This is a genomic window from Curtobacterium sp. PhB130 (assembly GCF_003755165.1).
Classification (GTDB): Bacteria; Actinomycetota; Actinomycetes; order Actinomycetales; family Microbacteriaceae; genus Curtobacterium.
This window is the reverse complement of sequence record NZ_RKII01000009.1, coordinates 278,082-327,999: the sequence shown is the minus strand read 5'-3', so window position 1 is coordinate 327,999 and position 49,918 is coordinate 278,082. Positions and strand designations below refer to the sequence as shown.

The 49,918-nt window shown below is 70.9% G+C and carries 37 protein-coding genes and 1 other RNA gene (1 of these 38 running past the window's edge); 25 read left to right on the top strand and 13 right to left on the bottom strand.

Translation table 11 applies throughout. The annotated features are described in order from the left end of the window. Positions 1-2,314: 2,314 nt before the first annotated feature. A complete protein-coding gene (locus EDF24_RS15000) occupies positions 2,315-3,157 on the bottom strand; it encodes a siderophore-interacting protein (protein WP_123653229.1) in 843 nt (280 codons plus the stop codon). Between the two features lie 87 nt (positions 3,158-3,244). Between EDF24_RS15000 and EDF24_RS14995 the strand changes: the two genes are divergently transcribed. Further along, positions 3,245-3,916, top strand: a complete 672-nt coding sequence (locus tag EDF24_RS14995) for a heme oxygenase (biliverdin-producing) (protein ID WP_123703871.1) — start codon at positions 3,245-3,247, stop codon at positions 3,914-3,916. Next, positions 3,913-4,215: a DUF2470 domain-containing protein gene (locus EDF24_RS14990; protein WP_260233464.1), complete on the top strand. Its 303-nt coding sequence runs from the start codon at positions 3,913-3,915 to the stop codon at positions 4,213-4,215. The genes EDF24_RS14995 and EDF24_RS14990 overlap by 4 nt, the downstream gene beginning before the upstream one ends. An 84-nt stretch (positions 4,216-4,299) precedes the next feature. Here the strand turns inward: EDF24_RS14990 and EDF24_RS14985 are convergent, their stop codons facing one another. Beyond that, the gene (locus EDF24_RS14985; RefSeq protein WP_123653825.1) at positions 4,300-5,934 is read right to left on the bottom strand and encodes a BCCT family transporter; all 1,635 of its coding nucleotides are present in this window, start codon (positions 5,932-5,934) and stop codon (positions 4,300-4,302) included. A 278-nt stretch (positions 5,935-6,212) separates the two neighbouring features. Here EDF24_RS14985 and EDF24_RS14980 point away from each other — a divergent pair, with 278 nt between their 5' ends. The 9 genes from EDF24_RS14980 (at position 6,213) to EDF24_RS14940 (ending at position 15,634) form a co-directional block, all read left to right on the top strand. After that, the gene (locus EDF24_RS14980) at positions 6,213-8,870 is read left to right on the top strand and encodes a phosphoenolpyruvate carboxylase (protein ID WP_123703869.1); all 2,658 of its coding nucleotides are present in this window, start codon (positions 6,213-6,215) and stop codon (positions 8,868-8,870) included. Between the two features lie 168 nt (positions 8,871-9,038). Continuing rightward, positions 9,039-10,226 carry a multidrug effflux MFS transporter gene (locus tag EDF24_RS14975; RefSeq protein WP_123703867.1) on the top strand — a complete coding sequence of 396 codons (1,188 nt, stop codon included), beginning with the start codon at positions 9,039-9,041 and terminating at the stop codon, positions 10,224-10,226. A 123-nt stretch (positions 10,227-10,349) separates the two neighbouring features. Continuing rightward, positions 10,350-10,688 (top strand): STAS domain-containing protein, encoded by a 339-nt coding sequence (locus EDF24_RS14970; protein ID WP_123653233.1) that lies wholly within the window; start codon positions 10,350-10,352, stop codon positions 10,686-10,688. Next, a complete protein-coding gene (locus EDF24_RS14965; RefSeq protein WP_123653234.1) occupies positions 10,685-11,119 on the top strand; it encodes an ATP-binding protein in 435 nt (144 codons plus the stop codon). Before EDF24_RS14970 ends, EDF24_RS14965 begins: the two co-directional genes overlap by 4 nt. A gap of 155 nt (positions 11,120-11,274) precedes the next feature. Then, the gene (locus tag EDF24_RS14960; RefSeq protein WP_165931476.1) at positions 11,275-12,234 is read left to right on the top strand and encodes an AraC family transcriptional regulator; all 960 of its coding nucleotides are present in this window, start codon (positions 11,275-11,277) and stop codon (positions 12,232-12,234) included. A gap of 36 nt (positions 12,235-12,270) precedes the next feature. Then, positions 12,271-12,828, top strand: coding sequence for an alpha/beta hydrolase (locus tag EDF24_RS14955; protein ID WP_123703865.1), 558 nt, complete (start codon positions 12,271-12,273; stop codon positions 12,826-12,828). Between the two features lie 129 nt (positions 12,829-12,957). Continuing rightward, positions 12,958-14,001, top strand: a complete 1,044-nt coding sequence (locus tag EDF24_RS14950) for a hypothetical protein (protein WP_123703863.1) — start codon at positions 12,958-12,960, stop codon at positions 13,999-14,001. Positions 14,002-14,045: 44 nt separating this feature from the next. Further along, positions 14,046-14,897 (top strand): Nif3-like dinuclear metal center hexameric protein, encoded by an 852-nt coding sequence (locus EDF24_RS14945; protein ID WP_123653238.1) that lies wholly within the window; start codon positions 14,046-14,048, stop codon positions 14,895-14,897. A gap of 2 nt (positions 14,898-14,899) precedes the next feature. Continuing rightward, the gene (locus EDF24_RS14940; protein WP_123653239.1) at positions 14,900-15,634 is read left to right on the top strand and encodes a zinc ribbon domain-containing protein; all 735 of its coding nucleotides are present in this window, start codon (positions 14,900-14,902) and stop codon (positions 15,632-15,634) included. A 206-nt stretch (positions 15,635-15,840) separates the two neighbouring features. Here EDF24_RS14940 and rnpB read toward each other — a convergent pair. The 3 genes from rnpB to map all read right to left on the bottom strand — a co-directional run bounded on the left by rnpB (position 15,841) and on the right by map (position 18,064). Next, an RNA gene (rnpB, locus tag EDF24_RS14935) (RNase P RNA component class A) lies at positions 15,841-16,197 on the bottom strand. Positions 16,198-16,435: 238 nt separating this feature from the next. Continuing rightward, positions 16,436-17,185 carry a polyphosphate--glucose phosphotransferase gene (ppgK, locus tag EDF24_RS14930; protein ID WP_123653240.1) on the bottom strand — a complete coding sequence of 250 codons (750 nt, stop codon included), beginning with the start codon at positions 17,183-17,185 and terminating at the stop codon, positions 16,436-16,438. Between the two features lie 15 nt (positions 17,186-17,200). Further along, complete coding sequence (gene map, locus EDF24_RS14925) at positions 17,201-18,064, bottom strand: type I methionyl aminopeptidase (RefSeq protein ID WP_123653241.1); 864 nt, start codon at positions 18,062-18,064, stop codon at positions 17,201-17,203. Positions 18,065-18,105: 41 nt separating this feature from the next. Here map and EDF24_RS14920 point away from each other — a divergent pair, with 41 nt between their 5' ends. Next, positions 18,106-18,282 carry an SPOR domain-containing protein gene (locus EDF24_RS14920; protein WP_123653242.1) on the top strand — a complete coding sequence of 59 codons (177 nt, stop codon included), beginning with the start codon at positions 18,106-18,108 and terminating at the stop codon, positions 18,280-18,282. Here EDF24_RS14920 and EDF24_RS14915 read toward each other — a convergent pair. Beyond that, entirely contained in the window at positions 18,279-20,042 is a 1,764-nt protein-coding gene (locus EDF24_RS14915) for an NAD+ synthase (protein WP_123704120.1), read from the bottom strand. The genes EDF24_RS14920 and EDF24_RS14915 overlap by 4 nt on opposite strands. 61 nt (positions 20,043-20,103) lie before the next feature. Between EDF24_RS14915 and glnA (EDF24_RS14910) the strand changes: the two genes are divergently transcribed. The 5 genes from glnA (EDF24_RS14910) to EDF24_RS14890 all read left to right on the top strand — a co-directional run bounded on the left by glnA (EDF24_RS14910) (position 20,104) and on the right by EDF24_RS14890 (position 29,601). Then, a complete protein-coding gene (gene glnA, locus EDF24_RS14910) occupies positions 20,104-21,441 on the top strand; it encodes a type I glutamate--ammonia ligase (protein ID WP_123653244.1) in 1,338 nt (445 codons plus the stop codon). A gap of 58 nt (positions 21,442-21,499) precedes the next feature. Continuing rightward, entirely contained in the window at positions 21,500-24,478 is a 2,979-nt protein-coding gene (locus EDF24_RS14905) for a bifunctional [glutamine synthetase] adenylyltransferase/[glutamine synthetase]-adenylyl-L-tyrosine phosphorylase (protein ID WP_123653245.1), read from the top strand. A gap of 506 nt (positions 24,479-24,984) precedes the next feature. Continuing rightward, complete coding sequence (locus tag EDF24_RS14900; protein ID WP_123703861.1) at positions 24,985-26,619, top strand: glycosyltransferase family 2 protein; 1,635 nt, start codon at positions 24,985-24,987, stop codon at positions 26,617-26,619. Beyond that, positions 26,612-28,168, top strand: coding sequence for a glycoside hydrolase family 26 protein (locus EDF24_RS14895; protein ID WP_123703859.1), 1,557 nt, complete (start codon positions 26,612-26,614; stop codon positions 28,166-28,168). Before EDF24_RS14900 ends, EDF24_RS14895 begins: the two co-directional genes overlap by 8 nt. Beyond that, the gene (locus EDF24_RS14890) at positions 28,165-29,601 is read left to right on the top strand and encodes a UDP-glucose/GDP-mannose dehydrogenase family protein (RefSeq protein ID WP_260233463.1); all 1,437 of its coding nucleotides are present in this window, start codon (positions 28,165-28,167) and stop codon (positions 29,599-29,601) included. The genes EDF24_RS14895 and EDF24_RS14890 overlap by 4 nt, the downstream gene beginning before the upstream one ends. Positions 29,602-29,934: 333 nt before the next feature. Here EDF24_RS14890 and glnA (EDF24_RS14885) read toward each other — a convergent pair whose 3' ends face one another. Further along, positions 29,935-31,359: a type I glutamate--ammonia ligase gene (glnA, locus tag EDF24_RS14885; protein WP_123653248.1), complete on the bottom strand. Its 1,425-nt coding sequence runs from the start codon at positions 31,357-31,359 to the stop codon at positions 29,935-29,937. Between the two features lie 141 nt (positions 31,360-31,500). Between glnA (EDF24_RS14885) and EDF24_RS14880 the strand changes: the two genes are divergently transcribed. Continuing rightward, positions 31,501-31,935, top strand: coding sequence for an RDD family protein (locus EDF24_RS14880; RefSeq protein WP_123653249.1), 435 nt, complete (start codon positions 31,501-31,503; stop codon positions 31,933-31,935). Between the two features lie 234 nt (positions 31,936-32,169). Here the strand turns inward: EDF24_RS14880 and EDF24_RS14875 are convergent, their stop codons facing one another. After that, entirely contained in the window at positions 32,170-32,883 is a 714-nt protein-coding gene (locus EDF24_RS14875) for a DUF4191 family protein (RefSeq protein WP_123703857.1), read from the bottom strand. Between the two features lie 127 nt (positions 32,884-33,010). Here EDF24_RS14875 and EDF24_RS14870 point away from each other — a divergent pair, with 127 nt between their 5' ends. Continuing rightward, on the top strand, positions 33,011-34,009 hold the full coding sequence (locus EDF24_RS14870; RefSeq protein WP_148070907.1) for a hypothetical protein: 999 nt from the start codon (positions 33,011-33,013) through the stop codon (positions 34,007-34,009). Positions 34,010-34,154: 145 nt separating this feature from the next. Here the strand turns inward: EDF24_RS14870 and sucB are convergent, their stop codons facing one another. From sucB to EDF24_RS14855, 3 genes are all read right to left on the bottom strand, one after another. Beyond that, positions 34,155-35,675 carry a 2-oxoglutarate dehydrogenase, E2 component, dihydrolipoamide succinyltransferase gene (sucB, locus tag EDF24_RS14865; protein WP_123703853.1) on the bottom strand — a complete coding sequence of 507 codons (1,521 nt, stop codon included), beginning with the start codon at positions 35,673-35,675 and terminating at the stop codon, positions 34,155-34,157. Positions 35,676-35,739: 64 nt separating this feature from the next. Beyond that, the gene (lpdA, locus tag EDF24_RS14860; protein WP_123653253.1) at positions 35,740-37,113 is read right to left on the bottom strand and encodes a dihydrolipoyl dehydrogenase; all 1,374 of its coding nucleotides are present in this window, start codon (positions 37,111-37,113) and stop codon (positions 35,740-35,742) included. A 154-nt stretch (positions 37,114-37,267) separates the two neighbouring features. Then, a complete protein-coding gene (locus EDF24_RS14855) occupies positions 37,268-38,806 on the bottom strand; it encodes a leucyl aminopeptidase (protein ID WP_123703851.1) in 1,539 nt (512 codons plus the stop codon). A 75-nt stretch (positions 38,807-38,881) separates the two neighbouring features. Here EDF24_RS14855 and EDF24_RS14850 point away from each other — a divergent pair, with 75 nt between their 5' ends. From EDF24_RS14850 to EDF24_RS14830, 5 genes are all read left to right on the top strand, one after another. Continuing rightward, positions 38,882-39,814: a proteasome assembly chaperone family protein gene (locus EDF24_RS14850; RefSeq protein ID WP_123653255.1), complete on the top strand. Its 933-nt coding sequence runs from the start codon at positions 38,882-38,884 to the stop codon at positions 39,812-39,814. 111 nt (positions 39,815-39,925) lie between these two features. After that, on the top strand, positions 39,926-41,251 hold the full coding sequence (locus EDF24_RS14845; RefSeq protein WP_123703849.1) for a nitrate/nitrite transporter: 1,326 nt from the start codon (positions 39,926-39,928) through the stop codon (positions 41,249-41,251). 195 nt (positions 41,252-41,446) lie between these two features. Further along, positions 41,447-42,727 carry an RNA polymerase sigma factor gene (locus EDF24_RS14840; RefSeq protein ID WP_123703847.1) on the top strand — a complete coding sequence of 427 codons (1,281 nt, stop codon included), beginning with the start codon at positions 41,447-41,449 and terminating at the stop codon, positions 42,725-42,727. 9 nt (positions 42,728-42,736) lie between these two features. Continuing rightward, the gene (locus EDF24_RS14835) at positions 42,737-43,996 is read left to right on the top strand and encodes a MurT ligase domain-containing protein (RefSeq protein WP_123653258.1); all 1,260 of its coding nucleotides are present in this window, start codon (positions 42,737-42,739) and stop codon (positions 43,994-43,996) included. Then, positions 43,993-44,766, top strand: a complete 774-nt coding sequence (locus EDF24_RS14830; protein ID WP_123703845.1) for a type 1 glutamine amidotransferase — start codon at positions 43,993-43,995, stop codon at positions 44,764-44,766. Before EDF24_RS14835 ends, EDF24_RS14830 begins: the two co-directional genes overlap by 4 nt. Positions 44,767-44,850: 84 nt before the next feature. Here the strand turns inward: EDF24_RS14830 and EDF24_RS14825 are convergent, their stop codons facing one another. Continuing rightward, positions 44,851-45,075, bottom strand: a complete 225-nt coding sequence (locus EDF24_RS14825) for a hypothetical protein (protein WP_123653260.1) — start codon at positions 45,073-45,075, stop codon at positions 44,851-44,853. A gap of 194 nt (positions 45,076-45,269) precedes the next feature. Between EDF24_RS14825 and EDF24_RS14820 the strand changes: the two genes are divergently transcribed. Then, positions 45,270-47,396, top strand: coding sequence for a type IIA DNA topoisomerase subunit B (locus EDF24_RS14820; protein ID WP_123703843.1), 2,127 nt, complete (start codon positions 45,270-45,272; stop codon positions 47,394-47,396). A 136-nt stretch (positions 47,397-47,532) separates the two neighbouring features. Here the strand turns inward: EDF24_RS14820 and EDF24_RS14815 are convergent, their stop codons facing one another. Next, on the bottom strand, positions 47,533-49,918 hold the 3' portion of the coding sequence (locus EDF24_RS14815; protein WP_123703841.1) for a DNA topoisomerase (ATP-hydrolyzing) subunit A. The gene runs 101 nt beyond the window's last position; the window shows 2,386 of its 2,487 coding nt (coding positions 102-2,487); its start codon lies beyond the right edge, outside the window; its stop codon occupies positions 47,533-47,535.

The window sequence follows — 49,918 nt, the reverse complement described above, 5'->3', positions numbered from 1 at the left end:
ACTTCGGTCCGTTCAGGTGGAGGGTGAGGGGGTTCTGGCCGGAGTCGGTGGTGAAGGTGACGGTGTAGTCGGCGGTGGGGCCGAGGTCGCGGTCGAAGGTCCACGTGCCGGTGGCGTTGGTCTTCGCCGAGCCCATCGGGGTGCCCCACTGGTTCTTCGCCGTGACGAGGCTTCCTGCCGTCGCGGTGCCGGTGAAGGTGTTCTTCCCAGCGGTGTAGGTCTGCCCGTTGGTGTGGCTGGTCACCGCGAACGGACGGGTGTCAGCCTCCGCGACGAATGCCACGTGCTCCATCACGCTCACCCCACCGGTCGGCGTGGTCTGTGTGAAGGACACGTCGTAGCCATCCGGCTTCGCGAGTTCAGCGACGGCCGACCACGTCCCGGAGGCCGACCGGCTCGCGCCGACCGTCGTCCGGAAGAGTTCTCCTGCGCCCGCGTCGCGGGCGACGATCACGGAACCCGGTGTCGCGGTGCCGGTGAAGGTGCGCGGGCCGGGCGTGTAGCGGTTCGAATTCGCGATGCCGTCCACGCTCAGCTGCCCGGGCACGACGACCGGGGCGGAACGATGTGCACCGTCGAACGCGACGATGGTGTACTCCTCGTTCGCTGCTTCGGCGGCGATGTCCCAGACCGTCACGACGGACGAGCCCCGTTCGACGAGCGCGGCCCGGACGACCTGGCGTCGGCCGTCCATCAGCCAGACGACCTCGGGTTCGTCGCCCGACGGCACTGGTCGGAAGCTGCGTGTGCCGTCCACGTGCTCGAAGAAGCGCGAAGCAACCGGCGCTCCGACCTCGGCGCTCTCGCTCGGCAGCTCGAGCGTGGTGGTCGTGGTCGCCGACCGCGATCCGTCGTCACCGATCCCCGTGAGGCCGATCGAACGGCCGATGACCTCGGAGGGCAACTCGACGGAGAACCTGCCTTCGGAGACGCGTGCGAACACGTAGTGGGAGCCGTCGATGGTCGCGCTCACCGAGACCGCTCCGGTCGCTGTGCCGATGAGCACGAGCTTCCCGGTCGCAGTCGCGATGGTCCGCGAAACGGAGGGAGCACCGACGCTCGTCGCGTCGGGGATCGTGACGGTGAGTGCGCCGGAGGTCGACGACCCCGCGTGCGACGCGATCGACACCCGCGTGCCGAGGGTCGCAGCCGGCACCGTCACGGTGAACGTCCCGTCGATGATCGCTGCGCTCACCTCGGTACGCCCGGTACCGGTGAGGCCGACCCGGTCGCCACTCGCAGCGCCGGTGATCCTGACGTCTGCGCCGTCACGAACCACCGCTGCGCCGCTCGGGTCGGACACGTGCGCCGCGCCGAGCGGGACCGTGACCTCGGGTGAGAACGCTCCCGAGGTATCCCGCGCCAGGAGGCGCACGCCGCCGTTGTCGTTCGTGACCTCGCCGGACCACGAGCCGTCCCTGGACGTCGTCAGGTCTCGGTCGCCATCGGTGGTCCTGATGACGATCGTCGTGCCCGGGTCGGCGTCGCCGGCGAGGACGGTCACCCCCTTCGACGGTGCGATGATCCGGACGTTCGGCGTCGACGGTCCGCCCCGTCCGTCGTCGGGTACCCGAACCTGGGTGACTGCGGTCCGCCATCCGGCGAGCTGTGCGCCGACACCGATCGTCCGACCTGCGAGCGACGCGGGCACCTCGACGGCGAAGCGTCCGTCGGTCACGGGGACGGTGCCGAGCGGGAAGCGGAGTGCACCGGTGGCCTGGCCGAACACGTTCACGACGTCGAGACCAGACGCACCACTGAGCCGGAAGCCAGCGGCCGTCGGGGTGACGGTGATGTCGCGCGGTTCTGGCGACACCCGGTCCGCGTCGGAGGTCGGGACGGGGATCTGCAGCGGACGCGACTGCCCGGAACCGTCCTCGGTGACGATGCGAATCGTGCCGACGAGGCCGCGCGGGATCGTCGAGACCAGCGTGCCGTCGGCTCCGGTCTTGCCGAAACGGCCGGCGAAGGCGCCGTCCTCGCCGACGCGGATGACCCCGGTGTTCGGCCTCCCGTGGAAGACGACCTCCCACTCACCGAGTGCTCCGGGCGCCAATCGGACGATCGTCGGCGGTGTCAGGTCAGCGGAGTTCGTCGTGCCGTGCGACCGGACCGATCCAGCTGCAGCTGCAGCGGGAGAGGCTGCGAGCGCCGCCGAACCGGAGGTGAGGGCTCCGGTGAGACCGATCGTGAGCGCGAGTCCCGTTGCGAGCAGGGGACAGCGGAGATGAGTTGCCATGAGTACAACCGTTCTGTGGGGGAGCACTCAGCATATCCGTAATATGAAATGTCACAGACCACTCGGCGGTGGCGCTCAGGCGTCGAAGATGACGCCGATCGGTTCGCGCTTCTCCTCCTGGAACTTGTCCTCGGCGCGCCCGAGCGCCCAGTACGCGGAGAGCGACATGTCCGACTTCTCGAGCTCCCACTCGTCCTGCAGCAGCCGACGGATCGCCTTGATCGCGGTCCGCTCACCATGGGCGAACACCTGGACCGGCCGGGAGGCACGGGGCAGTTCCCGGGTCTCGGCCAGCAGGAGCGTGCCCGGCTCGGCGCCGGCGGCGTCGCGGTGCAGCCACCGCAGTGCGATGCCGGCCGGGTGCGCGATGTCCTGTTCGTCGTCGGGGCCGGCGACCTCGACCAGGGCGACGCCCGTGGCGGAGTCGTCCATGGCCTCCAGGGCGGATGCGATCGCCGGGAGCGCGCTGTCGTCGCCGAGGAGGACGTGGACGACCGCGGGGTCGGTGCTCGGCGCGTAGCCGCCGCCGGGGCCGGAGAGGGCGAGCCGGTCGCCGGGCTCCGCCGCAGCGGCCCAGGGGCCGGCGAGTCCCTCGTCGCCGTGCACGACGAAGTCGATGGCGATCGTGTGGGCGTCGAGGTCGATGGCACGCACCGTGTAGGTGCGGCGGGCCGGCCGGTCGTGCTTCGGGAGGGTCTCGCGGAGCGCCTCGAGGTCGTACGGGGGCTCGAGCCCGAGCTCTGGCTTGGCGACCAGGAGCTTCACGTACTTGTCGGTGCTCCCGAGTCGCTCCGGGTCCGCCGCCGCGATGAAGTCATCGAACGCGGGGCCGCCGAGGTGGACGCGGACCATGTGCGGCGACAGCTGTTCGGTGCGGTCGACGACGAACACGTGCTGGGTGCGGTTCTTCGAGCTCATCTGAGGAGCTTCCTCTCGGTGCTTCTGCGTCGCCTGGATTCCGTGGTTCGTGCTTGACGTGCGCGTCACTAAGGTTAGCCTTACCTCATGGACACGACCGTCATCCCGTTCTCCGAGCTGCTGCGCAAGCGCACCCGCCGCTCGCACGGCTCCGCGGCCGGGAACGACTTCATGCACGACCTGCTCGGGGGTGCGTGCGACGTCGCCGACTACGCCGCCCTGCTCGGACAGTACTCGTTCGTGTACGACGCCCTCGAGCGCGCCGCAGCCCGGATGGCCGACCACCCGGTGGCAGCGCCGTTCGTCACCGCGCAGCTCACCCGGATGCCGGCGATCCGCGCGGACCTCGAGTACCTGATCGGGCCGGACTGGCCCGAGCTGGTGTGCCCGTCGCCCGCCACCACGGCGTACGTCCGTCGCCTCAACGAGGTCGCGGCCGAGTGGCCCGGCGGCTTCGTGGCGCACCACTACACGCGCTACCTCGGCGACCTGTCCGGCGGTCAGGCGATCGGCCGGGTGCTCGCCGACCAGTTCGGGTTCGACACGAACGGCGTCCTCTTCTACATCTTCGACCAGGTCGCCGACCCGACCGCGTTCCGGGACACCTACCGGGCGCAGCTCGACGCGGCGCCGTGGGACGACGACGAGCGCGAGCGGGTCATCGCCGAGGTGGAGCTGGCGTACGCGCTCAACAGCGGGCTGCTCGCCGAGCTCGACGCGGCGCGGCGCACGGATGGCGACGCGGCGGTGATCGCGTGACCGACGGGCAGCCGCCCTTCGACGCCGAGGCCCGGCGCGCGATCCTCCGGCACATGAACACCGACCACGCGCTCGACAACCTGGTGATCGCGCGGGCGAACGGCGCAGCGACCGCAGTGGCCGCGACCATGACCGAGATCGACGCGATCGCGGGTGTCTGGCTCGCGCAGCTCGACGACGGGGACGTGGAGCACGTCATCGTGCCGTGGACGTCCCCGCTGACCGATCGCCGGTCGGCTCGCGTGCAGATCGTCGAGGTGCACGCGGCCGCGCAGGCCCAGCTCGCCGAGCCGAGCTAGCCGCCCCCAGACCCGCCGGGAACGCGGTCGCTCCGCCACAGCAGGGGTGCTTCCGCCGGACGCCGTGTTCCCGGCGACACTCCATCAGCGGCGGATGCGCCGCGCGAGCTTCGCGATCGGCCCCGTGCGGGGCGCCCGCTCCGCAGGGTCGACGACCTCCTGCTGGTAGAACTCGGCGAAGTCGGCCATCGCCGCCCGCCGTTCCGCGCGGAGGTACGCGCGCCGCTCACGGGTGAACGCCACCACGGTGGACCCGCACATCAGCACCATCACGACGCTGAACGGCAGCGCCGTGGTGATCGCGGCCGTCTTCAGTGCGTTCAGGCCGCCGGCGAGCAGCAGCGCGACGGCGACGAGCGCGGTGACGACGGCGAAGAAGACCCGGATCCAGTTCTTCGGTTCGAGCTGCCCGCCCGTCGCGATCATCCCCATCACGAGCGCGCCGGAGTCGGCCGAGGTCACGAAGAACACGCCGATGAGGACGATCGCGCCGATCACGAGCGCCGGACCTGCCGGCAGTGCTCCGAGCATCTGGAAGAGGACACGCTCGACGTTCACGCTGCCGTCGGCGCCGACCAGGTCGCCGTGTCCGTGCAGCTGGTCCCAGAGCGCCGTGCCGCCCATCACCCCGAACCAGAGGAAGGTCAGGAGCGTCGGGACGAACAGCACGCCGAGCACGAACTGCCGGACGGTCCGGCCCCGGGAGATCCGCGCGATGAAGATGCCGACGAACGGCGCCCACGACATCCACCAGCCCCAGTAGAACGTGGTCCAGGCGCCCTGCCACTGCTGACCGGCCTTCCCCGCGAACGCACTCGTGTCGAACGCCGCCCCGACGAAGCCCTGCGCGTACAGCCCGATCGACTGCACGAACTCGCCGAGCAGGAACTGGGTCGGGCCGAACACCAGCACGACCAGGAGCAGGGCGGCCGCCAGCAGCAGGTTCGTGGTGGAGAGGTACTTCATGCCCTTGCCGACACCGCTCAGGAGCGAGCCGATCGCGATCAGCGTGACGACGGCGATGAGCACGATCTGCAGGCCGCGGGAGTCCTCGGCGATGTCCGTGTAGTCGAGCCCGGCTCCGATCTGCAGCACGCCGAGCCCGAGCGACGTGGCGACGCCGAAGAGCGTGCCGACGAGGGCCACGACGTCGATGAGGTTGCCCCACCCGCCGGTCACCCGACGGCCGAGCAGCGGCTCGAGCGCCCACCGGATCGAGACCGGCCGGCCGCGCCGGTGGATCGCGTAGGCGAGGGCGAGCCCGACCACGACGTAGATCGCCCACGCGTGGAGGCCCCAGTGCAGGAACGTCTGCGTCATCGCCCGCTGCGCGAGTTCGTCGTCGCTGCCGGTGACCCCGGGTCGCGGCGACGCGAAGTGGCTGAGCGGTTCGGCCACCCCGTAGAACACCAGCCCGATGCCCATGCCCGCCGCGAAGAGCAGCGAGAGCCACGACATCGTGGAGAACTCCGGCTCCTCGTCGTCCTTGCCGAGGACGATGTCGCCGAAGCGACTGAAGCCGATCCAGATCGCGAACAGGACGAACCCCGCGGCGACGAGCACGTAGTACCAGCCGAAGTCGCGGACGATGGTGTCCTGCACCGTCGCGAACACGGCCTCGGTGCCCTTCGGGGCGATCAGCGCCACGACGACGAAGGCCAGGACGAGGCCGGCGGCCGGCCAGAAGACCCAGCGCTCGACCGGGGGTCGCTTCCGCAGGTCGGGGACCGGGCCACCGGATGGTCCCGTGGTGTCGGATGATCCCGTCGTGTCGGATGGTCCCGTCGTGTCGGATGACCCCGTCGTGCCGGCTGGTTCCGTCGTGTCGCTCACGTCCGCGCTCCGCCCTGCGAGGGCGGTCTGTCCCCGTACCGCGGAGTCTACGAAGGCCGCGCGCCCGCGTCCGGCCGTCCGGACGGTCGTCGTCACGTGCGCCCGCCTGCCGATACGCTGCTGGGGTCCCGGAAGCGGTGTGCCGGGCGACCCGAGAGGACGAGATGACGGCGATCGACGGATCGACGCGCTTCGGCAGCGCACGAGACGATGTCAGCGGAGCGGTCGACAGCGACCTGCGCGCGGACGTCCGCTACCTCGGGAGCCTGCTCGGGCGCGTGCTGCGCGAGAGCGGCGGCGACGAGCTCCTGCGTGACGTCGAAGCGCTGCGTGCCGCGGTCATCGAGGCGTACGAGGGATCGGACACCGACGGTGCTGCACGGGCCGAAGCGGTCGTCGCGGGGCTCTCGGCCGAGCGTGCCGAAGAGGTCGCACGGGCCTTCACCACCTACTTCCACCTGACGAACCTGGCCGAGGAGCACCACCGCGTGCGCGTCCTCCGGCTGCGGGGCGACGACGGCGGCGTCGGGGGCGACTCGTTCCCGGCCACCTACGCCGAGCTCGTGGGCGAGGTCGGCGCGGACGAAGCCGCCGCCCGGCTCGACGCCCTCCGGTTCCACCCGGTGCTCACGGCGCACCCGACCGAGGCCCGCCGCCGCGCGGTGACCACGGCCGTGCGGCGCATCACCGACCTCATCGACGAACGGGACCGCGCGAAGAATGCGACAGCCCGTGCCGAGAACGAGCGACGCCTGCTCGAGGAGATCACGAACCTCCTCCGCACCTCGCCCCTCCGCACCACCCGCCCGACCCCGCTCGACGAGGTCCGCACCGCGATGAGCGTGTTCGACCAGACGCTGTTCGAGATCGTCCCGCAGGTGTACCGCCTCCTCGACGACCGGCTCCTCGGCGAGGACGCCGGCAGCGTGCCCGTGCAGGCCCCGGCGTTCGTGCGCTTCGGCACGTGGATCGGTGGCGACCGCGACGGCAACCCGTTCGTGACGTCCGACATCACGCGGCAGGCGGCGGAGATCGCGGCGGAGCACATCCTGCTCGGTCTCGCCCGTGCCGCCACCCGCATCGGCAGCACCCTGACCCTCGACCACAGCGAGACGCCGGCCGACGCCGGGCTGACCGCGCTCGTGGCGTCGCAGGAGTCCCTCGACCCGGACATCGCCGAGCGCATCGGCATCCGGGCGCCGAACGAGACCCATCGCCGCGCACTCCTCTTCACGGCGGCGCGCATCGACGCCACCCGACGTGGCGACGCCCCGCTGGCCTACCCCGGCCCGGAGTCGCTCCTCACCGACCTCCGCACGATCCAGGCCTCGCTCGTCGCCGCCGGGGCGTCGCGCCCCGCGTACGGCGAGCTGCAGAACCTCGTCTGGCAGGTCGAGACGTTCGGCTTCCACCTCGCCGAGCTCGAGATCCGGCAGCACTCGCAGGTGCACCGGAACGCGCTCGCGGAGATCCGCGCCGGCGGCGAGCTGAGCGAGACCACCGAAGAGGTCCTCGCCGTCTTCCGCACCATCGCCGAGCTCCAGCAGCGCTACGGCGTCCGGGCCTCGAACCGCTACATCGTCTCGTTCACGCAGTCCGCTGCGGACCTGGCGAACGTGCACGAGCTGGCGGTCGCCGCGCTCGGGTCCGCCGAGGCGGCACCGGTGCTCGACGTCATCCCGCTGTTCGAGACCTTCGCCGACCTGCACGCCAGCGTCGAGATCCTCGACGAGGCCGTCCGGACCGAGGCGTTCCAGCGCCGACTCGCCGCGACCGGCCGGAAGCTCGAGGTCATGCTCGGCTACTCCGACTCGTCGAAGGACGTCGGCCCGGTGTCGGCGAACCTGGCGCTGTACGACGCCCAGGCGAAGATCGCGCAGTGGGCGAAGGTCAACGACATCGAACTCACGCTCTTCCACGGCCGCGGCGGTTCGCTCGGTCGCGGCGGCGGTCCCGCGAACGAGGCCGTGCTCGCCCAGCCGCCGGGGTCGATCGACGGCCGGCTGAAGCTCACCGAGCAGGGCGAGGTCATCTTCGCCCAGTACGGCGACCAGGACATCGCCGCCCGGCACCTCGAGCAGATGGCCTCCGCCACGCTGTTCGCGTCCTCGCCCTCGAACGAGGCCCGCATCGAGGCCGCAGCCACCCGGTTCGCCGACCTGGCCCAGCAGCTCGACGACGTCTCCCGCGACGCCTTCTACGGGCTCGTGAAGGCGGACGGGTTCGCGCCGTGGTTCGCCCGCGTGACCCCGATGGAGGAGATCGGGTTGCTGCCGCTCGGCTCCCGCCCGGCCCGTCGTGGCCTGTCGGTGGAGTCCCTCGAGGACCTCCGCGCGATCCCGTGGGTGTTCTCGTGGACGCAGGCGCGGATCAACCTCGCCGGCTGGTACGGCCTCGGCTCCGCGCTGGAGGCAGTCGGCGACGTCGACCTGCTCCGCACCGCGTACGCCGAGTGGCCGCTGTTCGGCGCGATGATCAAGAACGTCGAGATGTCCCTGGCGAAGACCGACGAGCACATCGCCCGCCGGTACCTCGAACTGGCGGACCGGGACGACCTGGCCGCCCGCGTCCTCGACGAGATGATCCGGACCCGCGACTGGGTGCTCAAGGTCTCCGGTGGCGCCGACGTCCTCGAGGACCGGCCGGTGCTCGCCCGCGCCGTCCGGCTCCGGAGCCCCTACGTCGACGCCCTGTCGCACCTCCAGCTCCGAGCGCTCCGCGCCATCCGGACGAGCGGCAGCACCGACCCGGCGGACACCGACCACCGCCTGCTCCTGCTGACGGTGAACGGCATCGCCGCCGGCCTGCAGAACACCGGCTGAGCCCCGCTCCAGGCTCGAGACGCCGCTGTGCGGACGAGACGCCCCGGTCCACGGCGGCGTTTCGGCCGGACAGCGGCGTCTCGCCGTTCGCGAGGCGCGCCGCGCCGCGCCGCGCCGCCGCGCCGCGCCGCCTGTCGAATCGATTCGGGGCGGCGTAGCGTTGCCCGGGTGACGACGGAGCGCACCCTGACCCAGGCCACCCTCCCGCCGATCGTGCCCCTGGCACTCATCGTCGGGGTGTCGCCGTTCGCGACGGACATGTACATCCCCGCGCTGCCCGCGATCGCCCGGGACCTCGCGACGAGCCCGAGTGCCGTGCAGCTCTCCCTGACGGCGTTCCTCGTCGCGTTCGCGGTCGGGCAGCTCCTCGCCGGCCCGGTCAGCGACGGCATCGGTCGTCGGCCGATGATGCTCGGCGGGACGGCCCTGTTCGCGCTCGCGTCCCTCGGCTGTGCCCTGGCGCCGGACGTCGGGACGCTCATCGCCGCCCGGGTGGTCGAGGGGCTGGCGGGTGCCGCAGCGGCGGTCGCCGGCCGGGCGATGGTCTCCGACGTGATGGCGGGCCCGCCGATGGCCAAGGTGTTCGGGACCCTGGCCGCGATCAACGCGATCGGCCCGGTCGTCGCGCCGCTGGCCGGGGGAGCGGTGCTGTCCTTCGCCACCTGGCGCGTGATGTTCGTCGTGCTCGCCGTGCTCGGTGCGGTGTTCTTCGCGATGGTCGTCCCGTACTTCCACGAGACGCTCCGCACCCGGGGCAGTGTGGGCCTCGCGGCGAACTGGCAGCGGATCCGGCAGCTCGTCGCGATCCCGCGGTTCCGCGCGTACCTGCTGACCGGGGTGCTGTCGACGATCGGCTTCTTCGCCTACATCGCGACGAGCTCGTTCGTGTTCCAGACCGAGTTCGGCTTCTCCGAAGGGCTGTACACGCTCGTCTTCGCCACGAACGCGACGATGATGATCATCACGACCCTGGTGTTCCGCCGCGTCGTGGGGCGGTTCTCCGAGGACGGGCTGCTCACCTTCGGGCTCGCCGTCGGGACGATCGGCGGGGCCGGGGTGCTCGTCGCCGCGCTGCTCGGCCTCGGGCCGGTGCCGGTCTGGTGCTCGCTGGCGGTCGTCACCGGGGCGTGGGGCTTCGTGCTGCCAGCCGCGATGACCCGCACACAGCACGTCGGCGCGGCGCACCCCGGGACGGCGGCGGCGCTGCAGGGCGGGCTGTCGTTCGGGCTCGGTGGGCTCGGGACGCCGCTCGCGGGGCTCCTCGGTGGGACTGCGCTGGCGATGGGTTCCGTGATGGTGGTGCTGATGGCCGCCGCGGTCGTCGTCCAGGCGTCGGCGACGCGCCGCACACGCTGACCGCGGCGCACACGCTGACCGCGCCGCGGATCGGAAGAAGCCGCGGCGCGCACCGAACGAAGCCACGGCGCGAACCGATAGGGTCCGTTGAGCAAGGGGCACCGACCGGAGGAGGCATCCCGCATGGACATCGTCGTACACGAGGCGCAGACGGACGCGGCGGTCCTGGAGTGCAAGGGGCGGCTGAACATGGTGTCGGCCCCGGCGTTCCGGGAGACCGTCGCCAAGGTCGTGGGGGACGGCCGGCACCGCGTCGTCGTCGAGCTCTCCGGGGTCGAGTTCATGGACTCCTCCGGACTGGGCGCGCTCGTCGGCTGCCTGAAGACCGCGCGCCAGGCCGGTGGGGACCTCCGCATCGCGGCCCCCTCGGACCAGGTCTCGATGGTCCTCAAGCTCTCGAACATCGACAAGATCCTGCGGACGTACCCCGACGGGGACGCCGCGGTCACCAACTGGGGATGAGCGGCAGCGCCGTGAGCGAGCACCGTCTCGACTTCGCGTCCCCGCCGGACGACGTCTCCGCCGTGCACGACTTCCTCGCGGGCGTGTGGGGCACGGAACCCACCGTCGGTCCGGAAGACCGGATGGCCTTCGAGCTCGCGCTGATCGAGCTCGCCTCGAACGTGGTCGAGCACGCGGGCGGTGGCGCGCGGGTCGCGTGCTCGCTCGACCTCGCGGTCACGGGCGACGGTCTGGAGGCACGACTCACCGACGACGGTCGGCCCACCTCCGTCGACCCGTCGGCTGCAGCACTCCCCGACGCGTCCGCCGAGAGCGGTCGCGGTCTCGCCCTGGTCGGCATGGTCGTCGACGAACTGCGGTACGAGCGGGACGGCGACCGGAACCGGTGGACGGTCCGGCGTGGACGGGCGGCGGACGGCGCCGCGCACTGATCCGGGAGCCGGCTGCGCAATGATCCGCGAGCAGGCCGCGCACTGACGCGAGCAGTGTGACGCCCTGATCCACAATGCGCAGCCAGGAGGCCGGAACCCGCAAGACGGCTCGGCGGATTGCGGACGCGGAGGGGGATCGTGTCACGATGCGCGCGATGACAGTCGAGCCCGACCCCCGCATGAGCTTCGAGACGTCGGGCGATGACCTCGACGACGCTCGGCGCATGTACGAGGACGCCTACGAGGGCGCCGGGTTCGTCGCGCGCCGCACGGCCCGCCCGTTCTCCTACCGGTTCCGGGTGGTCGGCGACGAGTCGATGTCGTTCCGGTCGAGCCGCTTCGACGCGGCCATCCGGGGCGAGGTGGAGTCCCGCGACGAGTACGTCGTGATGTGGACCGTCGACGGCGGCGGACGGGTCGACATCGGCCGGGACGAAGTTCCGTTCGCGCCGGGGTCGCCGATGATGTTCCCGACCGGCCGTCCGTTCGCCTTCGAGCTCGCCGACGTGCGGCAGAGCCTCGTGCAGTTCGACCGGACGTACCTCGAGGGGATCGCCGCCGAGGTGCACGGCGCACAGCCAGGGCCGCTCGTGTTCGACCACGCCACCGCACCGTCGCCCGACGACGTGCGGGAGTGGCACCGGCAGGTCCAGGACGCCGCAGCGGTCGTCCTCGGCACCACGCCGGTGTCGCCGCTCGCGATGGCCGAGACGGCGCGGGCGACCGCGACGACGCTCCTCCGGACGTTCCCGCACCGGCTGCTCGCGGCCGAGGTGCACCTGCCGCAGGGCGCGACCGGTCGGGTCCGGGAAGCCGTCGAGTACATGTCCGCGTTCGCGCACACACCGATCTCGACGACGGACGTCGCCGCACACGTCGGGCTGAGCGTCCGTGGGCTGCAGCAGGCCTTCCAGCGGCAGGTCGGGTCCGCGCCGAACGCGATGCTCCGCGGGATCCGCCTGGACCGCATCCGCGAGGAACTCCGTCGCGGCACGCCCGGTGAGTTCACGGTGGCCTCCGTCGCCATGCGCTGGGGCTTCGCGCACCTCGGCCGGTTCTCGGCCGCCTACGCCTCCCGGTTCGGCGAGTACCCGCGGGACACGCTGCAGGGCTGAGTCCCGGAGCGAGGGCGCGCCCTCTACGCTCGGACCGTGAGCCGAGAACGACCGTGGGTGATCGTCCCCGGGATCTGGAACTCCGACCCCGAGCACTGGCAGTCGCGCTGGCAGGCCGAACGGGCCGGTGCCGCGGTGCGCATCGCGCCGACGTCCTGGTCCGAGCCGGACCCGGACGACTGGTCCGCCGCCATCGACCGCGCGATCGCCACGGTGGACGCTCCACCGGTGCTCGTCGCGCACAGCCTCGGGGTCCTGGCGGTCGCCGGGTGGCTCGGAGCAGACGACGGGCGGAACGACGACGGCCGCATCGCGGGCGCGTTCCTCGTCGCCCCGCCGGACCCGGAGGCACCGGGGTTCCCGGTCGCCGCCGCGGGCTTCGCGGTACCCGACCGCGCGGTCGCCACGCCCACCTTGGTGGTCGTGAGCGACGACGACCCCTACTGCACGTCCGAACGTGCCGAGGAGATGGCCGCCCGGCTCGGTGCCGACGTCCGTCGGATCGGCTCGCACGGGCACGTCAACATCGCCAGCGGGGTGGGGGACTGGCCGGACGGCAGGGCGCTCCTCGAGGAGTTTTCGCGGGGCCTCTGAGGCAGATGTGACGGAAGTGCATCGCGCCGCGCGACACGCCGTTCACCTTCGACGCGATATGGCAGGCGATCCCGCGACACACCGGGGATGAGCGACAGCATCCACTCCGCGATATTTATCCTTCGGAACATGGAAACGCAGTCCGGTGCACGCACCCCTCTCGTCGACCCCTTCGGTCGCGAGCTCGAGGAGTGGCTCCGTGACGCCCCGGCCACCCGAGCCCCGTACGTGTCGGACCTCGTGGTCCCGCCCGTCACCGGCCCGGTGCAGCGACCGGACGCCACCACGGCAGCCGCGCCCCTGCTCGAGCAGGCCGAGTCCGAACAGGCCGAGTCCGAACAGCCCGCGTCCGTCCCCTCGGACGACAGCGCCTTCCGGCGCCCCCGCGACCGTGGCCGCCACGCCTCGGTCTGCGCCCCGTCCTTCCCCGAGCCGCCCGAGCGACTCGCCCTCCGGATCGAGGAGCTCGCCGTCGAGGTGTCCGCGCAGAGCGGCCGCGCGACGATCGAGCGCATCGTGATCCTCGAGGACGAGGTCCGCCGCCGCGACGAGGACCTCGCACGGCTCGCCGCGTGGGAAGCCGTCGTCGCCGACCTCAGCGACCCGGAGATCGACGCCGCGCGTGCCTACGCCCGCTCCGTCTTCGACGACCTGCTCGCGGACGCCGCCGACGAGGCGGACCGTCGCGACCGCGCCGCCGCCCGTCGTGCTGCGACCACCGGTGCCGTCGCCGTCGTCACACCCGCCGCGGTCGTCGAGCCCGCGCCCGCACTCGTGCTGCCGGCGGTCGCCGCGCCCGTCGTGGTCAGCGCGACCCCGGCCCTGGACGACGCCGCCGCGGACCGTGACGAGCCCGCCCGACTGGTGCCGAGCCTCCAGGCCGTGACACCGGTGTCGGCGAACACGCGACCCACCCCGCTCATCCAGCCCGTCACCGGGCCGACCGTCGTCGACCGCGACACGTTCGCGGCCGTGCTCCGCGCACACCGCGCGGAGACCGCGGGCACGCCGGTCGTGTTCCCCGAGGAGCACGCCGCCGCGCTGCCGGACGCGGTTGCCGCGCCGGTCGCACCGACCGAGTCCGCCGATGCGGTGGACGCTGCCGAGTCGGCTCGTGCCGGCTGGTGGTCCCGCGTCGTCGCCGCCGTCGTCCGGGTCCTCGGCCGCCGGTGACCTCGCGGCGCCGGCCCAGCCGGGCCCCTCGGTAGACTGTCCGGATGCCGACGCTGCGCGATCTCCAGGCCGTGATCGAGTCCCTGTGGCCGGTCGCGGGAACCGAGTCGTGGGACTCCGTCGGCCTCGTCTCGGGGAACCCGGACGCGGTCGTCGAGCACGTCCACCTCGCCGTCGACGCCGTGCCGGACACCGCACGCGAAGCGGTCGCACTCGGCGCCGACCTGCTGCTGACCCACCACCCGCTGCTGCTCCGCGGCGTGACGACCATCGCCGAGGACACCTACAAGGGTGCGGTGCTCGCGACGCTCGTCCGTGGCGGGTGCGCACTCGTCGCCGCCCACACGAACGCCGACGTCGTCGCCACCGGGACCTCCGCGGTGCTCGCCGACCGCATCGGACTGCGCGACCAGCGCCCGCTCGACCCGGGCGACGCGCCCGACACCGGGATCGGACGCGTCGGCGTCCTGCCGGAAGCGGTGCCCCTCGGCGTCCTCGCCCGGCGCATCGTCGACGTGCTCCCGCCGACCGCCTCCGGGGTCCGCGTGTCCGGGGACTACGACCGGCCCGTTCGCACCGTGGCGCTCTGCGCCGGCGCCGGGGACTCCCTGCTCGGTAACGCCCTGGTGCGCGACGCCGACGTCTACGTCACCAGCGACCTCCGCCACCACCCCGCGTCGGAGTTCCGCGAACAGGCGCTGCTCACCGACGGACCCGCACTGATCGACACGTCGCACTGGGCCACCGAGTGGCTCTGGCTCGACGTCGCCGCGGAACAGCTCCGGCAGGCCGCCGGGGTCCGCGTGACCGTGAGCGACCTCCGGACCGACCCGTGGGACTTCGCCGTCCTGCCGAGCGCGGCCGCCCCCACCCCCACCACCGAACAAGGAGCCTGACCATGAAGGCAGCACCCGAGGACCAGGTCATCCTCCTCGACGTCCAGCGACTCGACAACGACATCACGCGCATCGCGCACCGGATCAGCTCCCTGCAGAAGGGGGACCGGCTCACCGAGCTCAGCGCCACCGCCTCCGGGCTCCGCAGCAGGCTCGCAGCGGCGACCGGCGACGTCGAGGACGCGGAGCGGGACCTCGCCCGGCTCGAGTCGGACACCGCGACAGCGCAGGCCCGCGTGACCCGCGACACGACGATGCTCGCGAACGTCTCCAGCGCGAAGGACGCCGCCGGGCTGCAGAGCGAGCTCGACTCGCTGCAGCGCCGCATCGGCGACCTCGAGACCTCCGAGCTCGAGATCATGGAGAAGCTCGACGGGCTGCGCGCCCGGGTCGGCGACATCGAGGCGGAGCTCGCCGACGTCGAGGCCGCCCGCGCCGGACTCGCCACGGAGCGTGACACCGAGATCGCCCGGCTCGAGGCGGACCGCTCGTCCGCGGTGCAGAGCCGCGCCGACGTCGCCGCGAAGGTGCCGGACGACCTCCTGGCGCTGTACGAGCGTCAGCGTGCCAGGTACGGCTTCGGGGCGTCGCTGCTGCAGGGCGGCGTGTCGACCGCGTCGGGCGTGACGCTCACCGGCGCCGACCTGCAGGCGATCCGTGCGGCTGCGCCGGACGACGTCGTTCTCTGCCCGGACAGCGAGGCGGTCCTCGTCCGGACGGCCGAGTCCGGGCTGTAGCCGCGCCGCTGCGCTGCCGCGCTCCGCGCCGCTGCGCTGCCGCGCTCCGCGCCGCTGCGCTGCCGCGCTCCGCGCCGCCGCGCTCCGCGCCGCGCGCGGTTCGGATGTACTTCGCACAACCAAGAGCACCCCGAACCACGGACTTCCGTGGTTCGGGGTGTTCTCGGTTGTGCGACGGCACGCGGTGCCGCGCGATGCGTGGGGTGCGAACGGGCCGGCCGTACGCCGGGTTCTGTCCCGCCTTGCAGCGGTGACGGCCATCTCTCTCGGACCGACGTTGCCGTCGGCCTCCAGCGGTCTACCCGAGGACTCGGCGAGCAGCCTCGACGTCCTCTGTCTGACCTTGCTCCGGGCGAGGTTTACCGAGCGGATCCGGTCACCCGGACCCCTGGTGGTCTCTTACACCACCGTTTCACCCTTACCGGTGTCGCCACCGGCGGTCTGCTTTCTGTGGCACTGTCTCGCGGATTGCTCCGGGTGGGTGTTACCCACCGCCCTGCTCTGTGGAGCCCGGACGTTCCTCGGCACTCCCGGGGGAGTGACGCGACCGTCTCACCGACCCGTTCGCGATCGAGAGTCTACCGCCCGCGCCGGCGCCCGCCGCGCCGCGCTCGCGCGCACCCGCCCCCCCCGCTGAGATCGCAGTTCGTGTCGGGTCCGGCGCGCCGATCCGACACGAAGTGCGATCTCAGCGCCCGGGGACGTGCCCGGGGAGGCGCCCGGGGACGCGCCCGGCGCCCGGCGCCCGCGCGGCGCCCGCGGCCCCCGCGCGGCCCGCGCGGCGCCCGGGCCCGCGCGGCCCTACTTCGAGGTGAACGCTAGGGTCGCCGCGCCGATGATGCCCGCGTTGTTGCGGAGCGTGGCGGGGATGATGTCCGCCTGCAGGTCGAGCAGCGGGAGGAACTCCTCGTACTGCTTCGAGACCCCGCCACCGACGACGAAGAGCTCCGGGGAGAGCAGCGCCTCGAGCCGCGAGTAGTACTTCTGCAGCCGCTTCGCCCAGTGCTTCCAGGTGAGGTCGTCGCGCTCCTTCGCCGCGAAGGACGCCTTCGTCTCGTAGTCGACCCCGTCGATCTCCAGGTGCCCGAGCTCCGCGTTCACGATGAGCACGCCGTCGTTGATGAGCGCCGTGCCGATGCCCGTGCCGAGCGTCGTCATGATGACGAGCCCGTCGCGGCCCTTCGCCGCGCCGAACTGCTGCTCGGCGAACCCGGCGGCGTCCGCGTCGTTGACGAAGTGGATGGAGCGGCCGAGCTCCTTCTCGAAGAGCGCCTCGGCCTCGAAGCCGATCCACTTCTTCGACACGTTGGCGGCCGACATGGTCTTGCCGTCGCGGACGATCGCGGGGAAGCAGACGCCGACCGGGACGTCGGCGGCGGGGGACAGCTCGTCGAGGATCGCCTTCGCGACCTCCACGATGTCGTGCGGCTTGCCGCCCTCGGGGGTGGCCTTCTTGATGCGCTCGGTCGTCAGTTCACCGGTCGTCGTGTCGACGATCGCGCCCTTGATGCCCGTACCGCCGATGTCGACGCCGACTGCGAGTGAGGTCATGAGGAGCGGTGCCTTTCAGGAGACGGTCAGGAGCTCGGCGCCACGTTCCGTGACGACGAGGGTCTGTTCGAACTGTGCGGTCCAGGACTTGTCACGTGTGCTGACGGTCCAGTCATCGGCCCAGATGTCGGCCTCGATGCCGCCGAGGGTGAGCATCGGTTCGATCGTGAACACCATGCCGGGTTCGATCACGGTGTCGTAGTGGGGGGCGTCGTGGTGGGGGATGATCAGCCCGGAGTGGAACGCCCGACCGACGCCGTGGCCGGTGTAGTCACGGACGACGCCGTAGCCGAAGCGCTTGGCGTAGGACTCGATGGCGCGGCCGATGACGTTCACCTGGCGGCCGGGAGCGACTGCGCGGATGCCGCGGTTCATTGCTTCCTCGGTCCGGGTGACCAGGTCGACGACCTCGGGTGCCGCCTGTCCGACGACGAACGTGCGGTTCGTGTCGCCGTGCATGCCGCCCTTGTAGGCGGTGATGTCGATGTTGACGATGTCGCCGTCCTGCAGCACGGTGTCGTCCGGGATGCCGTGGCAGATCACCTCGTTCACCGAGGAGCACAGCGACTTCGGGTACCCGCGGTAGCCGAGCGTGGAGGGGTACGCCCCGTGCGCGACGATGTACTCGTGGCCGATGCGGTCGAGCTCGTCGGTGGTGACGCCCGGCCGGATCGCGGCACCGACGGCGTCGATCGCGCGGGAGGCGATCTGCCCGGCCGCACGGATCAGCGCGACTTCGTCGGGCGAGTACGTGTCACCGAGGCCGTGCTCGTGCGGCTCCACCCGGCCGACGTACTCCGGCCGCTCGATGTCCTTCGGGACGGGCCGCTGCGGGGAGATGCGGCCGGCGGTCAGGTGTCCGTGTTCGTCCCGGGGCATGCGCTCCACTCTAGCCGCGCCGCGAGGGTACGTTTGGCGGCATGAGCGACGAGCGCATCGAGTCCCAGTGGTGGTTCAACGAGAAGACCCACGCGGTCGAGCAGGGGCCGCAGTCCCCGCAGCGTGACCGGATCGGCCCGTTCGAGACGCGGGAGGAAGCGGCCAACGCCCTCCAGCGCATCCAGGCCAACAACGAGAAGTGGGACGAGGAGGCCTAGGCGGTACCCGGGCCGGACGGGCGGTACGTGATCGGCAGGCGCCGGTCGCGACCGAAGGCCATCCCGGAGATCTTCGGTCCGATCGCGCCCTGCCGCCGCTTCCACTCCGAGCGGTCCACCAGCCGCGTGACCTCGGCGACGGTGTCCGCGTCGAACCCCGCGGCCACGATGTCGGCCGCCCCCTGCGCCTGCGTGACGTAGCGGTCCAGGATCGCGTCGAGCACCTCGTACGGCGGCAGCGTGTCCTGGTCCTCCTGCCCCTCGCGGAGTTCGGCGGACGGCGGCTTCGCGATCGAGTTCTCCGGGATCGGCTCGGTCTCGCCGCGGGCGACCGCGAGCGCGTTCCGCCACCGGGCGAGCTCCCACACCGTCGTCTTCGGGACGTCCTTGATCGGTGCGAACCCGCCGACGGAGTCCCCGTAGTTCGTGGAGTACCCGACGGCGAGCTCGGTCTTGTTGCCCGTGGTGAGCACGAGGTGCCCGTCGAGGTTCGAGAGCCCCATCAGGATCAGCGCCCGCACCCGCGCCTGGATGTTCTCGGCGGCGAGGCCGGTGAGTGCCAGTTGCGCGTCGAAGGGCGCGACGAGGTCGGCGATCGGCTCGGTGCGGTACTGCAGGCCGAGCCGTGCGGCGACGTCGTCGGCGTCGGACATCGAGTGCGACGACGACCACCGCGACGGCATCGACACACCGACGACCTGTGACGGGCCGAGTGCGTCGACTGCGATCGCGGCGCACACGGCGGAGTCGATCCCGCCGGAGAGGCCCAGGACGACCGACCGGAAGCCGTTCTTCTGCACGTAGTCGCGGGTGCCGAGCACCAGCGCGTCCCAGATCGCGGCGAGGTCGGACGGCAGGACGGCCACGTCCCGGGGCAGCGCCGGACGCTCCGCGAGCGACCCGGGCGTCGAGTTCGGTGTGTCCAGCGCGACCCGCTGCACGTGTTCGGTGACGAGGGCCTCCGAGCGGGCCGGGGCCGGGTCGACGTCCACCAGCAGCAGGTGCGTCCGGAACTGCGGTGCCCGCGCCAGGATCGTGCCCTGCTCGTCGACGACGACCGAGTCGCCGTCGAACACCAGGTCGTCCTGTCCGCCGACGATGTTGACGTAGGCGACGATCGTGTCGGACTCGGTGGCCCTGCGGGTGACGAGCGGCAGCCGGACCTCGTCCTTGTCGGCCACCCATGGCGACGCGTTCACCACGAGGAGCAGGCCGGCGTCGGCGTCGAGCACCCGGGCGACCGGGCCGCCGTCCCGCCACAGGTCCTCGCAGATGATGATCGCCACGTCGACGTCCGCGATCCGGGCGACCAGCAGGTCGGAGCCCGGGATGAACACCCGGTACTCGTCGAAGACGGAGTAGTTCGGCAGGTGGTACTTCGCCGTCGTCGCCACGACGCGCCCGTGCTGCAGGATGCTCGCGCAGTTCTTCGCGATCGCGGTCGGGGCCGTGCTGACGTCGACGGCCCGCGGCTCGAACGGCCCGTCCGGGTGGCCGACGACGACGGGGACGTCGCCGAGTCCCTCGTCCGCCAGTTGCACGGCGAGCGAGGACACGGCGGCCCGTGCGGCGCGCAGGAAGGACGGACGGGACGCGAGGTCCTCGATGGGGTACCCGGAGATCGCCATCTCGCCGACGGCGACCAGGTCGGCGCCGTGTGCGGCGGCGGAGCGGACGGCGTCGAGGATCCCGGCGGCGTTCCGGTCGAAGGCGCCCACGACGGGGTTCGTCTGGGCGAGTGCCAAGCGGAGACGGGGCATGACCACTAGCCTATTGAGCACGGTCCCCGGAGGGCCGTGGTGGAACGCGGAAAGGGCGTGCATGGACAAGCAGACGGACTTCGTGCTCCGCACCATCGAAGAGCGGGGCATCAAGTTCATCCGACTCTGGTTCACGGACGTCATCGGGACCCTGAAGTCGGTGGCGATCGCCCCGGCCGAGGTCGAAGGCGCCTTCGCCGAGGGCATCGGGTTCGACGGCTCCGCGATCGAGGGACTCAGCCGCTCCTACGAAGCGGACGTGCTGGCGCACCCGGACCCCTCGACGTTCCAGATCCTCCCGTGGCGCGGTGAGATCGACCCGACCGCGCGGATGTTCTGCGACATCGCGACGCCGGACGGGCAGCCCGCCGTGGCCGACCCCCGCAACGTCCTGAAGCGCACGCTGGCCAAGGCGAGCGACCGCGGGTTCACGTTCTACACGCACCCCGAGATCGAGTTCTACCTGCTGAAGGACCGCGACTGGAAGGACGGCGGCCCGAAGCCCGTCGACCAGGCCGGCTACTTCGACAACGTCCCCGGCGGCAGCGCGCACGACTTCCGTCGCCGTGCCGTCCGGATGCTCGAGGACCTCGGCATCTCGGTGGAGTTCAGCCACCACGAAGCCGGTCCCGGCCAGAACGAGATCGACCTCCGCTACGCCGACGCGCTGACGATGGCGGACAACATCATGACGTTCCGCACCGTGGTCAAGGAAGTCGCGATCGAGCAGGGCGTCTACGCGACGTTCATGCCGAAGCCGATCTCCGGGCAGCCCGGTTCCGGCATGCACACGCACGTGTCGCTGTTCGAGGGCGACCAGAACGCCTTCTACGAGCCCGGCGGCGAGTACCAGCTCTCCCCGACGGCCAAGCACTTCATCGCCGGCCTGCTCAAGCACGCGCCGGAGATCACCGCGGTCACGAACCAGTTCGTGAACTCGTACAAGCGGCTCTGGGGTGGCGACGAGGCACCGTCCTTCGTGACGTGGGGCCACAACAACCGCTCCGCGCTCGTCCGCGTCCCGCTCTACAAGCCGAACAAGGGCCAGTCCTCGCGCGTCGAGTACCGCGGCATCGACTCCGCGGCGAACCCGTACCTCGCGTACTCGCTCATCCTCGCCGCCGGCCTCAAGGGCATCGAAGAGGGCTACGAGCTCCCCGCAGAAGCCGAGGACAACGTCTGGGGCCTCACCGACTCGGAGCGCAAGGCCCTCGGGTACGCGCAGCTCCCGGCCAGCCTCGACCACGCGCTGTCCCTGATGGAGGACTCCGAGCTCGTCGCGGAGACCCTGGGCGAGCAGGTGTTCAACTTCGTGCTCCTCAACAAGCGGCAGGAGTGGCAGCGGTACCGCGACCAGGTCACGCCGTTCGAGCTCGACACCAACCTGGGCATGCTCTAGCGCCCATGAGCAGCTCCGCGCCGGCCATGGGCAGCTCCGCGCCGGTCCCGGCCGCAGCATGACCGGCCGGACGAAGACGTCGCGGTCCGAGTTGGCTCGACTCGGCTTCGCGGACCTCTCGGAGAGCCTGGAGCGGCTTTCCGAACTGGAGGCCCGGTTCGGCTCCGACCTGCGGGTCACGGTGCACGAGTGGCCTGGTCTCTGGGAGTCCACGGCCGATCCCGACGGCGCACTCCGCCTGCTGGAGCGGCTCATGGAGTCGCACCAGGACGCTCTGCGGCCCGTCCTCGCGGACGACGCGGCGACCGAGCGCCTGGTGCGCCTGGTCGGTGCGTCCGTGGGGCTCGGTGAGTTCTTCCAGCGTCGGCCGGCCGAGCTCGCGCTGCTGCTCGACCCGGTCACGGCACCGTGGACGCAGGCCGCCTACACGGCGTCCTTGACGGAGGCCGTCGACGGCGCGACGGGGGAGCCCGCACGGATGCGGCTCCGGGTGCGGTACCGGCGGCACCTCGCGCAGATCGCCCTCTTCGACGTCCTGAACGTCTCGCCGACCGAGGCGTTCCCGGCCGTCGCCGCCGGGCTCGCCGACCTCGCCGGCGCCGCGCTCGACGTCGCGGTCGATGTCGCCCGGCGCGAGGTCCCGTTCCCCGCCGCCGACGTCGCGGCCACCCCGCTCGCGGTGATCGCGATGGGCAAGGCGGGTGCCCGCGAACTCAACTACGTCAGCGACGTCGACGTCATCTTCGTCACCGAACCGACCGCGGATCCGACCGACGGCGACGCTGGCGGTGGAGTGGACACCGACAAGGCCGTCCGCATCTCGACCCGGATCGCGATCGCGGCGACCCACGTCATCACCGACCTCGCGGCGGAACCCGCGCTGTGGGAGGTGGACGCGAACCTCCGGCCGGAGGGCAAGGACGGTGCGCTCGTCCGGACGCTCGACTCGCACCTGGCGTACTACGAGCGCTGGGCCCGCGAGTGGGAGTTCCAGGCGCTCCTCAAGGCGCGTCCGATCGCCGGGTCGGTCGACCTCGGTGAGCGCTACGCCCTCGCGGTCGCGCCGTTCGTGTGGCGGTCCTCGAAGCGTCCGGGGTTCGTCGAGTCCGTGCAGCGGATGCGCGAGCGGGTCACGGACAACATCCCGGACGCCGAGGTCGACCGGCAGCTGAAGCTCGGCCCCGGCGGCCTCCGCGACGTCGAGTTCACGGTCCAGCTCCTGCAGCTCGTCCACGGCCAGGACGACGAGCGGGTGCGCGTGCGGTCCACGCTCGAGGCGATGGACGCCCTGACCGAGGCCGGCTACGTCGGACGCCCCGAAGCGGCACGGTTCGGACCGGACTACGCGCTCCTCCGCGTGCTCGAGCACCGGATCCAGCTCCGGCGCCTGCAGCGCACGCACCTGATGCCCTCCGACGAGGACGAACTCCGCGTGCTCGCCCGGTCGAGCGGCCTGGCCACCTCCGCCTCGGCGCTCGAGACCCGGTGGCGCTCGGTGAAGCTCGAGGTCCGCGGGCTGCACGAGCGTCTGTTCTACCGCCCGCTGCTGTCCGCGGTCGCGGCGTCCGACGGCGACATCGTCCTCACGAGCGAGCAGGCCAGGGACCGCCTCGGCGCGATCGGCTTCGTCGACCCGGACGGCGCCCTCAGCCACATCCGCGCGCTGACGCAGGGCACCTCCCGGCGCGCGGCGATCCAGCGCAACCTGCTCCCGGTCCTCCTCCGCTGGATGGCGGAGGGGCCGGCACCCGATCGCGCCCTCCTCGCCTTCCGCCGCCTCAGCGACACGCTGGGGGAGTCCAGCTGGTTCCTCCGGATGCTCCGGGACTCCTCTGGCGCCGCCCACAGCCTCACGACCGTGCTGTCCGAGTCGGCGTTCCTGTCCGGGCTCCTGGAGCGCTTCCCCGAGGCCGTCGCCTGGCTCGACGAACCCGAGACGCTGCTGCAGCCGCGGCCGCTCGTCTCCCTGCTCTCCGAGGTCCGGGCGACCACCGGCCGCCACGGTGACGACGTCGACGCGGCAGCGAGCCTGATCCGCTCGATCCGCCGGCGGGAGACCCTCCGGCTCGGCATGGCCGGGACGCTCGGGCGGCTCGACGTCGACCAGCTCGGCCCGGCGCTCAGCGACATCACCGAGGCGACGCTGACCGGCGCGCTGGCCCTCGCGCGGCGGGACGCCCCGCCGGGTCTGGAGTTCGGCATCATCGCGATGGGGCGCTACGGCGGCCGTGAGCTCGGCTTCGGATCCGACGCCGACGTGCTCTACGTCTACCGCGCACCCGAGGACGTGGGGGAGCGCGCGCCCCGAGCCGCGCAGGGCATCGTGCGCGAACTGAACCGGATCACCGAGGACGCGATCCACCCGCTCGACCTCGACATCGACCTCCGGCCGGAGGGCAAGAACGGCCCGGTCGTCCGCACGCTCGAGTCCTACGGCGCGTACTACGCCCGCTGGTCCCTGACGTGGGAGGCCCAGGCGCTCCTCCGGGCCCGCGGCGCGGTCGGCGACGAGGCGCTGCTGCGGGACTTCGAGCACCTCGCCGACCGGACCCGCTACCCGGCGCAGATCGCCGAGCGCGAGGTCCGCGAGGTCCGCCGGATCAAGGCACGTGTGGAGTCCGAGCGGCTGCCACGCGGCGCCGATCCCGCTCGGCACCTCAAGCTCGGGCGCGGGTCACTCAGCGACGTCGAGTGGTTCGTGCAGCTCCTGCAGTTGCAGTACGCCCTGACGGTGCCGGCACTCCGGACCACCTCGACGCTCGACGCCCTCGACGGGGCCGTCGCGGAGGGCCTGGTCGCGCCCGAGGACGGCGAGCGCCTGGCCGCCGCCTGGCGGTTCGCGTCCCGCACCAGGAGCGCCCTGGTGCTCTGGTCCGGCAAGACCACCGACGTGCTGCCGGTCGACCGGATCCAGCTCGAGGGCGTCGCCCGGCTGATGGAGTACCCGCCCGGCTCCGCGACGCGCCTCGAGGAGGACTACCTCGGCGTCACCCGTCGTGCACGTCAGGTGTTCGAGCGCGAGTTCTACGGCGTCTGACCGCCCGCGCGACACGCCCGAGATGCCGATCTCGGGATGAAGGTGACATGTCGTCGAAGGTTAATTCCTCGTGTCGCGAACCGTCCCCCGGTTCGCACGGCGCTGTACCCCTCCGTCCTGTCCCGATCGCGCCGTTACCGCACCGTTACGAACCATGCGGAGAACCGCACCGACCGTGGCTCAGCGCGTGGGCGGCATGTGCCGCAACCGCAGCCTGACCAGGCGTTTCCCAGGAACGCGCACCGGGCCTCCAGGCGGTCGATCTGAGCCGATCCGCGTCGTGACGGGCATGTTGCAGTCCGCACATGTGCTGACAGCATCGGAGGGGACAGGAGTAGTGGGGCCGGAGGGGGACCACGGTGTACCCCGTAACGCAATGGAAACGCCCCCGGAAGGGGGCCACGTTGCACCGGCCGCCTCCGAGATGCATCAATGGGACCACCCGAACCGACCCCCGATTTCCCGATGAAGCGGAATCACCACCCCGAACGTTGAAGCAGGGATCGATGTTCACCTTCATTCTGCAGATCAGGCAGATGGTCGACGGGCACCCCGAGTTCTACCTGTTCACCGTGTACTCCATGGTGATCTGGTTGCTCTGGCTGCTCAAGGTCGTCCTGTCCGCCCGTTACCGCCCCTTCACCGGCACGTACACCGGGACGACGAGTGTCGTCGTCCCCGTGGTGGACGAGCCACTCGACCTCTTCCGGGACGTCATCGGCCGCATGGTCGAGCAGCGCCCCGGCGAGATCATCGTCGTCATCAACGGCGCACGCAACGAGGCCCTCGAGGAGGTCTGCGACGAGTTCGCCCCGCTCGTCCGCTGGACCCACACCCCGATCCCCGGCAAACGCAACGCCGTCAAGGTCGGCACCGAGATGTCGAACGGTGACATCACCGTCCTCGTCGACTCGGACACCGTCTGGACGCCCGGCACGCTCGAAGAGCTGCTCCGTCCGTTCGCGGACGAGTCCGTCGGTGGCGTCACCACCCGCCAGCGCATCCTCGAGCCCACCCGCTCCTGGATCACCCGCTGGGCGGACTGGCTGGAGAACTCCCGCGCGCTGTACTCGATGCCCGCGCAGAGCGTCCTCGGCCAGATCGGTTGCCTCCCCGGTCGCACCATCGCGTTCCGGCGGAACATCCTCATGCGCGTCATGGACAAGTTCATGGGCGAGAAGTTCATGGGCGTGTTCCTCGAGGTCTCCGACGACCGCACGCTGACGAACCTGACCCTCAAGGAGGGCTACCGGACCGTCTACCAGTACACGTCGCTCGTGTACACGGACGCTCCGCTCCAGGTGAAGAAGCTGTTCAAGCAGCAGCTCCGCTGGGCCCGCGGCTCGCAGTACAACACGCTGCGCATGATGCCGTGGATGCTCGGACACGCCCCGCTGCTGGCGCTCTTCTTCATCACCGACATCATCCTGCCGTTCATGCTCTTCGGCGTGATCGCCGGCTGGATCTACCGCGCGATCACCGGCCAGGGGGAGAACCTCTACCAGGGGATCCTGCACCAGTACGGCTTCTCGACGGGCTTCGTCTACGTCGCCGGCCTGATGGTCGTGTCGAGCGTGCTCAGCATGGCGATCCGGCAGATGCGGCACCTGGCGGAGAAGCCCAGCGACTTCCTGCGCCTGCCGATGTTCATCATCGTGTCGACGTTCTTCCTGATGCCGATCCGGCTCATCGGGTTCTTCCGACTCGCCCACGCCAGCGGCTGGGGCACCCGTGCCGGTGCCTACGCCGGTGGTCCGATGGAGACCGAGCCCGCGCAGCCGCAGGCCGTCGCGACGCAGACCCCGGTCAGCCCGGTGGACCGCGCCGCGTACGCCACCGACGACGCGTACGACCAGGCCGCAGCGGACCGCGCGTTCGACGACATCTTCGGCGCGGGTGCCGGTTCCGGCTCCGGTCTGGACGTCTCGACCAACTCGACGACGACCGTCCTCGCGACCCGTCGTGAGGCGGCAGCGGCTGCCGCCGGTGCACCGGTCGCGACGACCGCTGCGGCGACCGCTGCGACGGCCGCTGCGGCGACCGGCAAGCCGGTCAAGGTCCGTCGCTACAACCCCTACGCGGCGATCCCGTACGTGATCGGCATCGCCATCTTCGCCCTGGAGGCTCTCGCCATTGTCTGACCTCTTCCGCTCCACCAGTACGTGGTGGGCACCCTCCAGCAAGCACGCCAAGCGCACCGCGGTCGGCACGGCCGCGATCGTCCTGGCGCTCGCACTCATCACCTGGTCCGTCTGGATCTCTCCGTCGAGCCCGGTCTCCACCGCGGTCCACCACGCCCTCGGCGTGAAGACCGCGCAGGAGAAGGCGGTCGACGCGGACGCGCTGCAGCAGAAGCTCGACGCGGCGCAGCAGCAGATCTGGAAGCTCGAGGGGCAGCTCAAGTCCTCGACGGCCCAGTCCGGCTCGCGTGGTGACCAGGTCGCGCAGCTCAAGGTGCAGATCGCGTCGTTGCAGTCGCAGCTCGGGTCCGCCAAGTCGGCCGCCGGTTCCGGCAAGAGCGGGACGGGAGGCTCGTCGGGCTCCGGCACGTCGGGTTCCGGTTCCTCGGGCTCGGGCTCGTCCGGCTCGTCCGGTTCCGGTTCCTCCGGGTCCGGCTCGGGTTCCAACGGCTCCGGGAACGGTGGCGGTGTCACCAACCCGAACACCGGTCCGTCCACGGATCCGTCCACGACCGACCCGGTCGCGGTGCCGACCAAGGCCGAGATCATGTCCCAGCCGACCCGCTGGTACGGGCTCTACACCGAGCAGTCGCCATTCAACTGGTCCGAGTACGACCAGGTGTCGCAGAAGGTCGGCAAGGCCACGAACATGGTCGGGTTCTTCCAGGGCTTCGACCAGGACTTCAACGCCAGCGCCGTCCAGCGTTCCTGGGCCAACGGCCGGCTGCCGATGATGACCTGGGAATCCGCCCCGGCGACGACCGGCAACGACGAGCCCTACGTGGCGGGCTACACGAACGCCGACATCATCTCGGGCAAGTTCGACGCCTACCTGACGAAGTACGCCAAGGCCCTCGCGGCCAACGGCGAGCCGATGGTGATCCGCCTCGACCACGAGATGAACGGCCAGTGGTACAACTGGTCCGAAGCCTCGAAGCAGGGCAACGCCGCCGGTTCCTACGTCGCCATGTGGAAGCACGTGCACGACGTCTTCCAGCAGAACGGCGCCAACGACTACGTGGTGTGGGACTGGTCCCCGTCGCGGATCGACAAGCTCGGCAACACGAAGTACCAGACCGTCGCGTACATGGAGAACTACTACCCGGGTGCCGAGTACGTGGACTGGGTCGGCATGAGCGGCTACTACCGCGACGCCACCGAGGCCCCCACGTTCGAGAACACCTTCGGCGCGACGCTCGCCCAGATCAGGCAGATAGCGCCGGACAAGGGCATCGTCCTCAACGAGATCGGCGCCACCGAGACCGGCGGCACCGTCTCCAACAGCCAGAAGTCGGAGTGGATCACCTCCCTCTTCGACGCCCTGGCCGAACCGGCGAACTCCGACATCATCGGCTTCGCGTACTTCAGCGAGACCGCCACCACCATCGTCGACGGTGAACGTGTCACCAACGACTGGCGGCTCACATCCCGCGCCGACAGCCTCCAGGCCTTCGTGGACGGCATCTCGCGCAACGACATCGACTACGACCTGCAGGAGGTCACCCAGTGAGTGCTCCGAAGAAGCCCCAGTCCTCGTCCACCAGCGCCGACGTCCGTCCGGCACCCGTGATCAGCGTCATCGGCACCGGCTACCTCGGCGCCACCCACGCGGCCGCCATGGCCGAGATGGGCTTCGAGACCATCGGCGTGGACGTGGACCCCGCCAAGCTCGCGGCGCTGTCCGCGGGTGAGGTCCCGTTCTACGAGCCCGGGCTGCCCGAGCTCATCACGAAGCACGTCGCGACGGGTCGGCTCCGCTTCACCGCCGACATCGCCGAGGCGGTCGCCGCCGCTGACGTGCACTTCGTCTGCGTCGGCACCCCGCAGAAGGCCGGCTCGCACGCCGCGAACCTGACCTACGTGGAGAGCGCCACCCGCGGCGTGGCCGAGAACCTCACCCACCCAGGCCTCATCGTCGGCAAGTCGACGGTGCCGGTGGGCACGGCCGCACGACTCCGTGGCATCGTCCGCGAGTTCGCGCCGGCCGGCATCAGCGCCGAGCTGATCTGGAACCCGGAGTTCCTCCGCGAGGGCAAGGCCGTCGACGACACGCTGCACCCGGACCGCCTGGTCTGGGGCGGTGCCTCCGAGGCCGCCGACGCCGTCATCCGCGAGGTCTACGCCGCCCCGATCAGCGAGGGCACCCCGGTCATCACGACGGACCTCGCCACGGCCGAGCTCGTCAAGGTGAGCGCGAACGCGTTCCTCGCCACGAAGATCTCGTTCATCAACGCGATCTCCGAGATGTGCGCGATCACCGGCGCCGACGTCACGACGCTCGCCGACGCCCTCGGGCAGGACGCCCGCATCGGCCGGAAGTTCCTGAACGCCGGGCTCGGCTTCGGTGGCGGTTGCCTGCCGAAGGACATCCGCGCCCTCATGCACCGCGCGAACGAGATCGGTGCCGAGCGCGTCGTCGGCCTCATGCAGCAGGTCGACGAGATCAACATGGGCCAGCGCCAGCGGGTCATCGACATGGCGATCGAGTCCGCCGGCGGGTCCGTCCTGAACCGTCGCGTGGCGGTCATCGGCGCGGCGTTCAAGCCGCTCACCGACGACGTCCGCGACTCGCCGGCGCTCAACGTCGCCGCCGCGCTGCACCTCCGCGGCGCCCAGGTCACGCTCTGGGACCCGGAGGCGATGGACACCGCGAAGCGCTCCTTCCCGACGCTGAGCTACACCACGTCGATGACGGACGCGATCGAGGGCGCCGACATCGTGCTCGTCCTCACCGAGTGGGACGACATCATCGAGGCCGACCCGGTCGCCCTCGCGAACATCGTCGGGCGTCGAGAGGTCATCGACGCCCGCAACTGCCTCCCGGTCGAGCACTGGGTCAAGGCGGGGTGGACCGTCCGTTCCCTGGGACGTCCCACTCCGGTCACGGGTGCACCCGTGAGCGTGGCAGCAGGGATGCACGACTCGTTGGCCACGAGCCGCTAGTTCCCGCAGCAGACGGGGTCCGTGCCGGGGCGGCGCGGGCCCCGTTCGTGCGTCCGGGGATGGCGGCGCGGCGGCGCGTCGGCGTGGGCCCTTCCGTGCCCAGGGGTGGGTCGTTCCGCGCGTAGGTGGTCGAATCGCGCGTAGGTGGTCGTTTCTTTCGACTGCCGACGCGCGTTCCCGCTTTCCAGCGCGGGTGTTGTGGGTCGGATCGTGACTGCCTGGAGGCCCGGTGCAGGTCCGGCGGACCGGCACCGGGCCTCCAGGCAGATACGTCCACCACACGCGGAAGGGCCCCGCACCTGACGGTGCGGGGCCCTTCGTGTGTGCCGTGACTCAGACGCCGAAGTACAGCTCGTACTCGAACGGGTGCGGACGCTGCGCGAGCGGGAGGATCTCGTTCTCACGCTTGTAGTCGATCCAGGTCTGGATGAGGTCCTCGGTGAAGACGTTGCCCTTCACGAGGAACTCGTGGTCGGCCTCGAGCGCGTCGAGGGCCTCGTCGAGCGAACCCGGGACCTGGGGGATGCCCTTGGCCTCCTCCGGGGGGAGCTCGTAGAGGTCCTTGTCGACCGGCTCGTGCGGCTCGATGCGGTTCTGGATGCCGTCGAGGCCCGCCATGAGCTGCGCCGCGAAGGCGAGGTACGGGTTGCCCGAGGCGTCCGGCGCGCGGAACTCGATGCGCTTGGCCTTCGGGTTCGTGCCGGTGATCGGGATGCGGATCGCGGCGGAGCGGTTACCGGCCGAGTAGACCAGGTTGACCGGGGCCTCGAAGCCCTTCACCAGACGGTGGTAGGAGTTGATCGACGGGTTGGTGAAGGCGAGCAGCGCCGAGGCGTGCTTGAGGATGCCGCCGATGTACCAGCGCGCCAGGTCGGACAGGCCGCCGTAGCCGTTCTCGTCGTAGAACAGCGGCTTGCCGTCGCTCCAGAGCGACTGGTGGGTGTGCATGCCCGAGCCGTTGTCGCCGAAGAGCGGCTTCGGCATGAACGTGGCGACCTTGCCCCACTGGTCCGCGGTGTTCTTGACGATGTACTTGAACTTCAGGATGTCGTCCGCGGCGTGGACCATCGTGTCGAACTTGTAGTTGATCTCCTGCTGTCCGCCGGTGCCCACCTCGTGGTGCGAGCGCTCGAGCTCGAAGCCCGCCTCGATCAGCTTCAGGGTGATGTCGTCGCGGAGGTCGGCGGTCTTGTCGACCGGCGACACGGGGAAGTAGCCGCCCTTGTACGGGGTCTTGTTGGCGAGGTTGCCGCCCTCTTCTTCGCGACCGGTGTTCCAGGCGCCCTCTTCGGAGTCGACCGAGTAGAAGGACTTGTTCTGGGTGACCGAGTAGCGGACGTCGTCGAAGATGTAGAACTCGGCCTCGGGGGCGAAGAACGCGGTGTCCGCGATGCCCGTCGACGCGAGGTACTTCTCCGCCTTCTTGGCGACCTGGCGCGGGTCGCGGCCGTAGATCTCGCCGTTCCGCGGGTTGTAGATGTCGAAGATCATGATCAGCGTGCGCTCGGCGCGGAACTGGTCGATGTACGCCGTCGTCACGTCAGGGATGAGCTGCATGTCGGACTCGTGGATCGACGCGAAGCCGCGGATCGAGGAGCCGTCGAAGAGCTGACCGACCGAGAAGAAGTCCTCGTCGACCGTGGAAGCCGGGATGTTGAAGTGCTGCTGAACGCCCGGCAGGTCGGTGAAGCGGATGTCGAGGAACTTGACGTCCGTGTCCTTGATGAAGGCCAGGACCTCGGAGGAATCGCTGAACATGTGTGTCGATCTCCTGGGGGTTGGGTGATGTGGAGGTGCCGCGGGTGCACCCTCCGACGAGGCTATTGACCCGGGGTTTCCCGGACGTGACTGGGTTGTTTCGGGCGTGTTACGTGGTGCGCGGTCGCCTACCCTGGGGACATGGCCCGCTCCAACCCGTCCCCGTCCGCCGCTGCTCCCGGTGCGGGGGACTGGCCCGGCAAGGTCCTCGGTCTGCCGGAGTCCGGCCCGCGGTCGATGAGCGGCTTCGGGCGTCGTCTCGGCGGCCTCGCGATCGACTGGGCGCTCGCGTCCGTGATCTCGCTGGTGATCGGCACCTACGGCGCGGCGGGCAACTTCGTGACCCTCGGGATCTTCGCCGTGTTGCAGGTGGTGTTCATCGCCCTGCTGTCCGGGTCGTTCGGGCACGTTTGTGTCGGACTCCGCGTGGTGCCCGTCCGCGGGGGATACGTCGGGGTGTGGCGGCCGGCGCTCCGCACGGTGCTGCTCTGCCTCGTCATCCCGGTCCTCATCCACGCGAAGGACGGTCGGCCGCTGCACGACGCGGCCGCGGGCACGGTGCTCGTCCGGCGCTGAGGCGGGGCGCGGCGCGGTGCTGCGCGCCGCCCGGTGCCGCCCGGGCGCGCCCGGCGCCCGGTGCCGCAGTGTGCGACGTCCCGGACACTGTGCGAGGCTCCGGCGCTCGCACCGTGTCCGGAAGCCTGCACACTGGTGACCCGTCGCAGCGCGAGCGCAGCGCCAGCGCCGGTGCAGCGCCGGACGCACGAACGCCCCCGACCGGAGCGGTCGGGGGCGTTCGGGAAGCGCGGATCAGCGCGGGCGACCGGCACGGACCCGCGTGGGGTCGATGCCCTTCGGGATCGCGGACGCCGGGTTCTGGGTGAGGGAGTCGAGGCGGTTGGCGACCGCCAGGACCTCGTTGCGGTTGAGCGACTTCTTGAACTTGTTCATCGCACGGGGCAGCTTGTGCAGCGTCACCGCGTCCGAGCCGTCACCCACGTGCACGACGTGCACGGGGACGTTCGGGACGATGCGCTGGACCTTGCGACGCTCTTCGTCCACCTGGCGGGTGAGGTTGCCGAGCTGACCCTCGGTGATGAGCACGACGCCGGGGGTGCCGACCGCGCGGTAGACAGCAGCCTGGGAGCGACCGTGCACCGCGACCGGCATCTCGCTCGAGCGCCACTGGCGACGGAGCGAGTTCGTCAGCACGGCGCCGACGGCACCGGGCTGGCCCTCGATCTGCGAGTAGGCGGCACGCTCCGCGAGACGACCGAGCACGATCAGGAAGAGCAGCACACCGAGCAAGACGCCGGCGACGATCCAGAGGACGACCGCGAGCCAGTTCTGTTCCGGCAGCAGGAGTGCAAGCAGCACGCCGAGGACGACCGGGACGAGGAACGCGGCGGCGAACCACCAGATCGACGTCGGGTCGGCCCGACGGGTCATCTGGAAGACCTGGAACATCTGCTTGAGACGCCCGGGCTCCTTCGCCTTCGTGTCGGTCGTAGTGCTGCGTGCCATGGACCCAGGATACGGCCTGACGGCCCCGCCGTGGACCGTCGATGATCCGGCTGTGGGCGAACGGAGTTCTCCACAGGTCGACACGACCGGACGGGAGGCTCGCCCCGCCTCCGTCAGGCTCCTCACCATGGACACGATCACCCTCCAGAGCCACTGGACCGGACCCGACACGGGTCCCTTCGCCACGTGGGTCGCCGACCGCGCCGCGGCCGACCAGACGCACTGCGTGCGCATCGACGCGGTCGGGCGCGACCCGGCTGGCCGCCTGGCCGTGCGAACTGAAGCGCTGCACGGTGCGCGCCTCCCGGATGCGCTCGACCGGATCGGCAGCCCGACCGTCGGGGTCGCGGTGACGCTCACGGTGCCGCTGCTGCTCCTCGCGGCGGACGCCCGGTCCGGGGCCGTGGTGCTCGGGGATGCCCGGGCGGACGACGTCCTCGTCGACGACGCCGGCGTGACGGTGCTGGCGGACCACCCGCCAGGTGCCGACCCGCCCGGCACCGACCTGCCCAGCACCGACCTGCCTGCCACTGACCCGAACCGCACCGACCTGCTCGGCACCGACCTGCCTGGCACTGACTCGCCCGGCACCGACCTGCCTGCCACCGACCCGAACCGCACCGACGTGCCTGGACTGGCTCGTTCGCCGACCGCCACCGGGCCGCCCGGGCAGCGCCCATCAGGCGTCCTGCGTCCTGGTCGGGCCGCGGTGGCTGCACGGACGTCGGAGTCGCCGGGGCCGACCGCACTGCTGCACGCCGTCCGTGCGGTGTGGGAGCGCGTCGACCCACGGGAACCGTGTCGAGCGGTCGTGGACACCGCCGTCGCGGAGGCGCTGGGCGGTGGCGTCGACGAGGTCCTCCGGCTGCTCGAAGTCGTCCGGGCCACCGCGCCGCCGCGGCCCGTCCGCTGGGATCCGCCGACCGACGACTTCCTCTTCGTGGACACCGTCGAGGCCGCTCCCGACGACAGCGGCGTGGTGCGCTGGATCCGACGGTTCGTCGAGCGCGGCGTGACGCTGCCTGGTGGTCGCACCGTTCCGGCGCGCCGGGTCGTCGTCGGAGGGGTGGTGGTGGCCGGTCTCGCCGCGGCGGGCGTCATCACGCTCGGCGGCGCACCGGCGTGACCTCGCGCTCGCCCGGGCGGCCCCGGGAACGCCAACGGCACCGGAACCCCGACGGCCCCGGGAACGCCAACGGCCCCGGCTCCCACGAGGGGAACCGGGGCCGTCGATCCGATCAGCGGATCAGCTGGTCCGGACGAACCGCGGGTCAGTACCCGAGGTTCGGTCCGAAGTTGCCCTCTTCCAGACGGTTCTTCACCGCGACGAGGTAGCGGGAAGCGTCCGCGCCGTCGATGATCCGGTGGTCGTAGGACAGCGCCAGGTACACGAACGAACGGATCGCGATGGCTTCCTGGCCGTCGACCTTCACGACCGCCGGACGCTTCGTCACGATGCCCGTGCCGAGGATCGCCGACTGGGGCAGGAACACGACGGGGGTGTCGAACAGTGCGCCACGCGAACCGGTGTTGGTCAGCGTGAACGTGCCGCCGGCGAGCTCGTCGGGCTTGAGCTGGTTGTTGCGGGTGCGCTCGGCGAGGTCGGCGATCGACTTCGAGAACTGCGCGAGGTCGAGCGATGCCGCGTCCTTGATCACCGGGGTGAGCAGGCCGCGCTCGGTGTCGACGGCGATCGAGACGTTCTCGGTCTCCGGGTAGACGATCTCCTCGCCTTCCACGGTCGAGTTGATCTTCGGGTGCGCCTTGAGTGCCTCCGACGCCGCGAGGGCGAAGAACGGCATGAAGGAGAGCTTCGAGCCGGTCTTCTCGAGGAACTCGGCCTTGTGCGCGTCGCGGAACTGCGCGACCTTCGTGACGTCCACCTCGACGACGCTGGTGAGCTGCGCGGTCGAGGTCATCGACTGCACGGCGCGCTCGGCGACGACCTTGCGGAGGCGGGTCATCTTCTCGCGGGTGCCACGGAGCGGCGAGACCTCGGCGACGAACGGGCCGGACGCGGCCGGCGTGCCCTGGGCCGAGCCACCGGCTGCCGGAGCGGCCGTGACGGCGGCGAGCACGTCCTCCTTGCGGATGCGCCCACCGACACCGGTGCCGGTGACGGTCGACAGGTCCACGCCCTGCTCGTTCGCGAGCTTGCGGACGAGCGGGGTGACGTAGCCGGAGGCGGCACCGGTCTGGGTCGGGTTCGGGACCTCGGCCGACGCGGTCGGAGCGCTGGAGACCGACGCGGCCGGGGCCGGGACGGCTGCCGGGGGAGCCGGGGCCGCTGCGGGCGGCGGGACCGGGGCGGCCTGCGGGACCGGGGCGGCGGCGGGCGGCGCTGCCGGGGCGGCGGGAGCCGCGGGCTGCGTCTGACCGGCGGGTGCCGGCTCGGCCTGTGCCGGCTGCGGGGCGGGGGTCTCGGACTCCTGCTCGGTGCTCGGTGCGGCTTCGGGCTCTTCGGCGTCGGCGGCGGCCTCGTTGGAGGAGTCGGCCGAGGCGTCACCGGAGTCCGCAGCTGCGGAGTCCCCGGAGTCCGACGAACCGGAGCCGTTGCCGTCGCCGATCTTCACCAGCGCGGTGCCGACCTCGACGGTCTCGTCTTCCTGGACGAGGATCTCCTCGACCACGCCGGCGATCGGCGACGGGATCTCGGTGTCGACCTTGTCGGTCGAGACCTCGAGCAGCGGCTCGTCGACCTCGACCCGGTCACCGACGTTCTTCAGCCATCGGGTCACCGTGCCCTCGGTGACGCTCTCGCCGAGCGCCGGGAGGTTGACGGATTCGCTCATCGGGTGGACTCCTCTTCGCAGGGGTTGTGCTTGGTTGATGATGTCTGGGTCACGGTGCGGCTGCTCACAGCGCGTGCAGCGGCTTGCCCGCGAGGTGGAGGAACGCTTCGCCGAGCGCTTCGTTCTGCGTCGGGTGCGCGTGGATCAGCGGCGCGACGTCCTCGGGGTGGGCTTCCCAGTTCACGGCGAGCTGGGCTTCACCGATGAGCTCGCCGACACGGGCACCGATCATGCTGACGCCGACGACCGGGCCGTCGATGACGCGGACGACCTTGATCGAGCCGGACGTGCCGATGATGTGGCTCTTGCCGTTGCCGGCGAGGTTGTACTCGTACGAGTCCACCTTGTCGGCGCCGTACTCGGCTTCGGCCTTGGCCTGCGAGAGACCGACCGAGGCGACCTCGGGGTCGGAGTACGTGATCTTCGGGATGTTCTTGTCCTCGATGATCACCGGGTTGAGACCGGCGATCTCCTCGGCGACGAAGATGCCCTGCTGGAAGCCGCGGTGCGCGAGCTGCAGGCCTGGGACGATGTCGCCGACGGCGTAGACGTTCGGGAGGTTCGTGGCGAGGCGCTCGTTCGTGATGACGAAGCCGCGGTCCATGGTGACGCCGACCTCGTCGAAGCCGACGTTCTGCGTGACCGGGCCACGACCGACGGCGACCAGCAGGACGTCGCCGTCGAAGGTCTTGCCGTCCTCGAGCGTCACGACGACGCCGTTCTCGTGCTGCTCGACGCCCTGGAAGCGCACGCCGAGCGAGAACTCGATGCCGCGCTTGCGGAAGGCGCGCTCGAGCTGCTTCGACATCGACTCGTCCTCGGCGGGGATGAGGTGCGGGAGCGCTTCGACGATGGTGACCTCGGCGCCGAAGGACTTCCAGACGCTGGCGAACTCGACGCCGATGACGCCGCCGCCGAGGATGACGACCTTGTTCGGGACGTAGTCCATGCGGAGCGCGGTCTCGGAGGTGATCACGCGGCCGCCGATCTCGAGGCCCGGGAGGGACTTCGAGTAGGAGCCGGTCGCGAGCACGACGTTCTTGCCGACGATGTTCTGGTCGCCGACCTGCACGGTGTTCTGCGAGGTGAGGCGGCCCCAGCCCTCGACCACGGTGATGCCGCGGGCCTTGATGAGACCCTGGAGGCCCTTGTACTTGGAGTTGATGACGCCCTGCTGGTACTCGATGACCTTCGGGACCTCGACGCCGGCGAACTCGGCGATGACGCCGTACTTCTCGGCGTCGCGGGTGCCGTCGGCGATCTCGGCAGCGTGGAGGAGTGCCTTCGTCGGGATGCAGCCGCGGTGCAGGCAGGTCCCTCCGAGCTTGTCGCCCTCGATGAGCGCGACGCTCATCCCGAGCTCGGCCGCCCGCAGCGCTGCGGCGTACCCGCCGCTACCGCCACCGAGGACCACGACGTCGTAAGTCTGTTCCGTCACCTGGTGCAACTCCCTCGTGCATGTCGGGGCCGATCGGGCCCGCACTTGGACACCACCGACGCGGCGTCCGACGGTCGGACCGCATGGTTCCGGTCCCGTCCCGTTCGTTCCGGCGGGTGGCGCTGGAAAGGCCGCCCCGCCGGAACCAAACCTACTACTTGGACTGGAGCTCTTCTGCGAGCGCGATGAGTGTCCGGACCATGACGCCGGTGGCGCCCTTGCCGAGCCACCCGTAGCCGCCGCCCTTGTTCTCCGACGGGCCCGCGATGTCGAGGTGCGCCCACGGGATGCCCTCGCCCACGAAGCGCTGGAGGAACTTGCCCGCGAGGAGCATGCCGCCGGCGGGGTTGCCGACCGTGGCGTTCACCATGTCGGCGACCTCGCTGGCGAGTCGGGCGTCGAGTTCCTCGGGGAGCGGCATCGGCCAGATCGGCTCGGCGACGGACTCGGCGACGGCGCGGAGCTGCGCGACGAGGTCGTCGGTGCCCATCAGGCCGGTGGTGCGGTCGCCGAGGGCGACGACCTGCGCGCCGGTGAGGGTCGCGATGTCGACGACGGCGTCGGGCTGCTCGAGCGAGGCGGCGACGAGGCCGTCCCCGAGGACGAGGCGGCCCTCGGCGTCGGTGTTCGTGACCTCGACGGTCTTGCCGTTCTTCAGCGTGAGGACGTCGCCGGGGCGCGTGGCCGAACCGGACGGCATGTTCTCGGCGAGGCAGAGCCACGCGGTGACCTTGACGTCGAGTCCGAGCCGGGCGGCGGCGACGGTCGCGGCGAGGACGGTGGCGGCGCCGGTCATGTCGGTCTTCATGCCGAGCATCGAACCGGCGGGCTTCAGCGAGAGGCCGCCCGAGTCGAACGTGATGCCCTTGCCGACGAGCGCGAGGTGCTTCGACGCGGACTCCGGCGCGTACCGGACGACGACGAGCCGCGGCGGGCGGACCGACCCGACACCGACGCCGAGGATGCCGCCGAAGCCCTGCTCCTCGAGCGCGGTCTCGTCGAGGACCTCGACGGTGAGGGGGAGCCCCTCGGTGAAGCCGGACGCGACCTCGGCGACGTCGGACGGGCCGAGGTCGCCCGCAGCGGTGTTCACCAGGTCGCGGACGAGCGCGGTGGCGTCGGCGACGGCAGCCGGCCGAGCCGTGACGTCGGCGCCGGACGCGCCGGCGACGGCGGCGGACGGCGCGAGGACGGTGATCGTCTGCGCGCCGTGGGTCGGGCCGGTGGTGCCGGCGCCCTTGTGCCGGGTGAAGGCGTACGCACCGAGCGCAGCGCCCTCGAGCGCGGCGTCGACGAGCTCGGTCGAGTCGGTCGGCAGTGCGAGCACGATCGACGCGGCCTGGGGGAGCTGCCGGACGGCGCTGCCGGCGGCGGAGCGCACGGCGGCGACGTCGGACGACGAAGCCGCAGAAGACGACGAAGAAGAAGACGACGACGTCGCCGACCCGAGCCCGATCAGGGCGATGCTCGATGCCGACACGTCGGTCGCGGGGAGCCGGACGAGCTGGTCCTTCGCACCGGTCACGCCGATGGCGGCGAGATCGAGTCCCTCGAGCGCGGTGACGGCACCGGTCGCGCCGGCGACCACGGTCGCGGGGGCGTCGCCGGCACCCGGCCGGACACCGAGCACGAGCACGTCGGCGGAGATCGAGGAGGGGGATGAACTGTCGGTGGAGAGCGTCGGTCGGACCATGCTCCAACCCTATCCACGCGGTGTTCGCTGTCGGCGTGGGCTGCACGGCAGGTGTGGGAGAACCGCCCGCCTAGCATGGTGACGGTGAACCACCCCGAGGAGCTCTACACGTTCGACGAGTCCGCCCCGACGGTGCCGGCCGGCCTGCACCTGGTCGCCGGGCTGACCGGGTTCGCGGACGCGGGATCCGCGGTGGCGCAGGTCACGACCTCGATCCTCGAGCGGCTCGAGACCCGTCTCGTCGCCGAGTTCGACCCCGACGTCCTGTTGGACTGGCGCGCCCGCCGCCCGGTGATCACCTTCGAGCACGACCACATCACGGACATCGAGCCGCCGCGCCTCGCGCTGCACCTGGTCCGCGACGAGATCGGTCAGCCCTTCCTCTTCCTCTCCGGGTACGAGCCGGACTTCCAGTGGAACCGCTTCGTCCGCGCCGTCACCGACCTCGCGGCGCAGCTGCAGGTCGTCGACACCACGTGGGTGCAGTCGATCCCGATGCCCGTCCCGCACACCCGCCCGATCAGCCTGACCGTGTCGGGGACCCGTGCGGACCTCGTCGAGTCGATGAGCGTCTGGAAGCCGGAGACCCAGGCACCCGCGAACGTGCTGCACCTGGTCGAGCACCGGCTCAGCGAGCTCGACCAGCAGGTCACGGGCCTGGTGCTCCTCGTCCCGCACTACCTCTCCGACACCGAGTTCCCGGACGCCGCGGTCGCCGCGCTCTCCGGCATCTCCGCGTCCACCGGCCTGATCTTCCCGACCGACGCACTCCGCGAAGAAGGGCGCGAGTTCATCGCCCGCGTCGACGAGCAGGTGGCGGGCAACGGCGAGCTGCAGCGGCTGGTGTCCGCGCTCGAGGAGCGCCACGACACCTACATGGAGGGCAACCCGATCGCGTCGCCGCTCACGGGGGTGGACGGCGAGGTGCCGACCGCCGACGCGATCGCCGACGAACTCGAGCGCTTCCTGGCGGACCGACGCGTCGACGGCGACGCAACCGACGACTGAGACCGGAGCGCCTCCGGTCCGCAACGGACGTCGCGGTCACCCACCGGACCTCCAGACCGGTCTGGAGGCTGTGCACACGTCCGCGCGGGGCCGCGCCGATAGCCTTTCCGGGTGAACTCCCGCCGTGCCTTCGTCGTGTGGGGCGTCGCGGTCCTCGCGTACGTCCTGGCGGTCGTGCAGCGGTCCTCGCTCGGCGTCTCCGGTGTCGACGCGCAGGACCGCTTCGCGGTCTCCGCCGCCGTCCTGTCCACCCTCGCGGTCGTGCAGATCGCCGTCTACGCGGGCCTGCAGATCCCCGTCGGCATCGCCCTCGACCGGATCGGCCCGCGTCGGCTCGTGCTGCTCGGCGCGCTCCTGCTGACCGTCGGACAGGCCGTCGTCGCGGTGTCGCCGACGATCGGACCGGCCATCGTCGGACGCGTCCTGGTCGGGGCGGGCGACGCGATGACGTTCATCTCGGTGATCCGGCTGCTGCCGATGTGGTTCAGCGGGCGGATCCTGCCGCAGATCTCGCAGTGGACCGGCAACCTCGGGCAGATCGGCCAGATCGCCTCGGCGTTCCCGTTCGCCCTGCTGCTGCACACCGCCGGCTGGTCGGTCGCGTACTCGGTCGCCGCCGGTGCGAGTGCCGTCGGTCTCGCGCTGGCGTTCGTGTTCGTCCGGAACGGGCCGGTACCGGTGCGCACGGACACCATCCCGCTGCCGCTCCCGCACACGTGGTCGGGCGCGTTCCACACCTTCGGGCACGCGCTCCGGCGCCCGGGGACGCAACTCGGCTTCTGGTCGCACTACGTCACGCAGTCCTCCGGCACCGTGTTCAGCCTGCTCTGGGGTGTGCCGATGCTCCGCGGGCTCGGCTACTCCGCCACCGAAGCGGCGGGCTTCCTCACCGTGATCGTCGTCGTGGGCTTCGTCGCCGGGCCGCTCCTCGGGATCCTCTGCGCCCGGTTCCCGCTCCGCCGGTCGAACCTGGTGCTCGGCGTCGTCGTGCTGCTCGGCGTGGTGTGGACGGCGGTGCTGCTCTGGCCGGACCACCCGCCGACCTGGCTGCTCGTGCTGCTCGTCGTCGCGATGGGCATCGGCGGTCCGGGCTCGCTGATCGGGTTCGACTTTGCCCGCTCCTTCAACCCGATGGGGTCGCTGGGGTCCGCGAACGGCGTCGTGAACGTCGGCGGGTTCCTCGCGGCGTTCGTGATGATGTACTGCATCGGCGTCCTGCTCGACGTCGTCTCGCGGGCGACGGGCGACACGGTCTTCGCGTGGTCGAACTTCCGGATCGCCCTCACCGTGCAGTACCTCGTCATCGGGTTCGGCGTGGCGATGCTCCTGCACGCGCGCCGCCGGACCCGCGCCCTGATGCAGGTGCAGGACGGAATACGGGTGGCCCCGCTCTGGGTTGCACTCGTTGCACGCCTACGGAAGCAGAGCGTGCAATAATGAGAGCCGGACCCGTTCGGGTTCCCCGTGTTCAGGTGCTCCTCAAGTGCGCCGGATTCAGTGGGGGACTTGACATGGGTCCTAGTGCTGCCCGGACAACGAGGACCAGCGACGCGGGGGAACTGCGGCGCGGGCCCTGGGCGGCGAGGGAAGGCCACGACCCCAGGAACGTGGCACGACGAGAGAGGTGATCGCATGGCTGCCCGGAGCACGACGATCGATCCCACGAAGGACAACGCCGACCAGGTGACGGAGGCTGACGCCACCGAGACCGACGGCACGGCTGCGCCGAAGAAGCGCGCCACCAAGACCCCCGCCAAGAAGGCGGCCCCGAAGAAGGCGGCAGCGAAGAAGCCGGCGACCAAGAAGGCCGCGGCGGACGACGACGCCGACGAAGAGACCGTCGAGCCGGTCGACGTCGACGCGACGGACGACACCGACGACGACGCCGAGGAGAAGCCGGCGACGGCTGCTGCCGAAGCGGCCAACGCGGTCGCCGCGGGCGCGCTCGTCATCTCGCAGTCCGACGACGACGAAGCACCGGTCTACTCGACCACCATCACGGGTGCGACGGCCGACCCCGTCAAGGACTACCTGAAGCAGATCGGCAAGGTCGCGCTGCTCAACGCCGAGCAGGAAGTCGAGCTCGCGATGCGCATCGAGGCCGGCCTGTTCGCCGAGGACAAGCTGCAGCACTCGACCGGCCTCTCGAAGCCCGAAGAGCGTGAGCTCCGCTGGGTCGCTCGTGACGGTCAGCGCGCGAAGTCGCACCTCCTCGGTGCGAACCTCCGCCTGGTCGTGTCGCTCGCCAAGCGCTACACGGGCCGCGGGATGCAGTTCCTCGACCTCATCCAGGAAGGCAACCTGGGCCTGATCCGTGCGGTCGAGAAGTTCGACTACACCAAGGGCTTCAAGTTCTCGACCTACGCGACCTGGTGGATCCGTCAGGCCATCACCCGCGCCATGGCCGACCAGGCCCGCACCATCCGCATCCCGGTGCACATGGTCGAGGTCATCAACAAGCTCGCTCGTGTCCAGCGGCAGATGCTGCAGGACCTCGGTCGCGAACCCACTCCGGAAGAGCTCGCCCGCGAGCTCGACATGACCCCGGAGAAGGTCGTCGAGGTGCAGAAGTACGGCCGCGAGCCGATCTCGCTGCACACCCCGCTCGGTGAAGACGGCGACTCCGAGTTCGGTGACCTCATCGAGGACACCGAAGCGGTCGTCCCGGCCGACGCGGTGGGCTTCACGATGCTGCAGAAGCAGCTCGAGAGCCTGCTCGACTCCCTGTCCGAGCGCGAAGCGGGCGTGATCCGCATGCGCTTCGGTCTCGGTGACGGCCAGCCGAAGACGCTCGACCAGATCGGTGACACGTTCGGCGTGACGCGTGAGCGCATCCGTCAGATCGAGTCCAAGACGATGGCGAAGCTCCGCCACCCGTCGCGGTCGCAGTCGCTGCGCGACTACCTCGAGTAGGCCGCCGCGGTGCGCTTCTTCATCCCGATCCTCATCGGGCGGATCCTCCGTGCCCTCGCTCGCGCGCGGGGCGGCGGGTCCGCCTACCCGGGCTACATCGTCCTGAAGCTCGTGCCGGACTTCCTCCAGCACGTGACGAAGCAGTTCCCGAACGGCGTCGTGTTCGTGCTCGGCTCGAACGGCAAGTCCACGACGACGCACATGATCTCCGAGATCGTCCGTGCGCACGGGCTCCGCGTGTTCACGAACCCCTCCGGCGCGAACCTGCCGCAGGGCATCGCGTCGGCGCTGCTGTCCGAGGTCTCCCTCGGCGGCCGACTCAAGGCGGACATCGGCATCCTCGAGGTCGACGAGGCCTTCGCCGTCGAGCTCGCGGGCATCCTGTCGCCCTCCACGGTGACGATGCTCAACGTGCAGGTCGACCAGCTCTACCGGTTCTTCGAGACCGAGCGCGTCGCGGCCATGATGCTCGACACGGCGGCACTGTCCACCGCGAACGTGATCACGAACCACGACGACCAGTTCCTCGACGCCTACGTCGGTGTCGACGGGCAGCGCGTGCTCCGCTTCGGTGCGAGCGCCGAGATCGTCGCGGCCGCCCCGAACGGCCTGCAGAACGCGGACGACTTCGGTCGGGCCGCCGGGTCGGAGACGGCTGCGGACTCCGTGGTCATCGAGAACCGCGGCGATGCCGCCACCATCGCCTTCGACGGCGCGGACATCCCGGTGCGCCTGCCCGCCCGTGGGCTGCACTACGCGGTCGACGCCGCAGCGGCCACGGCGACGGCCAGCGCCGCGCTCGGGGCCCAGTTCCGTGCGTCCTCCGTGACCGCCGCGTTCGCGAAGATGAAGCCGGCGTACGGCCGCGGTGAGCGGCTGCCCATCGCCGGTGAGTCCGCCGAGTTCACGATGTTCAAGAACGCCGCGAGCCTCCAGCTCAACCTCGACGCGCTGCCGGACCACCCCGAACAGGTGCTCATGGCGATCGACGAGGGCACGCCGGACATCTCGTGGATCTACGACATCGACTTCTCCAAGCTCGACCACGTGGACGTCGTCTCCGGGGACAAGGCCTGGCAGATCGCGATCGCCCTCGAGCACGCCGGCGTCCGGATCGGCCGCGTGGAGCCCGACGTCGAAGCCGCGATCAAGCACATGCAGGGCCTCGGTGCGACCACCAGTGGGACGAAGAACTTCATCGTCAACTACGAGATCATGATGATCGCCCGGAAGGCCCTCGGCCACCCGGACCTGGAGAAGACCGCATGACGGCAGAACGCCTGAGGATCCTGCACGTCTACCCGCGGCAGATGGGTGTCTCGGGGGACCGCGGCAACGTGGTGGCCCTGACGCGCCGCGCGGACGCCGCCGACATCCCCACCGAGGTGCTCGAGTACGCCCCCGGCGACGAGCTCCCCACCGCCGCGGACGTCGTCGTGGTGGGCAACGGCCCGCTCAGCGCGATGCGGTCCCTCGGTGCCGACGTGGCCCGGATCGCCGCACCCCTCCGGTCGTTCGCGGCCGACGGCGTCCCGATCGTGGCCGTCGGTGGCGGGTTCGACCTCGCGACGACCGAGATCGTCCCGACCGACGGTGCGCCGCTCGCCGGCTTCGGCGTGTTCGACGCCCGAGCCGTCCGCGGAGCCGAGCGCCGGGTGAACTACTTCGTCCTCGAGACGCGGTACCCGCTGCTCCCCGGCGCGTCCAAGCGGCTCGCGGGCTTCGAGGACCACGCCACGAAGATCGAGCTCGGCGCCGGGTTGACCCCGTTCGCGGACGTCGTCTCGGGTGGCGGCAACCAGGCCGGTTCCGCGGTCGAGGGTGCGATCAGCGGGACCTCGTTCGGCACCCACACCCAGGGGCCGCTCCTGCCGCTGAACCCCGCGCTCACCGACGCGGTCCTCGCGGCCGCGACGGCACGCCTCGGCCGCGAGTACGCGCCGGACCCGGAGCGCACGGCGTCGATCGACCGGTACGCGCGCGAAGCGCGAGCCACCGTCGACCGCTACGTCGACAAGGCGTTCAAGCGCATCGCCTGAGCGCGACCACACGAACGAACGACGGGAGGCACGGTGCCAGCTGGCACCGTGCCTCCCGTTCGTTCTGGGTCGCGTCGGGCGCGACTACTTCGACTCGTAGAGTCGGCTGCTCTCGTCGTGCCACTCGATGGCGGTGGCGGCGAGCTTGTCCTTGAACTCCGCGCCGTGGTGGGCGCAGAAGAACAGTTCACCGCTCGCCATGGTGGCTCGGATGTACGCCTGCGCGCCGCAGCTGTCGCAACGGTCAGCAGCGGTGAGCTGGTGGCTGCCGAGTTCGTCGATGGAGAGGTCCTGCACGGTCTGGGTCATTGCTGTGCTCCTCACGGATCGCAGGTGGTGCGGGTCGGCCCATCCGCACGGGGTGCGGTCGGGTCCACCCATTTCAACACGTGCTGCCTGAATACGTCGCATTGTGGGACCCCCATTTCGCTGAGCGCGGATCGGCGGCCCCCAGTGCGAGTGTCAGCGCGGGGAGTGTCGGTGGTGCTCGGTATTCTCGGGAGGTGAGCTCCGACTACTCCGCACGCCATCTCTCCGTCCTCGAAGGACTCGAGGCCGTTCGGAAGCGTCCCGGCATGTACATCGGCTCGACGGACTCCCGCGGCCTCATGCACTGCCTGTGGGAGATCATCGACAACTCCGTCGACGAAGCCCTCGCCGGGCACGGTGACGAGATCGGCGTGCGGCTGTTCCCGGACGGCTCCGTCCAGGTCACCGACACCGCGCGTGGCATCCCGGTCGACGTGGAACCGAAGACCGGCCTCACCGGGGTCGAGGTCGTGTTCACCAAGCTGCACGCCGGCGGCAAGTTCGGCTCGGGGTCGTACGCGGCCTCCGGTGGTCTGCACGGCGTCGGCGCCTCGGTCGTGAACGCGCTGTCGGAGCGCCTCGACGTCGAGGTCGACCGCGGCGGCAAGACCTACGCGATGTCCTTCCACCGCGGCGAGCCCGGCACCTTCGACGACGCGAAGGGCATCGGCCCGGACGCGCCGTTCAGCCCGTTCACCTCGGGGAGCGAGCTCCGTGTCGTGGGCAAGGTCAAGAAGGGTGTCACCGGCTCGCGGATCCGCTACTGGGCCGACCGGCAGATCTTCACGAAGGACGCCGCCTTCAGCATGTCCGACCTGGTCAACCGGGCGCGCCAGACCGCGTTCCTGGTCCCCGGGCTCGGCCTGACCATCACCGACGAGCGTCCCGCCGCGATCGAAGCGGCAGCCGCCCGGGCCGAAGCCACCGGCACCGCGGTCGACACCGGTCCGGTCATCGAACGCTTCCGGTACGAAGGCGGGATCGGCGAGTTCGTCGAGCACCTCGCCCCGGACACCGCGCTGACCGACGTCTGGCGCATCCAGGGCACCGGGACCTTCACCGAGACCGTGCCGATGCTCGACGACAAGGGCCACATGGTCTCCACCGACGTCGAGCGCTCGTGCGAGGTGGACCTGGCGCTCCGCTGGGGCGGCGGCTACGAGACCGTGTTCCGCAGCTTCGTCAACATCATCGCGACGCCGAAGGGCGGCACGCACCAGGCCGGCTTCGAGAGCGGCGTGATGAAGGCCGTCCGCACCCAGGTGGAAGCGAACGCCCGCAAGCTCAAGGTCGGCCAGGACAAGCTCGACAAGGACGACGTCCTCGCCGGCATGACCGCCGTGCTGACGGTCCGGCTGCCCGAGCCGCAGTTCGAAGGCCAGACGAAGGAAGTGCTCGGCACCCCGGCGGTCCGGAAGATCGTCGACCAGGTCGTGTCCAAGCGCCTGACCGAGATCCTCACCTCGACGCAGCGCACCGAGAAGGCCCAGGCGGCGGCCCTGCTCGAGAAGGTCGTCTCCGAGATGAAGTCCCGGATCTCGGCCCGCGCCCACAAGGAGACCCAGCGCCGGAAGAACGCGCTGGAGAACTCCTCGTTGCCGACGAAGCTCGCGGACTGCCGCTCGAACGACGTCGAGGGCACGGAGCTCTTCATCGTCGAGGGGGACTCCGCCCTCGGCACCGCCAAGCTCGCGCGCAACAGCGAGTACCAGGCGCTGCTGCCGATCCGCGGCAAGATCCTGAACGTGCAGAAGGCGTCGGTCTCCGACATGCTCAGCAACGCCGAGTGCGCGTCGATCATCCAGGTCATCGGTGCCGGCTCGGGTCGCACGTTCGAACTCGACCAGGCTCGCTACGGCAAGGTCATCATCATGTCCGACGCCGACGTCGACGGCGCCCACATCCGGACGCTGCTCCTGACCCTGTTCTTCCGGTACATGCGTCCGATGATCGAGCAGGGTCGGGTCTTCGCCGCCGTGCCGCCGCTGCACCGGGTCGTCGTGGTGAACCGCGGCAAGCCGAACGACACGATCTACACCTACTCCGAGCAGGAACTGCAGACGCTCCTGAAGAAGCTCGAGAAGTCCGGCAAGAAGTACCAGGAGCCGATCCAGCGGTACAAGGGCCTCGGCGAGATGGACGCGGACCAGCTGGCGGAGACCACGATGGACCGTGCGCACCGCACGCTGCGCCGGGTGAACGTCAACGACGCCGAAGGTGCCGCGAAGGTCTTCGAGCTGCTCATGGGCAACGACGTGGCCCCGCGCAAGGAGTTCATCCTGGCCGGCGAGGGCCTGGACCGCGACCGCATCGACGTCTGACGCGCAGGGGCCCGGCGGGCGGGCGTGCGCGCGAAGTGGTGGCGGAAAGCGACAGTGGTCGGCCGGAGACCGGCCGACCACTGTCGCTTTCGCGCACCAGAAGCGCGGCGCAGCGCGCGCCGGCGCGCGCCGGCGCCTACGCCTCGCCGCGCGTGCCGTCGAGCGCCGCGGCGCTGCCGCCGATCGACCCGATGACCGCCTCGAGCGGGCTGCCCGAGCCGTCCCGCTTCGACAGCCAGTCGGGCAGGGTCCGTGCGGCCCCGTCGGCCCCGACCGCGTGCGGCGGTGCGATGCCCGCCCACGCCACGGTGAGCCCGTCCTCGCCCTTGAGGAACGCGTGCGCGCGGACACCCTGGGTGGCACGGCCCTTCGCCGGGAACTCCGACAACGAGGACACCTTCGCGCGCCCGGTGTCGGTCCCCGGCAGCGCCGAGGAGGACGCGGACACGGTGGCGACGACGGCGTCCTCGGAGGGGGCGACCGCGCCGAACCAGATCACCGACGCGCCCGCAGCCAGTGCGACACCGGCGACGCCACCGGCGGGGAGCCCCTGCGCGCGGACGGCCGATGCCGGGAACCGCAGCAGCTGTGCGTTCGAGGTGATGAACACGAGGTCGTCCGTCTCCGGCGACTGCGTCGCGCCGACGACCGAGTCGCCCGGCTTCAGGCCGATCGCGACGAAGTCCGGCTTGTCCGGCCAGGCTCCGGGGACGACCCGCTTCACGACGCCCTGCGCCGTGCCGATCGCGACCGAGAGATCCGAAGCGGCACTCAGGTCCACGATCGCGACCACGGACTCCGACCGGGGGATGCCGATGTAGTCGTTGATCCGGACGCCGGCGTCGAGCCGGACCGCGGCGGGCGGCACGGCGGGGACGTCGACGGGGGAGAACCGCACGATGCGCCCCGTGGAGGTCAGGGCACCGACCTGTCCGCGGACGGTGCTGACCACGGAGCCGAGGACGGCGTCGTGCTTGGAGCGTTTCGGCACCCGGACGACGTCGAGCTCGGAGGACGGGATGTCGACGCGGATGATCCGCCCGGTGGTGGAGAGCAGCACGCGGCACGGTGCGTCCGCGACCTGCAGGTCCTCGGGGTTCACGACGGCCTTCTTGCCGCCGCGGACCGGTGCGTCGGCCTCGGTCAGCAGGGTGCGGCGCGGCGTGGCGAACTTGTCCGACACCTCGGTGAGCTCGAGCGCGACCTGGGCGCGGAGCCGTTCGTCGGACGCCAGCAGCGCTTCGAGGGCGGCGATGTCGGCGAGGAGCTGGTCACGCTCGCCCTCGAGCTCGAGGCGGGAGAACTTCGTCAGGCGACGGAGCCGCAGTTCGAGGATGTACTCGGCCTGCACCTCGGACAGGTCGAAGACGTCCTGCAGGCGGGAGCGCGCGGCTTCGGAGTCGTCCGAGGAGCGGATGACCTCGATGACCTCGTCGATGTCGAGGATCGCGACGAGCAGGCCCTCGACGAGGTGCAGGCGCTCACGTCGACGTGCCAGCCGGTACTCGGAGCGGCGCGTGACGACCGCGAGCCGGTGCTGCACGTAGACGTCGAGCAGCTCACGCAGCCCGAGGGTCTTCGGGGACCCGCCCACGAGTGCGACGTTGTTGATGCCGAAGCCCTCTTCGAGCGGCGTGTGCTTGTACAGCTGCTCGAGCACGGCGGTGGCGTTGAAGCCGGACTTGATGCCGATCACGAGCCGCAGCCCGTGGTTCCGGTCCGTGAGGTCGTTGACGTCCGAGATGCCGACGAGCTTCTTGGACTGGACGCCGTCCTTGATCTTCTCGATCACCCGTTCCGGGCCGACGAGGTAGGGGAGCTCGGTGACGACGAGCCCGGTCTTCCGGGGCGTCAGGTTCTCGACGGAGACCTTCGACCGGGTGCGGAACGTGCCGCGGCCGGTGGCGTACGCGTCGCGCACGCCGGAGAGCCCGACGATCGTGCCGCCCGAGGGCAGGTCCGGCCCCGGCACGTACTCCATCAGCTCTTCGAGGGTGGCTCGGGGGTTCATCAGCAGGTGCTTCGCCGCCTCGACCACCTCACCGAGGTTGTGCGGCGCCATGTTCGTCGCCATGCCGACCGCGATGCCCGAGGCCCCGTTCACCAGGAGGTTCGGGAACGCCGCCGGCAGCACGCCCGGCTGCATGATCTGGTTGTCGTAGTTCGGCACGAAGTCGACGACGTCCTCGCCGAGCCCCTCGGTCATCGCCATGGACGGCTCGGCCAGGCGCGCCTCGGTGTAGCGGGCGGCGGCGGGGCCGTCGTCGAGCGAGCCGAAGTTGCCGTGGCCGTCGACCAGCGGGACGCGCATCGTGAACGGCTGCGCCATCCGGACGAGGGCGTCGTAGATCGCACCGTCACCGTGCGGGTGCAGCTTGCCCATCACCTCACCGGTGACACGCGCACTCTTGACGTGGCCGCGATCGGGCCGGAGGCCCATCTCGGACATCTGGTACAGGATGCGGCGCTGCACCGGCTTGAGGCCGTCCCGCGCGTCCGGGAGCGCGCGCGAGTAGATGACG

Bases quoted from the DNA above. Each gene is read 5' to 3' on its own strand.
- EDF24_RS14995 (WP_123703871.1), top strand. From the start codon at position 3,245: ATGGACACGACCGTCATCCCGTTCTCCGAGCTGCTGCGCAAGCGCACC.
- EDF24_RS14870 (WP_148070907.1), top strand. From the start codon at position 33,011: ATGGACACGATCACCCTCCAGAGCCACTGGACCGGACCCGACACGGGT.
- sucB (WP_123703853.1), bottom strand. From the start codon at position 35,675: ATGAGCGAATCCGTCAACCTCCCGGCGCTCGGCGAGAGCGTCACCGAG.
- EDF24_RS14940 (WP_123653239.1), top strand. From the start codon at position 14,900: ATGAAGGCAGCACCCGAGGACCAGGTCATCCTCCTCGACGTCCAGCGA.
- EDF24_RS14840 (WP_123703847.1), top strand. From the start codon at position 41,447: ATGGCTGCCCGGAGCACGACGATCGATCCCACGAAGGACAACGCCGAC.
- EDF24_RS14965 (WP_123653234.1), top strand. From the start codon at position 10,685: ATGAGCGGCAGCGCCGTGAGCGAGCACCGTCTCGACTTCGCGTCCCCG.
- EDF24_RS14945 (WP_123653238.1), top strand. From the start codon at position 14,046: ATGCCGACGCTGCGCGATCTCCAGGCCGTGATCGAGTCCCTGTGGCCG.
- EDF24_RS14855 (WP_123703851.1), bottom strand. From the start codon at position 38,806: ATGGTCCGACCGACGCTCTCCACCGACAGTTCATCCCCCTCCTCGATC.
- glnA (WP_123653244.1), top strand. From the start codon at position 20,104: ATGGACAAGCAGACGGACTTCGTGCTCCGCACCATCGAAGAGCGGGGC.
- EDF24_RS14830 (WP_123703845.1), top strand. From the start codon at position 43,993: ATGACGGCAGAACGCCTGAGGATCCTGCACGTCTACCCGCGGCAGATG.
- EDF24_RS14875 (WP_123703857.1), bottom strand. From the start codon at position 32,883: ATGGCACGCAGCACTACGACCGACACGAAGGCGAAGGAGCCCGGGCGT.
- EDF24_RS15000 (WP_123653229.1), bottom strand. From the start codon at position 3,157: ATGAGCTCGAAGAACCGCACCCAGCACGTGTTCGTCGTCGACCGCACC.
- EDF24_RS14850 (WP_123653255.1), top strand. From the start codon at position 38,882: ATGGTGACGGTGAACCACCCCGAGGAGCTCTACACGTTCGACGAGTCC.
- EDF24_RS14880 (WP_123653249.1), top strand. From the start codon at position 31,501: ATGGCCCGCTCCAACCCGTCCCCGTCCGCCGCTGCTCCCGGTGCGGGG.
- EDF24_RS14825 (WP_123653260.1), bottom strand. From the start codon at position 45,075: ATGACCCAGACCGTGCAGGACCTCTCCATCGACGAACTCGGCAGCCAC.
- EDF24_RS14950 (WP_123703863.1), top strand. From the start codon at position 12,958: ATGGAAACGCAGTCCGGTGCACGCACCCCTCTCGTCGACCCCTTCGGT.
- EDF24_RS14960 (WP_165931476.1), top strand. From the start codon at position 11,275: ATGACAGTCGAGCCCGACCCCCGCATGAGCTTCGAGACGTCGGGCGAT.
- EDF24_RS14900 (WP_123703861.1), top strand. From the start codon at position 24,985: ATGTTCACCTTCATTCTGCAGATCAGGCAGATGGTCGACGGGCACCCC.
- EDF24_RS14980 (WP_123703869.1), top strand. From the start codon at position 6,213: ATGACGGCGATCGACGGATCGACGCGCTTCGGCAGCGCACGAGACGAT.
- ppgK (WP_123653240.1), bottom strand. From the start codon at position 17,185: ATGACCTCACTCGCAGTCGGCGTCGACATCGGCGGTACGGGCATCAAG.
- EDF24_RS14970 (WP_123653233.1), top strand. From the start codon at position 10,350: ATGGACATCGTCGTACACGAGGCGCAGACGGACGCGGCGGTCCTGGAG.
- EDF24_RS14905 (WP_123653245.1), top strand. From the start codon at position 21,500: ATGACCGGCCGGACGAAGACGTCGCGGTCCGAGTTGGCTCGACTCGGC.
- EDF24_RS14920 (WP_123653242.1), top strand. From the start codon at position 18,106: ATGAGCGACGAGCGCATCGAGTCCCAGTGGTGGTTCAACGAGAAGACC.
- EDF24_RS14915 (WP_123704120.1), bottom strand. From the start codon at position 20,042: ATGCCCCGTCTCCGCTTGGCACTCGCCCAGACGAACCCCGTCGTGGGC.
- map (WP_123653241.1), bottom strand. From the start codon at position 18,064: ATGCCCCGGGACGAACACGGACACCTGACCGCCGGCCGCATCTCCCCG.
- glnA (WP_123653248.1), bottom strand. From the start codon at position 31,359: ATGTTCAGCGATTCCTCCGAGGTCCTGGCCTTCATCAAGGACACGGAC.